The sequence below is a fragment of the Ruminococcus sp. Marseille-P6503 genome, from assembly GCF_900604945.1.
Taxonomy (GTDB): Bacteria; Bacillota; Clostridia; order Oscillospirales; family Ruminococcaceae; genus FB2012.
Genome location: NZ_UWPB01000002.1, coordinates 1,093,920 through 1,151,590, shown reverse-complemented (window position 1 = coordinate 1,151,590; position 57,671 = coordinate 1,093,920). Strand labels below are relative to the sequence as shown.

49 protein-coding genes (2 of these 49 cut by a window edge) are annotated in these 57,671 nt (G+C 46.3%); 11 read left to right on the top strand and 38 right to left on the bottom strand.

Annotated elements, in window-relative coordinates; genetic code table 11:
• The 12 genes from EIH25_RS11460 to EIH25_RS11405 form a co-directional block, all read right to left on the bottom strand.
• Positions 1–1,768 carry the 5' portion of a penicillin-binding transpeptidase domain-containing protein gene (locus tag EIH25_RS11460; protein WP_124101167.1) on the bottom strand. The gene continues 569 nt to the left of window position 1, outside the view, so the window shows 1,768 of its 2,337 coding nt (coding positions 1–1,768); its start codon is at positions 1,766–1,768; the stop codon falls past the left edge of the window.
• Positions 1,769–1,926: 158 nt separating this feature from the next.
• The gene (locus EIH25_RS11455) at positions 1,927–2,397 is read right to left on the bottom strand and encodes a septum formation inhibitor (RefSeq protein WP_124101166.1); all 471 of its coding nucleotides are present in this window, start codon (positions 2,395–2,397) and stop codon (positions 1,927–1,929) included.
• Between the two features lie 60 nt (positions 2,398–2,457).
• The gene (gene rsmH, locus EIH25_RS11450) at positions 2,458–3,384 is read right to left on the bottom strand and encodes a 16S rRNA (cytosine(1402)-N(4))-methyltransferase RsmH (protein ID WP_124101165.1); all 927 of its coding nucleotides are present in this window, start codon (positions 3,382–3,384) and stop codon (positions 2,458–2,460) included.
• Complete coding sequence (gene mraZ, locus EIH25_RS11445; protein WP_243113162.1) at positions 3,384–3,815, bottom strand: division/cell wall cluster transcriptional repressor MraZ; 432 nt, start codon at positions 3,813–3,815, stop codon at positions 3,384–3,386. The genes rsmH and mraZ overlap by 1 nt, the downstream gene beginning before the upstream one ends.
• Positions 3,816–4,494: 679 nt before the next feature.
• Positions 4,495–5,025 carry an inorganic diphosphatase gene (locus EIH25_RS11440; RefSeq protein ID WP_124101164.1) on the bottom strand — a complete coding sequence of 177 codons (531 nt, stop codon included), beginning with the start codon at positions 5,023–5,025 and terminating at the stop codon, positions 4,495–4,497.
• A gap of 39 nt (positions 5,026–5,064) precedes the next feature.
• Positions 5,065–5,658: a hypothetical protein gene (locus tag EIH25_RS11435; RefSeq protein ID WP_124101163.1), complete on the bottom strand. Its 594-nt coding sequence runs from the start codon at positions 5,656–5,658 to the stop codon at positions 5,065–5,067.
• Positions 5,659–6,016: 358 nt separating this feature from the next.
• Entirely contained in the window at positions 6,017–6,259 is a 243-nt protein-coding gene (locus EIH25_RS11430; protein ID WP_124101162.1) for an acyl carrier protein, read from the bottom strand.
• 13 nt (positions 6,260–6,272) lie between these two features.
• Complete coding sequence (locus EIH25_RS11425; RefSeq protein WP_124101161.1) at positions 6,273–8,051, bottom strand: HAD-IIIC family phosphatase; 1,779 nt, start codon at positions 8,049–8,051, stop codon at positions 6,273–6,275.
• 70 nt (positions 8,052–8,121) lie between these two features.
• The gene (locus EIH25_RS11420; protein ID WP_124101160.1) at positions 8,122–9,732 is read right to left on the bottom strand and encodes a CTP synthase; all 1,611 of its coding nucleotides are present in this window, start codon (positions 9,730–9,732) and stop codon (positions 8,122–8,124) included.
• A 321-nt stretch (positions 9,733–10,053) separates the two neighbouring features.
• The gene (locus tag EIH25_RS11415; protein WP_124101159.1) at positions 10,054–10,524 is read right to left on the bottom strand and encodes a peptidylprolyl isomerase; all 471 of its coding nucleotides are present in this window, start codon (positions 10,522–10,524) and stop codon (positions 10,054–10,056) included.
• Positions 10,525–10,598: 74 nt separating this feature from the next.
• Positions 10,599–11,111, bottom strand: a complete 513-nt coding sequence (locus EIH25_RS11410; RefSeq protein ID WP_124101158.1) for a hypothetical protein — start codon at positions 11,109–11,111, stop codon at positions 10,599–10,601.
• Positions 11,112–11,131: 20 nt separating this feature from the next.
• Positions 11,132–11,875, bottom strand: coding sequence for a hypothetical protein (locus tag EIH25_RS11405; RefSeq protein WP_124101157.1), 744 nt, complete (start codon positions 11,873–11,875; stop codon positions 11,132–11,134).
• Positions 11,876–12,165: 290 nt separating this feature from the next.
• Here EIH25_RS11405 and EIH25_RS11400 point away from each other — a divergent pair, with 290 nt between their 5' ends.
• Complete coding sequence (locus EIH25_RS11400; RefSeq protein WP_124101156.1) at positions 12,166–13,836, top strand: hypothetical protein; 1,671 nt, start codon at positions 12,166–12,168, stop codon at positions 13,834–13,836.
• Positions 13,837–13,923: 87 nt separating this feature from the next.
• Here the strand turns inward: EIH25_RS11400 and EIH25_RS11395 are convergent, their stop codons facing one another.
• From EIH25_RS11395 to dprA, 7 genes are all read right to left on the bottom strand, one after another.
• A complete protein-coding gene (locus tag EIH25_RS11395; RefSeq protein ID WP_124101155.1) occupies positions 13,924–14,415 on the bottom strand; it encodes a hypothetical protein in 492 nt (163 codons plus the stop codon).
• A gap of 1 nt (position 14,416) precedes the next feature.
• On the bottom strand, positions 14,417–14,926 hold the full coding sequence (gene coaD / locus EIH25_RS11390; RefSeq protein WP_124101154.1) for a pantetheine-phosphate adenylyltransferase: 510 nt from the start codon (positions 14,924–14,926) through the stop codon (positions 14,417–14,419).
• Positions 14,927–15,481 carry a 16S rRNA (guanine(966)-N(2))-methyltransferase RsmD gene (rsmD, locus tag EIH25_RS11385; protein WP_124101153.1) on the bottom strand — a complete coding sequence of 185 codons (555 nt, stop codon included), beginning with the start codon at positions 15,479–15,481 and terminating at the stop codon, positions 14,927–14,929. It lies immediately after the preceding gene.
• A gap of 164 nt (positions 15,482–15,645) precedes the next feature.
• The gene (locus EIH25_RS11380; RefSeq protein WP_124101152.1) at positions 15,646–16,635 is read right to left on the bottom strand and encodes an NPXTG-anchored protein; all 990 of its coding nucleotides are present in this window, start codon (positions 16,633–16,635) and stop codon (positions 15,646–15,648) included.
• A 151-nt stretch (positions 16,636–16,786) separates the two neighbouring features.
• On the bottom strand, positions 16,787–17,548 hold the full coding sequence (locus EIH25_RS11375; RefSeq protein WP_124101151.1) for an SDR family oxidoreductase: 762 nt from the start codon (positions 17,546–17,548) through the stop codon (positions 16,787–16,789).
• Positions 17,549–17,628: 80 nt separating this feature from the next.
• The gene (locus tag EIH25_RS11370) at positions 17,629–18,186 is read right to left on the bottom strand and encodes a TetR/AcrR family transcriptional regulator C-terminal domain-containing protein (RefSeq protein ID WP_124101150.1); all 558 of its coding nucleotides are present in this window, start codon (positions 18,184–18,186) and stop codon (positions 17,629–17,631) included.
• A gap of 110 nt (positions 18,187–18,296) precedes the next feature.
• Positions 18,297–19,175, bottom strand: coding sequence for a DNA-processing protein DprA (dprA, locus tag EIH25_RS11365; RefSeq protein ID WP_124101149.1), 879 nt, complete (start codon positions 19,173–19,175; stop codon positions 18,297–18,299).
• Positions 19,176–19,347: 172 nt separating this feature from the next.
• Here dprA and EIH25_RS11360 point away from each other — a divergent pair, with 172 nt between their 5' ends.
• Complete coding sequence (locus EIH25_RS11360; protein ID WP_124101148.1) at positions 19,348–22,068, top strand: glycoside hydrolase family 2 TIM barrel-domain containing protein; 2,721 nt, start codon at positions 19,348–19,350, stop codon at positions 22,066–22,068.
• Between the two features lie 203 nt (positions 22,069–22,271).
• Here EIH25_RS11360 and argS read toward each other — a convergent pair whose 3' ends face one another.
• The 9 genes from argS to EIH25_RS11315 all read right to left on the bottom strand — a co-directional run bounded on the left by argS (position 22,272) and on the right by EIH25_RS11315 (position 31,638).
• Complete coding sequence (gene argS / locus EIH25_RS11355; protein ID WP_124101147.1) at positions 22,272–23,960, bottom strand: arginine--tRNA ligase; 1,689 nt, start codon at positions 23,958–23,960, stop codon at positions 22,272–22,274.
• A gap of 38 nt (positions 23,961–23,998) precedes the next feature.
• Positions 23,999–24,436 carry a DUF1934 domain-containing protein gene (locus EIH25_RS11350; protein ID WP_124101146.1) on the bottom strand — a complete coding sequence of 146 codons (438 nt, stop codon included), beginning with the start codon at positions 24,434–24,436 and terminating at the stop codon, positions 23,999–24,001.
• Positions 24,437–24,459: 23 nt separating this feature from the next.
• Positions 24,460–25,278, bottom strand: coding sequence for a glutamate racemase (gene murI, locus EIH25_RS11345; protein ID WP_124101145.1), 819 nt, complete (start codon positions 25,276–25,278; stop codon positions 24,460–24,462).
• The gene (locus EIH25_RS11340; RefSeq protein WP_124101144.1) at positions 25,271–26,353 is read right to left on the bottom strand and encodes a D-alanine--D-alanine ligase family protein; all 1,083 of its coding nucleotides are present in this window, start codon (positions 26,351–26,353) and stop codon (positions 25,271–25,273) included. The genes murI and EIH25_RS11340 overlap by 8 nt, the downstream gene beginning before the upstream one ends.
• A 253-nt stretch (positions 26,354–26,606) precedes the next feature.
• Positions 26,607–27,389: a phosphoribosylformimino-5-aminoimidazole carboxamide ribotide isomerase gene (hisA, locus tag EIH25_RS11335; RefSeq protein WP_124101143.1), complete on the bottom strand. Its 783-nt coding sequence runs from the start codon at positions 27,387–27,389 to the stop codon at positions 26,607–26,609.
• Positions 27,390–27,461: 72 nt separating this feature from the next.
• Positions 27,462–28,496, bottom strand: coding sequence for a transglutaminase domain-containing protein (locus EIH25_RS11330; protein ID WP_124101142.1), 1,035 nt, complete (start codon positions 28,494–28,496; stop codon positions 27,462–27,464).
• Between the two features lie 114 nt (positions 28,497–28,610).
• The gene (locus EIH25_RS11325) at positions 28,611–29,675 is read right to left on the bottom strand and encodes an FkbM family methyltransferase (protein ID WP_124101141.1); all 1,065 of its coding nucleotides are present in this window, start codon (positions 29,673–29,675) and stop codon (positions 28,611–28,613) included.
• Between the two features lie 101 nt (positions 29,676–29,776).
• Positions 29,777–30,190, bottom strand: a complete 414-nt coding sequence (locus EIH25_RS11320) for a PH domain-containing protein (protein WP_124101140.1) — start codon at positions 30,188–30,190, stop codon at positions 29,777–29,779.
• A 155-nt stretch (positions 30,191–30,345) separates the two neighbouring features.
• Positions 30,346–31,638: an adenylosuccinate synthase gene (locus EIH25_RS11315; RefSeq protein ID WP_124101139.1), complete on the bottom strand. Its 1,293-nt coding sequence runs from the start codon at positions 31,636–31,638 to the stop codon at positions 30,346–30,348.
• Between the two features lie 323 nt (positions 31,639–31,961).
• Here EIH25_RS11315 and EIH25_RS11310 point away from each other — a divergent pair, with 323 nt between their 5' ends.
• Complete coding sequence (locus tag EIH25_RS11310) at positions 31,962–33,494, top strand: sodium/solute symporter (RefSeq protein ID WP_206425710.1); 1,533 nt, start codon at positions 31,962–31,964, stop codon at positions 33,492–33,494.
• 132 nt (positions 33,495–33,626) lie between these two features.
• Here the strand turns inward: EIH25_RS11310 and EIH25_RS11305 are convergent, their stop codons facing one another.
• Both EIH25_RS11305 and EIH25_RS11300 read right to left on the bottom strand, forming a co-directional pair.
• Positions 33,627–34,361: an SDR family oxidoreductase gene (locus EIH25_RS11305; RefSeq protein WP_124101138.1), complete on the bottom strand. Its 735-nt coding sequence runs from the start codon at positions 34,359–34,361 to the stop codon at positions 33,627–33,629.
• A gap of 104 nt (positions 34,362–34,465) precedes the next feature.
• Complete coding sequence (locus EIH25_RS11300; RefSeq protein ID WP_124101137.1) at positions 34,466–35,479, bottom strand: SDR family oxidoreductase; 1,014 nt, start codon at positions 35,477–35,479, stop codon at positions 34,466–34,468.
• Between the two features lie 125 nt (positions 35,480–35,604).
• Between EIH25_RS11300 and EIH25_RS11295 the strand changes: the two genes are divergently transcribed.
• The gene (locus EIH25_RS11295; RefSeq protein ID WP_124101136.1) at positions 35,605–36,477 is read left to right on the top strand and encodes an AraC family transcriptional regulator; all 873 of its coding nucleotides are present in this window, start codon (positions 35,605–35,607) and stop codon (positions 36,475–36,477) included.
• A gap of 53 nt (positions 36,478–36,530) precedes the next feature.
• On the opposite strand, the gene EIH25_RS11290 is transcribed toward EIH25_RS11295, so the two are convergent.
• A complete protein-coding gene (locus EIH25_RS11290) occupies positions 36,531–37,076 on the bottom strand; it encodes an NADH peroxidase (RefSeq protein WP_124101135.1) in 546 nt (181 codons plus the stop codon).
• A 382-nt stretch (positions 37,077–37,458) separates the two neighbouring features.
• On the opposite strand from EIH25_RS11290, the gene EIH25_RS11285 reads away from it, so the two are divergent.
• The 3 genes from EIH25_RS11285 to EIH25_RS11275 all read left to right on the top strand — a co-directional run bounded on the left by EIH25_RS11285 (position 37,459) and on the right by EIH25_RS11275 (position 39,738).
• On the top strand, positions 37,459–37,935 hold the full coding sequence (locus EIH25_RS11285; RefSeq protein WP_124101134.1) for a C-GCAxxG-C-C family protein: 477 nt from the start codon (positions 37,459–37,461) through the stop codon (positions 37,933–37,935).
• 243 nt (positions 37,936–38,178) lie between these two features.
• A complete protein-coding gene (locus tag EIH25_RS11280; protein ID WP_164489231.1) occupies positions 38,179–39,039 on the top strand; it encodes a YitT family protein in 861 nt (286 codons plus the stop codon).
• Between the two features lie 21 nt (positions 39,040–39,060).
• Complete coding sequence (locus EIH25_RS11275) at positions 39,061–39,738, top strand: HAD family phosphatase (RefSeq protein ID WP_124101132.1); 678 nt, start codon at positions 39,061–39,063, stop codon at positions 39,736–39,738.
• A gap of 150 nt (positions 39,739–39,888) precedes the next feature.
• On the opposite strand, the gene EIH25_RS11270 is transcribed toward EIH25_RS11275, so the two are convergent.
• Complete coding sequence (locus tag EIH25_RS11270) at positions 39,889–43,869, bottom strand: lectin like domain-containing protein (protein WP_164489230.1); 3,981 nt, start codon at positions 43,867–43,869, stop codon at positions 39,889–39,891.
• Between the two features lie 264 nt (positions 43,870–44,133).
• A complete protein-coding gene (locus EIH25_RS11265; RefSeq protein ID WP_124101130.1) occupies positions 44,134–45,303 on the bottom strand; it encodes a nucleotidyltransferase family protein in 1,170 nt (389 codons plus the stop codon).
• Positions 45,304–45,558: 255 nt separating this feature from the next.
• Between EIH25_RS11265 and EIH25_RS11260 the strand changes: the two genes are divergently transcribed.
• Complete coding sequence (locus EIH25_RS11260; protein ID WP_124101129.1) at positions 45,559–46,755, top strand: acetate kinase; 1,197 nt, start codon at positions 45,559–45,561, stop codon at positions 46,753–46,755.
• A 203-nt stretch (positions 46,756–46,958) separates the two neighbouring features.
• Positions 46,959–47,930, top strand: coding sequence for a hypothetical protein (locus EIH25_RS11255; protein ID WP_124101128.1), 972 nt, complete (start codon positions 46,959–46,961; stop codon positions 47,928–47,930).
• Positions 47,931–48,041: 111 nt separating this feature from the next.
• Here EIH25_RS11255 and EIH25_RS11250 read toward each other — a convergent pair whose 3' ends face one another.
• Positions 48,042–49,121 (bottom strand): ATP-dependent 6-phosphofructokinase, encoded by a 1,080-nt coding sequence (locus tag EIH25_RS11250; protein WP_124101127.1) that lies wholly within the window; start codon positions 49,119–49,121, stop codon positions 48,042–48,044.
• Between the two features lie 50 nt (positions 49,122–49,171).
• Positions 49,172–51,319 carry a methyl-accepting chemotaxis protein gene (locus EIH25_RS11245; RefSeq protein WP_124101126.1) on the bottom strand — a complete coding sequence of 716 codons (2,148 nt, stop codon included), beginning with the start codon at positions 51,317–51,319 and terminating at the stop codon, positions 49,172–49,174.
• 162 nt (positions 51,320–51,481) lie between these two features.
• Here EIH25_RS11245 and EIH25_RS11240 point away from each other — a divergent pair, with 162 nt between their 5' ends.
• Both EIH25_RS11240 and EIH25_RS11235 read left to right on the top strand, forming a co-directional pair.
• The gene (locus EIH25_RS11240; RefSeq protein WP_124101125.1) at positions 51,482–52,345 is read left to right on the top strand and encodes a polysaccharide deacetylase family protein; all 864 of its coding nucleotides are present in this window, start codon (positions 51,482–51,484) and stop codon (positions 52,343–52,345) included.
• A 168-nt stretch (positions 52,346–52,513) separates the two neighbouring features.
• Positions 52,514–53,596, top strand: a complete 1,083-nt coding sequence (locus EIH25_RS11235) for a hypothetical protein (RefSeq protein WP_124101124.1) — start codon at positions 52,514–52,516, stop codon at positions 53,594–53,596.
• A 234-nt stretch (positions 53,597–53,830) separates the two neighbouring features.
• Here EIH25_RS11235 and EIH25_RS11230 read toward each other — a convergent pair whose 3' ends face one another.
• From EIH25_RS11230 to cas1b, 3 genes are all read right to left on the bottom strand, one after another.
• On the bottom strand, positions 53,831–56,188 hold the full coding sequence (locus EIH25_RS11230) for a phosphoketolase family protein (RefSeq protein WP_124101123.1): 2,358 nt from the start codon (positions 56,186–56,188) through the stop codon (positions 53,831–53,833).
• Positions 56,189–56,400: 212 nt separating this feature from the next.
• The gene (gene cas2, locus EIH25_RS11225) at positions 56,401–56,679 is read right to left on the bottom strand and encodes a CRISPR-associated endonuclease Cas2 (RefSeq protein ID WP_124101122.1); all 279 of its coding nucleotides are present in this window, start codon (positions 56,677–56,679) and stop codon (positions 56,401–56,403) included.
• A gap of 6 nt (positions 56,680–56,685) precedes the next feature.
• Positions 56,686–57,671, bottom strand: partial view of a type I-B CRISPR-associated endonuclease Cas1b gene (cas1b, locus tag EIH25_RS11220; protein WP_124101121.1) — the 3' portion only. The gene runs 7 nt beyond the window's last position; only the last 986 of its 993 coding nucleotides appear in the window; the start codon falls outside the window, past its right edge — the gene reads right to left on this strand; the stop codon is at positions 56,686–56,688.

The window sequence follows — 57,671 nt, the reverse complement described above, 5'->3', positions numbered from 1 at the left end:
CAAAAGCGCAGTAGGAAGCGACATAGGTGTTTCCTGTAGAATCCACGTCGATCTTCTGCGAGGTACCTGATTTTCCTCCTATGCGGTAGCCCTGAATATAGCAGTTTGAACCCTGCTGTCCGTTTACAACGCCTTCAAGTATCTCGCGCATAGCGGCGGAGGTTTCCTCTGAGATAACCTGACGCTTTACTACGGTTTCAAAATCCTTGACAACGTTTCCGTTGGAATCAACGATTTTATCAACTATCTGTGGAGTTACAAGGTATCCGCCGTTTATGCAGGCGGAATACGCTGTTATCATCTGTATCGGCGTTACCTTATTTGTCTGTCCGAAAGAAGATGACGCCAGCTCAACGCTTCCCATTCTGGAAAGCGGCATATATATTGAGCTTGCCTCTCCGGGAAGGTCTATCCCGGTAAGCTCGGTAAATCCGTACGCCTTGAAATATTTGAAAAAGCCTTCCGCGCCCAGACGCTGTCCTATCTGAACAAACGCGGGGTTGCAGGAGTTAAGCATTGCGGCGGCCAGATTCTGGGAACCGTGGTCATACGTTGCCCAGCAGTTGAAATTTCTGTCGGCAACCGTTATGCTGGTATGGCATGAGAAAGTATCTTCAAGCGAAATAGCTTTTTCCTCCAGAGCAGAGGAACCTGTTATAACCTTGAATACCGAACCGGGGAAATAAAGCTCGGAAATAGCCTTGTTCTTCCATTGAGTAGACCAAGCGTTAAGCTGGAGGTCGCTGTATTCCTGAGAATCCGGGTCAAGCTTTTCAAGCTCCTCCGCCGCTTCGGCGCTGGTTATTTCCGCGGGATTGTTCGGATCGTAGCTGTAGGTGGTAGCCATAGCGTAGACCTCGCCGGTATTGGGATTCATTATAATACCGCAGGCACGCTCGTTAGGCTTGTTTTCGTCGTACGCCTTTTTCAAAGCTTTCTCAAGATGATACTGGATATTGACGTCGATATTCAGCTTGAGGGAATCTCCGTCCTGAGCGTCGTAGCTCTGCTTATAGCGGTACGGGATCTCAGTTCCGTTTCTTGCCGTCGCGGTAACAACTCTTCCGTCAACGCCCGAAAGATAATCGTCATAGTAAGCCTCAAGCCCGTAAATTCCGTCTCCGTCATAGCTGAGATGACCTATAACATTTGAAGCCAGCTCGTTCTGAGGATAAAACCTTTTGGTAGAAGGATCGCATCTTATACCGTCAAGTCCCTCCTCCGAAAGATAGTCCTCGATTTTATCGGCAGTGGTTTTTTCCACGTTCTTTTTTATAATAACGTATCTTGAGCCTTTATCTGTGCAGTAGTCTTTGATCTTGGCGGTATCCACTTCAAGAGTAGACGCAAGAAATTCTACCAGATCGTCAAAGGTATCGTCAGTGGATTTGGCCTTATCAAGCTTTCCTTGATATTCCGCCCGCTTGTCAGCGTCGTTTTCCTCAGCTATAAGCTTCTGAAGCTCCTCGATACGCTCGTCCTTTTTATCAAGGTAATCGTCCCAGAGCATCTGGGGATCGCAGTACACTGTATACACCGTAGCGCTCTGAGCAAGCACCTGATCGTTGGCGTCGTAGATCGTTCCTCTGGACGCGGGCACCACTGTGCTTTTAAGCTGCTGCGAGTTCGCAAGCTCCTGCCATTTCTTTGATTCCGTAACCGAAACCTTAAATATGCAAAAAATTATATAGCCGACTAGAGCAATTATCACAAGATTTATCCAAAGGTTCAGTCTGCGCTTCATTATTCTGCTGGGTTTATCAGTCATTCTGTGCCTGCCTTTCCTTAAATCCTCTTTCCGGCTTTCCAGCCTTACCGTTCTCTCTTTTCACAATAAACTGACAAATTTCATCATTAATTATAATAGAACAAGAAAGCTAAGCACATTTTACTGTCCCTAACTTTCCATGTTAATATTTTATTGGACTAGGCTCCGATATATTCCAGCAAGTCTGAAAACCAGCGCTTGATCCTTACAAATATATTCGTATCCTCCTGAGCCACTACCTCAGCTACGGTATCTCCCTCGATCTCAACATATTCTATCTGTGATTTGTCAAGCTTTTGCAGCCCAAGCTCGTTTTCGGCATATTCCTCGACCTTTGTAAGACCGGTTTTCTGCGCCAGCTCCGACTCAAGGCTGATATTCTCATTCGTCAGCTGAGCAAGCTCCGCCTCCAGCTCCGACTGCTGGGTATAAAGGCTTGAAAGCTCCACTCTGCCGTATATCATCGAGCAGAAAAGAGCCATAGCGGCAATCGCCGCTCCGAGAGCCTTTATTCCGCCCGCGGCCTTTTTCTTTGCCGGATTTGCACGGTGCTTTATTTTACGGGGAGCCTGTATCTCTTCCTCGTCATATGTACTGTAATCATACGCCAGATTATTTATCTTAGCCATTTTCAACTTCACCTCTTACCGTACGGTCAATACGGTATATATTTCAAATACATCCAGTATTCATATTTTTTCAATAATACGCAGCTTCGCGCTTCTGCTACGCCTGTTCGCGGCAAGCTCTTCTTCGCCGGGTTCTATAGGCCTTTTGTTTACAAGCTTTCCCCTGGGCGTTCTTCCGCATACGCAAACCGGGAACTCCGGAGGACATATACATCCCCTCGCGAACGAAGCAAATCTTTGTTTAACCAGCCGATCCTCCAAAGAATGAAAGGTTATTACCGCCATTCTGCCGCCGTGCTTCAGACAGTCAAACGCTGTGTCAAGCGCTTTGTCCAGATGACCCAGCTCGTCGTTTACCGCTATTCTTATCGCCTGAAAGGTCTTTTTACAGGGATTTTTATCCCGCCGCACCCTCTGCGGAACAGAGCTTTTTATTATCTCAGCCAGCTGACCGGTAGTTTCTATCGGCGCCCGACCGCGGGCCTTCACAATATTCGAGGCAATGCTTCTCGCATACTTTTCCTCGCCGTATTCAAATATTATCCTCCCAAGCTCCTCCGCGGAAAATCCGTTTACGATGTCTTTGGCGGAAATGCCCTCGCCGCTCATTCTCATATCAAGCGGAGCGTCGCCGTGATAGGAAAAGCCGCGTTCGGCATTATCCAGCTGATAGGAGGAAACCCCCAGATCAAGCAGTATCCCGTCGGCTCCGTCAGCTCCAAGCTCGTCCAGAACCCTGTCCATTTCGGAATAATTCGCAAGCACAACCTGAGCCGGAAGTCCTTCAAGCCGCTCCGAAGCTGTTTTAACAGCCTCCGGATCCCTGTCAAGCGCAATGAGCCTTCCCTTTGAAGGATCCAGCCTTTTGGCAATCTCCCGGGAATGTCCCGCGCCGCCGGCGGTGCCGTCAACATAAACTCCGTCAGGCTTTATCGCAAGCCCGTCAAGGCACTCGTCAAGCAGCACCGATATATGCTTAAACTCCACTAAAAATCAAGCCCTTCCAACGCGTTCATAAGCATTTCATCGTCAACGCTGCTGTTCAGCTCGTCCCATTTCTGTTTATCCCAGATTTCGCATCTGTCCGAAACTCCGGCGACAACGACGTCCTTTTCAAGCCCTGCCATTTCACGCAGAGCCGGAGGAATCAGTATCCTCCCCTGCTTATCCGCCTCGACCTCGCTGGCGTTTGCCATAAAGCTTCTCTGAAGATTTCTTCCCTGAGCCATAGGCAGCGCCTTTATTTTATTGGCTCTGACCTCAAAATCCTCAAGCGAATACACAAACAGACAGCCGTCAAGACCCTTTGTAACGATGAACCTCTCGCCGATTATTTCACGCAGCTTCGCGGGAAAAGTCATTCTTCCCTTAACGTCCATCGACTGGTTATACGTTCCCTTAAGCATACTTGTCAGCAAGATGTCCACCTCCTTACACGCAGTGCATTGAAAAGCTCAAATCGTTTCAGGGCTTTTTCACCACTTTTTTGCACTTTTCACCGCTTTGACTTTATTATACACTATGTATAAAGAAAATGCAACTGTAAATTTCGCCAAAACTCAATTAAAAAAACAAAAAATATCAGGCAAACGCCGTCGAACGGCGCAAATTTACAGCGTTTTTTTGTAATATTTACTCGAACAAGGGTTACTGATTTGTAATTTATGAACGCTTTATTTCCAGAATAATCATCTGTAAAATTACAGATTTTTCTGTTCCGGACAATTTTTCACCTTTGGAGTTATGCAGTCCGGTTTCCTTTATATTATTAATTATAGCACAACATATAGTATCGGTCAACAGTTTTTCTGAAAAAAAGCACAATTATTCTCGATTCCGCTTTACCAGTTCAAAAAAACGTACAGCTGATCGTTTTTTGACCGCTAAAACGGCAAATTGGTTACAAAAATATTATGTTAAATTAAATAATTATTACAACCCGAAAAGCGTTTTTCTCATTTATAAATTTTCTGTGAATTTTACTTGACTTTATCAGCACCCGCAGCCGTATATAGGCTTACATATAAAAAGCCGCACAGCAGACCGATTATATAAAACCGATCTGCTGTGCGGCAAAAGCTATAAATTCACTTTAAACTATTTGCAGTATTTTTCTATATAATTGTCAATGCAGTACTGAACGATCTCCACAGCCGTTTCAGCATTTTTAACGTCGTCTATCACCGTGTCCTTACCCTCAAGCTGTTTATAAACTGTGAAGAAATGGGACATTTCATCAAAAATATGCTTAGGAAGATTTGAAATATCTTTATAAAGATTATATGTCGGATCGTTTTCAGGTATGCAGATTATTTTTTCATCAGCCGCTCCGTTGTCAAGCATTGATATAACGCCGATAGGATAGCATTTTACCAGCGACATAGGCACCAGCGTTTCAGAGCATAGAACAAGAACGTCCAGCGGATCTCCGTCGTCGGCGAAGGTCCTTGGAATAAAGCCGTAATTCGCCGGATAGTGCGTCGAGGTATAAAGTATTCTGTCCATTTTGAGCAGACCGGTTTCCTTGTCAAGCTCATATTTTACCTTAGAGCCCTTAGGTATCTCAATTACAGCCGTAAAATGATCCTTGTTTATCGCCTTGGGCGAAATATCATGCCAAATATTCATTTATATACTCCTCGATTCTATATTAATTTTATTTTATTTTTACTCGATAACATCAGAGAGATACATTCCTTCGGACTTAAGATTGACAGGTATATCGTATACCGTTTCTCCGTTTATTTCGACCGAAAGGCTGGTTCCCGGAGTATCCTTGGTAAAATTGTCCCAAAGATTTTTTATCTCATTTTCCTTTACTACTCCGAGGGCTGCAAGCGCCGGCTCAAATTTCGCGGCTTCACCGTAAACCGAAATACTCTGATAGCTCATACAATATATCTCCTCGCCGCTTTTATGCGATCCAAAGCCGAACCGGCACAGTCCGTCGTTTATCAGTAAATCGCCGTAACGCTTCATGATCGCGTCTGCCACAGGAAGCGTACAGTTGTCAAGATAATACAGATTGTAATGAAACGGATCGGTCTTGCTTTTTCTGAGCTTCTTTTCCTCATCCTCGCCGCACGGCAGCTCAACAAAGAAAAAAACCGGCTCTTCAAGACTTTTAAGCAGACCCTTTACCGCTCCGCCTATAAGCTCCGCGCTTATAACAGCGGAAATTCCGTTGTCGCAGATACAGTATGCGGAATGTATGCCTTCAAGATTGTCCGCGTCCACTCCCTGCACAAGCTTAAAGTCCACAGCGATTTCCCCACCTTTTCTTATTTCTTATCTGAAATAATTATACAACATATTCCCGTCAAAAGCAATAGCGGAGCAAAAATATTTAATTCGGAGCAAAGCCCGATGTGAGCGTGGCTTTTCATCGGCTGCGACGAAGCAGCCTGCGCCAAACGCTGTCTTTTGACAGCGAAGAGCTTCTAGCTCCTCAGGGTTTCAGCAGGGGACATAGGCGCTGGATTATAAACCTCCCTCAGCAAAAAACGGCGCACATAGGTCAAGCGCGCCGCCAGAATAATTTACCGGCTATATATCCGTCCTCTCCGCCTTAAAAACAGATCAGAATAACGGTAACCGCCGCATTTCAGAACATACGGAACTATTTTCCCCGTTCCATTATCAGATTTACCATTTCACCGACATTTTTCATGCCGGAAACCTCGCCCATGGAAAAACGCATTTTAAATTCGTCCTCAACAGCGCTGATAAGAGTTATATGCTCTATAGAATCCCAGTCCTCGATATCGTCGGCAGTTGTGAACCCTGTCAAGCGGATACCGCTGTCGTCGAATACATCCTGAAAAACAGACTCCAGCCTTTCATAAATCTCCTTTGCGTTCATAAAAACACTCCTTTCAGTTTACCTTTATAACTTTATTTTTGTTTTCATACCCTGAAATATCAAGCTCCCATGATGTAACGCCCTGAGAATTGGCGCACAAGGGAGAAAAGCCTAAAACGTCAGGATAAAAATCCTTCACCATTTTGTTTTTTGCCGTCGGGATATAAACTCCCACAAGCCTTGAAATTCCCTGCTCCGCGGCAGCGGCGGCAAGCGCGTCAAGCATTGCTAGCTCCATATCCCTTTTCAGTACGCGGCAGCTCATCAGCCACAGCTCTATAGTCAGCGTATCGCCGTTTTTTTCACCGATTATAACTGATACTACCCCGTTATCGCCGAATTTGTCCGCCAGCTTTCCGTAAAGAGTTACATATTTTTCGTTTTTGGATATATCCTCGATCTCAGTCTGAGTATAACGCTTTGTCGTAAAATTAAACTGGTTGCTCTTGTTTGTCAGCTGAGTTATCCGCTGGATATAGACAGGCTTGAACGGCTGTATCTCGGCGGTCATTTCAAGACTGAGCAAATAATCCTCATAGGATTCAAACCTTGCCAGAGAATTTGCTCTGGCAATATTGGCCTTATACATTTCATTGCGTTTGAGATCGTCCTCCGAAAGGCTCGTTACCTCAAAAAAGCCGGAACGATCGAGTATTCTGATATAATCCGTTACCTCGCCGATTTCGGGAACCGCTGCGCCCGCAAGCTGGGAACGCACTATCTCTCTTTCGGCAGGGTTATCGTCGCAGAACACTATAGCTTCGGGAAGAATATTCAGTTCCTGCGCTATGTCGGAAATATTCCTGTCCTTCGGCAGCCAGTTTGCCTTTATAAGCGTGAAATCCTCAGGGGAAACAGCCCCTTCAGGGTGAGAAAGTCCGGCAAGCGCGTTTTCCTCCTCGTTTTTGGAGCATACTGTAAGCACGATCCCCAGGTCCTTATAGGATTTGATATACTGCTGAAACTCATAATAAGCCTGAGCTGTTCCTGTTTCCTGACCTATCTCCAGATTTTCAGCTCCGTCGTCGCCGACTATTCCGCCCCACATAGTATTGTCCAGATCAACGGCTATACACTTTTTATTCCTGCCGAAAACAGATTTTATTATGTTTGCGGTCTGAAACGCATATTCCGGCACAGCCTCCAGACTCATGGCGTATTTGTACAGATACCAGTATTTGAGGTCAAACCATTTATCCAGCCCGTACGCCGCGGAAAGCCAGTTTATGTCGTTGATATAGAAGCTTTCATGCTCTGCCGCGTAATCGTAAAGCTTCATATTGAGCCGAGTGATAAGGTTTACTGTACCGCGGTAATCGTATGCCTCCCTGCTTCCCATAAGCCTGAAGAAAGGCAGCTCAAAATTGTTCTGAATTATAGGACAGCGGAATTTTCTGTCCAGAGCGCTCCACATCTGCTCAAGCCTTGAATATCTCTCCTCAAGAACCGCGTCGGCTTCCTGGCGCGTCATTCTGACATTGAGCGCCGCGTCAAGATTGCGGTATGTAGTGTGAATAAAAATCAAATCAGGCTCAAAGCTGTCAAGCACAGGATTTCCGAATACCGCGTCCTGCCAATACTGAGCGTATTCCGACTGATAAAATTCGGCTTCTATGCCGGAATCAAGCAGAAAAAGCTCAAGCACAGAAACTATATCGCTGGTCGTCGAACCTCCCAGAACAGCTATTTTTTTCTTTACCCTTGCCGTACCGTCCGAAAGCAGCTTCTTTTTAAGCGATCTTTTCTTTTTGAGAATATAAGCCGCTTCAAAGGGATATTCAAGCTCTCTCATAACCGCGCACACTCCTTTGCTGAATAAGCCAAAACGGCTGTCCCGCAAATTGCCGGACAGCCCGCGTTATTTATTTTTCACTGTATTCTACCGCCGCTCTGATAAAATCTCTGAACAGAACCTGAGCATGGTTAGGACGGGATTTAAATTCCGGATGAAACTGAACTCCCACAAACCAAGGATGAACGTCGGCAGGAAGCTCCACGATCTCAACAAGCTTTTCGTCGGGAGACAGACCGGCAAGAACAAGACCTTTGTCAGCAAGAATTTTTCTGAATTCGTTGTTGAATTCCCAGCGGTGACGATGACGCTCATAAATAAGCGGCTCGTTGTAAATTCCGGCGCATCTTGAGCCCTCGGCAAGCTTACAGGGATACAGCCCAAGGCGCATTGTTCCTCCCTTTTCAGTAATATCCTTCTGCTCGTCCATAATATCAATTACAGGATAAGAAGTTTCTCCGAACTCGGTAGAATTTGCCCCTTCAAGTCCCGCGCAGTTTCTGGCAAACTCAATAACCGACATCTGCATTCCAAGACAGATACCGAACATAGGAATCTTGTTTTCTCTGGCATACCTTATCGCCTCGATCATACCTTCTATTCCTCTGTCGCCGAAGCCTCCCGGAACAATTATTCCGTCAACGCCCTTTAAAATATCAGGAGCGGTTTCTCTGTTTATATCCTCAGACTGAAGCCACTTTATATCAACCTCCGCCCCGTTTTCAAAGCCGCCGTGACGCAGCGCCTCGGCAACGGACAGATACGCGTCCTCCAGCTCTACATATTTTCCTACAAGACCGATAGTAACCGTTTTATCGCAGTTCTTAACCCGCTCTATCATAGCCTTCCAGCCGGCAAGGTCCGGAGTGCGGTTTTCGAGGTGAAGATGATGGCATACGACGTCGGCAAGCCCCTCCGCCTCAAGCCAGAGAGGAACCTCGTAAAGCGACGGCGCGGTAAGATTCTGGATAACGTCCTCGGGACGCACGTTGCAGAAAAGACTGATCTTTTTTTTCATATCTTCGGGAATCTCCATTTCCGAACGCAGCACAAGAACGTTAGGCTGAATCCCCATTGAAAGCAGCTCCTTTACGGAGTGCTGGGTAGGCTTTGACTTCAGCTCCTTGGAGCCTGAAATATACGGAATAAGACAAACATGGATAAACATGGCGTTATCCCTGCCTAGCTCGATATACGCCTGTCTTATAGCTTCAAGAAAAGGCGTCGACTCTATATCGCCGACCGTTCCGCCTATTTCGGTGATAACAACGTCGGTATTCGTTTCCTTGCCGACTCTGTAAAGCTTGTCCTTTATCTCATTGGTGATGTGGGGAACGACCTGAACCGTTCCTCCCAGATAATCTCCTCTTCTCTCCTTATTAAGAACGTTCCAGTAAATTTTGCCCGTGGTCACATTTGAATTAACGGAAAGATTTTCATCAATAAAACGCTCATAGTGACCGAGGTCAAGGTCCGTTTCAGCTCCGTCGTCAGTAACGAAAACCTCGCCGTGCTGATACGGCGACATTGTTCCGGGATCAACATTAATATACGGATCGAATTTCTGAATCGTAACGCTGTAGCCTCTCGCTTTCAAAAGGCGGCCCAGTGAAGCCGCGGTAATACCCTTTCCAAGACCCGAAACGACTCCGCCTGTAACAAACACATACTTAGTAGGCATAAACCTTTACCTCCGAACAGAATAAATATATCATACGCTTCCGCAAAAAACACTTTTCCGGAACAAAATAAACCTTACATATGATTATACCAAATTTTACGACAGAAAGCAAGAGGGTTATGCAAAAACCACAGCCTTTTCACAAGTAAATAAACTATGAATAATAATTTATCCGCCGGAAAGCTTAACTTAGCTAAAGAATCCATACGCAGCAAATACAAATTCCTCTCCGCAGAAGATAAGCCGGAGGTTCCTTACCTGCACAATTTATATGACGGCCAAAAACAGGGCTTTCCGAAATCCGAAAAGCCCTTGCGCGTCTTATTCAACAGTAACCTTTTTCATGACCTGAGGAACAACAGGCTTATCTCTGAAATCGGTTTTGATATTTGCTATTTCGTCAACGGCATCCATTCCCTCGACAACCTTTCCGAATGCGGCGTACTGTCCGTCAAGGTGCGGCGCATCCTCATGCATTATGAAAAACTGGGAGCCGGCGGAATTTGGATCCTGAGAGCGGGCCATTGAAACAACGCCTCTTGTATGCTTAAGACTATTGGGAACGCCGTTTGCAAGAAACTCTCCCTTGATACGCTCCTTTGGGCCTCCCATTCCCGTTCCCTGAGGGCAGCCGCCCTGAATCATGAAGCCTTTGATGACCCTGTGAAAAATCAATCCGTCATAAAAGCCTTCTTTAACAAGCTTTTCAAAATTTGCCGCTGTTATAGGAGCAACATCAGGATAAAGCTCGATTTTTATTTTCTTTCCGTTTTCCATTTCAATTACTACCATAATACATTTTCCATACTTTTAAAAGCATGGACGACCTCCGTTTCATAATGTTATAATACCAGCAGGATCGTTTCCTATTTTGACTTAGGAAGCTTTCCCTGCTTGTTGAATTCCATAAGCTGCTTAAAATACTCAGATTCAGGCGACAGCTTCTTTTTGGAAAAGATATTGCTTTTCACCATGTCCTCACAGTAGATATAATCTCTTTCCCCGTCGTTATTGACGCAGTATATCCTGTCTACAACAGCAAAACCGCCGTTTTCATCATACCTGTTTTTATCGAAACAGCAGAACATATCTCTTGCCATAAGATCGCACAGATTCAGTATCTTTGTATAATTGTCAAGCGCCGACCACTTTTCAAGCTCCTCGTGAAAAAACTCCTGCACAGGAACGTCGTTTACCTCCATTTTTCTGATTATCCGCGCAAGGCAGATAGAAGCGTCCTGATCCGTAAGCTTATCCAGCCGAGCGTTCTTATACTCAAGAATATAATCGTTAAGCGTTGCATAAAACAGCTTATCATACTGAAAAGGCTTGCCCTTTCCGGAATACTTAATAATAGGGTTATCTGTATTTATTAACAATTTCATCGCTCCTAATAAAACTATTTATTGATTTTTCTGTCTTTATATTTTTCAAGAAATTCCTGCGTTTTAGCCGCCGCCTGCTCAGCGGTAATCTCCTCGATTCCGTCGTCAGCTTCCGCACAAACTCTTGTGTCCAGCTCATTTCGTATGTAATCCTCTACTCCGCTCATCAGCTCATCAGGAACGGCTTCGATATTCTTAAAGTTCTTATCCTTGGTTACATCCTTAGGATCTTTAAGCTGAGAAAGCCCCCTTGATACCTCTTCTCCGTCCACCTGCTCAATCCCGTAGTTCTTGTCCCTTACTGCCTGAGCGCGTTTTGCCGTTTCATCAAGCATCTGATTTACTTTTCTGTCTATATCGTCAGCGTCAGCCGAAGCAATATCCTGAACATGAGTTTCAATATAACGCTTATGCTCGATCTCATACCGCTTCTCATACGCTTCCTGCGCGCTCAGCACCTCGTCAATGAACACCGGATCAACATCGTAATCAATATAAGTTTTAACAGGCTTGTTTTTCTGAGCCTCCAGCTCCGTTTCAAGCTGCTCCATTTTTTTTCTTATAGTTTCAGGGTCTATAGCCGCCGGTCCGACCGTTTCAGCAGACGGCTCGTCATATTTACTCTCTTTAATAACAACGGTTTCCGAGCCGTCCGGCTTTTTTCTGACAGGCGTATTCCAGATATCGTCCGGGTTTATCTGCGCTTTAGGAGCACCTTTAGTTTCTTCAGTTCGTTTTTTATGTCCGAATAATGCCATAAAAACTTCCCCCTTGAATTTTTTACGATACCAATAAAGTGCCTAAAGCACATACTATATCTTTATAATTATACCGCATTTAAATATAAATTGCAATAATTTTTGTACTTTTTTTCTGAAAATTTAAACGCTCATTTTTGTATGAAATTCAGTAAATTCACAGTTTTATTGTGTATTATTAACAATATATTGACATATGCGCAAGCAAAATTTGATACAATAGAATATAAGTAAAAGAATATACAATTTTATAATTTTTTTATTTTACTCACAATTAAGGGGGAATTATTTTGCCCAGCAAACTTGGAATCACAGCAACCGAGCTGTTCGCCTGCAATCCGTTCAGAATTCTCGGAGTTCCGGTAAACGCTTCACAGTCGGAAATCAACGACGCATATGCCGAAATATTAAAATTAAACGAAACCGGAGCTATAAACGGGTTCGTCTCTCCGTTTGATTTTTCATCGCTTCCGCCCTTTTCCAGAGATATCGGATCTGTAAAAAATGCATATGCAAAGCTTGCCAGCAACGGCTACAGATGCTTTGCATACGCCGACAGTCAGTTTACCGCCGCTCTGAATATCGACGACGTCGCTCTTAACCTCCGCGATATAAGCTGCTACGACTGCTTCCTCAGATGCTATATGTGGCTGGTCATAAACGACGGTGAAATGGAGGAGACCCAGCTCTGGATACAGCTTGCGGAATATATTGACAGAATGATAGCGTCCACATCGGATAACTGGACCAAGTATTTTGACGACAGATTTCCCGCCGAGATGATAGACCGGCAGCTTACGGTCTACAAATCGTTTTACACTACTTTCTGCGAAATTATACTGCTTCCTATTAAGGAGCTTGTCAGAGGCTCGATGAAATGCCGCACGGCGACGGATATACTGAAAGCAAAGGGTATAAATTTCAACGAGGAATTTCCGTATATAGAAATACCTCAGGCAAATATACCCAAAGACGGAGAAAAGCCTCCCAAGCTCAAAATCGCGCTCAAGGACGGAGACGAGTATTTTGATATTTCCAGCGGAAAGATGGTTTCATTTGAATCAGAAAATAACGCGGATATTGAGAATAATGAATTTTCAGTCGCGTCCGCTCCGATCAAAGCAGAAAGCATTATAGCCGCAGCCGATGAGTCCGACGCGGCAGACGAAGATAATCATTCTGAGCAGAACTCTTTCGGCTCCCAGAACGAAGCTGACATATCTTCATTCAGGACTTTTTCAGGGCCGGACTATGAAGACGACGAGGAATATAACGAGCCTAAGCTTCTGAGAAAACCGATAACCTTTAAAACCTTTCATGAAGAGGACGACGATTCCTACATTCAGAATCCGCCCGAAGCTGAAAACGACGCCGTAAACAAACAATCTGCGCCGGAAGTAAAAACTGCTCCCAAGCTTAAGATAAAGAAAAACCGAACAAGCCTGATCGACAATTCGGATTACATTGAAGGCGATTCGACCGATATAGTCCTTACAGACGAGCCTGATGAGGAAAACAATCTTTATACCGAAGCGCTTATTCAAATGCTCAGGGCTAACCGCAGCAAAAACCAGATGATGAAGGACGTTGATACCAGACGCGTTTTTGATAACGGCGACAGCCTGAAAAACACCGCCGAGGCAGAGCTGACGATGGACGATATAAACATGAAAAAGTACGATTCGTCGCTGCTCGCTTCTCCTTATGAAACGGATAATTCCGGCGAAGCGAATAAAATTTCACGGGAAGAAAAATTCCGCAATATAAAAATCGACGATATGCTTAACCCGTCGATAGGGGGAAAAACCTCCAGGGATTCATTCGAGCCGGACGCTATCGAAGAATTCAAAAAACAGAAGCAGCAGAAGAAAGCGTCAGTAAAATCTCTTGTTTCTTTATCAGTTATACTGGCCGTCTGCTGTATAGTTTATGTACTGCTCAGGCTCAACGATATAATTTAGCCGGAATTTAAGGCTGCATAATACAAATGCAAAACTAAAACAAAAGCTGATTCATCAAACGAATCAGCTTTTGTTTATATATGCACATCAATTTTTAGGTGAGCCTATTTTCAATACGGCAGCTTTAGTGGACGTAACATCCGAGAGGCTCTTGTTAAGCACAGCCTCGGCGTCAGAAAGAACCTTATCAAGATTCGCGGCAAGCGCGTTTCTAATATCCTTGTCCTTCGCAACGGCCTGAGCAACGATTTCGTCAGCCTGCTCTTTTGCGCGCTTAAGCTGCTCCTTGGCTATATCCGTAGCCTGCTTGATTACTTCCTGCTCGGAAACCAGAACCTTGGCGCGCTCCTCAGCCTTTCTTATTATCTCCTCGGATTTTTTATTGGCCTCGGATATAATATTGTTTTTGTCGCGGGTCATATCCTTTGCTCTCTTGATCTCTCCGGGCATATTAAGTCTTATACTGTCGATATACTCTCTCATCTGCTCGCAGTCGATCATCTTCTTGTTTGAAAAGGGTACAGACGAGGACTTATCAAGCAAACCGTCCATCAGATCCAGAATTTCTTCAATGTTCATTTTATGACTTCCTTTCATTATTCCTTATATTCCCGGCAAGACGCTCGGTAATAAAATCAAGTATTTCAGGCGGAACAAATCCGCTTATATCTCCTCCAAGGCTGGCAATTTCCTTTACCACGCTTGACGAAAGATACATATTTTCGCTGCTGGTGGTGAGAAACACCGTTTCCGCGTCGGCGTACAGCTTTTTGTTTGCCAAAGCCATCTGAAATTCATATTCAAAGTCGGATACCGCCCGCAGACCCTTGACGATCGCGCACGCTCCCGTTTGCTTCAGATACTCGGCAAGCAGTCCCTCGTTGCAGTCCACCACAACGTTATCAAGATGTCCGGTCACGGATCTTATCATCTGCATCCGCTCTGTGATCATAAAGCTTGACGCAGTTTTGCTTGCATTGAAGGACACAAGCACGATTACCTTATCAAAAAGCTTTGAAGCGCGGTTTATTATGTCCAGATGTCCTACCGTTACGGGATCAAAGCTTCCGGGACAAACAGCAATTCTCATTTATACCTCATCTTCCTCATCGGGTATTTTATAAACCGTCACAGCGATCTTCCCGTACTTATAGCGTTTTCTTACAGTTAATCTTCCGTAGCTGTCGTTAAGCGTCAGCTCTTTCTCATGCTCGCACACTGCCAGACCGCCCGGATTCATTTTTTGGTCCAGCTCCGGCAGCGCCTTTTCCAGCAGCCCCGTTCTGTAAGGAGGATCAAGCAGCGCTATATCGAAGCCTGGCTTAGCGACCTTAAGATACTCAAGACTGTCCATATTAAGCACCCTTGCAGACTGAACAAAGCCGCATTTATTCAGGTTATCCTTCACTATATCCACAGCGCTTCTGTTTTTATCAATAAAAACGCAGTGCGACGCCCCCCTGCTCAGCGCTTCTATTCCAAGCTGACCGCTTCCGGCAAACAGATCCAAAACGCTGGCTCCGGGGCAGTCAAACTGTATGATCGAAAAAATAGCCTCTTTGACCATATCGGAAGTAGGACGTACATCCAGTCCGTCCAGAGTTTTCAGCTTCTTTCCTCTGGCAGCTCCGGTAATAACTCTCATAAAACAAACCTCAATAACTAAATTATGTATTAATTATACTATAAATCGCCGGCTTTGTCTATAGCTAAATTTGATTTTTTTAGACGAACGCTGTAAATTCATCAGTTTTCACATAAAAAAAGAACTCCGAAGCCGGAGTTCTTTGAAAATTCTATAGAAATTAATTATTTCTTCTTAGCAACTACGATAGCAGCGCCTGCAAGAGCGATACCTGCAAGAGCGATACCTGCAGCGGCGCCGGTAGGCTGGTTGGTATTGTCGGAAGTGCCGTTAGCTGTAGAAGTGGTTGTAGACGGCTTCGATGTAGAAGCTGATGTTGAAGTCGTAGCGGAATCCGCAGAAGAAGCTGCCTCAGACTCGGTTGTATCCGCAGCGCTGCTTTCCTCAGCAGGAGCCTCAGCTAAGCCTTCGATCGTGAAAGTAACAGAAATGTTGCCGTCCTGCGCAGGCAGGGCAGTTTCATCAATCGTGCTGTCGCCGTATGCATTGATAATAGCGATCGTAAGATAATCTGAATCAGACTTGAAACATACCGCGTCCTGAGGTGTATATTCAGTACCGCACATATCAACTACAACGTCCTTAACGGTTACTGCCTTATCGTTAACCAGAGGCTGATCGTTGTCGTCGTATGTACAAGGAATATCAGTCGTTACAAGAACCGTATTGAACTTTGTAGTTGTAGCAGGATCTGCGCCAACCCATTCGATCTGATCCTGAGTAATCTCAGTCTCTTCAGACTCTGCCGGAGCGTAAGCAGTCAGCATAGACCAAGGAGAACCTGCTCTTGTAAGCGTCTTCTCTTCGTCAAGATAGAAGCCGTTATCATCCTTATCAGCATATTCAGGATTCTCTTCTTTGATCGTACCGCTTGTAGCGATAGAAACAGTATAAGTACCGTCGTATTCAAATGATACGTCCGTGCAGTTAGCTTCGGTATCAAGACCGTATCCGCCGCCCTGAACGCCGACAGCCTTAGCCGGGAACTGCGCTACACCGCTCTCCTCGCCGTTCTCATAATACGGGTTACGAAAGTTCCAAGTATCAGCAGTCTGGAAAGCAATTCCTGCATTATATGCAGAAGCGGAAACAGCAAAAGCAGTCATAGCTATAGCAGAAGCAGCCATACCTGCAAAAATCTTTCTGAGTTTCATAGATATAAAACTTCCTTTCTAAATTAAGTATATCTATATTGTACTTTATTTTTTTCTATATTTCAACTGACTTATTGAACAAATTTGATAACGTTTTCTTATATAAATTTGACAAAAAATCATCAGAATTTTTGTCGCCGCCTCCCTGCTTTTATTTAATCTTTTTATGCTGAATGTTTCCGGTTATGAAGAGCAGAGCTCTCTTTGGCAGCAGTCTGGCTGCTACGGTTCCTACCCCCAGCAGCTTTTCAGGCACAATAATCATTTTTCCTGCAAAAAGACCGTCTACAGCATTTACAGCGCAAATTCGGGGGCTTATGCTTTTTACCCCGAAGCTGCAGCCGGCAACGTCGTTGAATTCAGTGTCCACAGGTCCCGGACAAAGCGCCGACAGCTGAACCCTGCTGCGCGCGCGCCTTAGCTCCTCGTTTACGGCGCAGGTCATATTCACCACATAGGATTTCGTAGCGTAATAGGAAGCCATCATAGGGCCTCCTGCCATAAGTCCGGCGGAGGACGCAACATTCAGTATATATCCGCGATTGCGTTTTTGAAAATCCCTGAGAAAGAGCTTAGTCAGAATATGCACCGCCTTACAGTTCACATCTATCATTTTCAGTTCTTTTTCAAGGTCGGTGCTGCTGAACTGACCGATATCCCCGAACCCTGCGTTGTTTACCAGTACGGACACATTCCGCCCTGACGCTTTGCGGTAAAGCTCGCGGCACTGCTCTGTATCCGAAAGGTCGGCGGGTATAACGGTAACTTCGCCTTTCAGCTGTTCTTTAAGCTCCCTGAGCCTGTCCTCTCGTCTTGCGGATATAATCAGATCATATCCTCTCCTGTTAAGCTCAATAGCAATTTCACGTCCTATTCCTGAGCTTGCGCCCGTTACAAGTGCCGTTTTTTTCATAATTCAAGCCTTTCCAAAACAAAATACCATATCAATGCGGCGTTAAAACAAGCTTTGACCGCACGAAGCGAAAATGACTTTTAAAGGTTCTCCCTGAAGCCCTCACCGATAAGCACATTTTCAAAAGCAAGCTCCTTTATCCTGCTTACCAGAACGGCAGGCGGCTCCTTCATGCCCTTTACCGCCCAGTCGATAATAACTCCGCAGAAACCGTGAGAATAATAATCCGCGAAGAAATCAGCCTTGCTTCTCGTCGCCATCTTTTTTACCGCGTGATGTATAAACTTAACGAACAGTCTGTGCATTATCTTATACAGATGATTTTCAAACGTTCTGTCCGAGCTTTTCAGCGCGCTGCAATAAAACCCCTTGTCGTTCTTCATGCTCACCAGAAACGCTTCAAGACTTTTCTCCCAGTTGTGAAAGCCGACGCCGCTGTTAAAATGCACAAACAGCTCATTATAGTATATCCAGTCCAGCAGCTCATATTTATCCTGAAAATGATAATAAAAAGACTGACGGTTCAATCCGCACTCGCCGGTTATATCCGAAATTGAAATTTTTTCTAAGGGTCTTTCCCTGCACAGCTTTTTCAGCGCGTCTGCAAGAGCCCCCTTTGTTACAGTTGAACTTGACATTATCTTACCTTTCTTGGAAATTGCGTCTGCTGCCGCAGCCGTCCGTAATTGATAATATTATTATAACATTATCAATTCCAAAAATCAATAAACAAATTATTTAATATGTTTTAATATCGGCTGTTTTCTCCGAGCCGGCTGATTATATCCTCCGGAGAAAGCAGCAGCTCCGCGCCGTCCCTCAGCAGCGCCGTCTGTCCCTGATATTGGGGAGCGTAAATATCTCTCGGAGGAAGCACAAAAATATCCTTGCCCTGTTCCGCCGCATGATATGCGGTATTCAGCGCCCCGCTTACGGCGGACGCCTGCATACACACCACCGCCTCGGAAAGGGCGGAGCAAATACGGTTCCTGATCTTGAAGTTTTCAGGACATGGTCTTTGAGCAGGGAAATATTCCGATATTACCGCGCCGTTCTCGCATATACCGCGTTTAAGCGCTCCGGAATTCCGGGGATAATCATATTCCGTTCCGCAGCCAAGAACGGCTACGGTTTTTCCGCCCGCGCTGATCGCCGCCTCATGCGCCGCGGTATCTATTCCCCTCGCAAAGCCGCTTATAACGACAACGCCGTTTCGGGCAAGCTCGTATGAAACGCGTTTTGTACAGTTTAGCGAATATTCGTCCGGATCTCTTGCTCCTATTACCGCCGCAGACCGTTCAAAGCCGATTTCCTCTAGCCTGCCCTTTGCAAACAAAACCGACGGCGGATTCACTATATTCCTCAGCTTTGCGGGATAACCCTTGTCCTCAGGACAGAATACTTCCGTTCCTGTTCCGCGGCAGTATTCCAACAACTCCTCCGCCTGTCTTAGTGAAGCGGAGCCGAGCGAGCCTGCCTCCGCGTCCGACATATACCTCTGAGCTTCTTTCATATTATTATATAAGCTCTGAACCGAATCGTATCTTGAGAGCAGATCCCACTTCCGCGGATTACAGGGTGAAAAACCGATAGTAAGCCACATATAGTATATTTTTTCATCCGACAAAGCGTCCGCCCCTTTCCTTTTCTTTTATTGTATCATATTCTTTTATGTATTTCAACAATATTTAAGTGCAAAATATTCAAAAATCGCAAAAACTGTTGCGGACCGCATGAAAGTGTGCTATAATATCATCATTATATAAGGGACAGTTTAACTTGTCGGAAAGGACAGAATTATGATAAAGAAATATGATTTAAGCGGAAGCTGGCAGCTGACTCTCGATAAGGACTGCAAAGGCGGCGCCCTTGATTTTACGGACAGCATAACGCTTCCCGACACCACCTCAAACGCCCGCAAGGGAGAGTATAACCCAAAGCGTGAAACCGGATTTCTCACTGATACCTACAAGTTTGAGGGCTGGGCGTGGTTCAGAAGAACTGTCGAGCTTTCGGATACGGAAAATAAAGTGGTAAAGCTTTTCCTTGAGCGCACGAGAATCACTACGCTCTATATCGACGGAACAGAGATCGGAACTCAGGAAAGCCTGTGCTCGCCTCATGTATACGATATTACCGACTATATTTCGGACGGCTCTCATGAGATAGTTATCCGCGTATCAAATGTCGGCTATAAAACCAAGGGAGGACATCTTACCTCTCCTGACACGCAGACCAACTGGAACGGAATCACCGGCAGAATGGAGCTTCAGCTCTTTGAAAAAAATCATGCTGAAAACGTAATGATATACCCTGACGTTACCGCAAAGACCTTCAGAGTCACTGCCGATATGACCGGCGACAGCAGCGGTACGGCGTTTATTTCTGCGCAGAGCTTTAACGGATCGCTTATTCACTGTCCTGAAACCGTTGAAATATCATATTCCGGCGGCAGGCTCGACTGCGTTTACAAGCTGGGCGAAAACGCGCTTTTCTGGAGCGAGCATGAACCGAATCTTTACAGTCTGAAAATTGCCGTCGGGGACGATATATTCACGCAAACCGTAGGACTCAGGGATTTCAGAGCCTGCGGGGACAAGTTTGAGATAAACGGAAAGAAAACCCTTCTCCGCGGAAAGCACGACGGTATGATATTTCCTAAGACCGGCTATGCTCCCACAGAGCTTGAAGAGTGGCTCAGGATAATGAAGATATCAAAGGATTACGGCATGAATCACTACCGCTATCATACCTGCTGCCCTCCCGAGGCGGCGTTTGAAGCGGCAGATATACTGGGAATATACATGGAGCCGCAGCTTCCGTTCTGGGGAACTATTGCAGCTCCCGGAGAGGAAGGCTATAACGAGGAGGAGCAGCAGTTCCTGATAGACGAAGGCTTCAATATGCTTAAAGCCTTCGGCAACCATCCCTCCTACTGCATGATGTCGATGGGCAACGAGCTTTGGGGCTCAAAGGAGCGTATCAACGATATTATAGGCGGATTCAAAAAATTTGACGCAAGACATCTGTATACTCAGGGTTCAAATAATTTTCAGTGGTTCCCTAATGTTGTGGAAAACGACGACTTCTTTGTCGGAGTCCGTCTTGCCAAGGACAGACTGATAAGAGGCTCTTACGCAATGTGCGACGCTCCGCTCGGGCATATTCAGACCGATAAGCCCTCCACAACGCACGATTACGACAGCGCCGTCTGCCCCGCCAGAGCGTCTGAAAGTACGGAGGCGTCGGCAGACGGAACCGTCCAGATACAATACGGAACCACAATGAAAACCGTTAAGGCCAGCGAAGCGGACGCCGATTTTATCCCGGAGGTTCCGATACTCACCCATGAGATAGGACAGTATGAAACCTATCCGAATTTTGACGAAATTGAAAAATATACCGGTTCGCTCAAGGCCAGAAACTTTGAGGTGTTCAGAGAACGGCTTGATGAAAAGGGTCTGCTCGCGCTTGCTGAGGACTACTTTGAATGTTCCGGAAAGCTGGCTGTCCAGTGCTACAAGGAGGAGCTTGAAGCCGTTTTCCGTTCAAGAAGGCTCGCCGGCTTTCAGATACTTGACATTCAGGATTTCAGCGGACAGGGCACCGCTCTGGTAGGAGTGCTTGACGCGTTTATGGACAGCAAGGGTCTTATTTCAGATGAGGAGTGGAGAGAATTTTGCAGCGACGCCGTGCTTATGGCGAGATTTGATTCCTACGCTTTCCAATGCGCTCAGCCCTTTAATGCCAAAATAGAGCTTGCCTATTTCCGTCCCCAGCCCATTGACGGAAAAGTTCTGTGCTGGGAAATAAGCGGCGGCAGCTTCGGCAGCTGCTCAGGCGAAAGCATAATAAGAGGAGAGGGAAACTATTTCGATATAACCGATATTGAAATAGCCGTTCCTGAGATCGACAGTCCGGAAAAGCTTACGTTCAGGCTGTGGATCAAGGATACTGATATCAAAAACCGCTACGAGCTTATGGTTTACCCAAGGCTTGAAGAGATCAACCTTGAGGGCGCCTATATTTTTGAGCGCATCAACAGCGAGGCGGAAGAGCTGCTGAAAAGCGGAAAAACTGTGCTTGTTCTTCCCGACCTTTCAAAGCTTGAAAATTCAATCGAAGGCTTCTACTGTCAGGATTTCTGGTGCTATCATATGTTCAGGCAGATCTCTGAAATGATGAAAAAGCCGGAGCCTGTAGGAACAATGGGTCTGCTTATCAACAGCAGGCACAAAGCGCTGGAGCATTTCCCATCCGAAAAATGGTCAACTCCCCAGTGGTTTGATATAGTAATGAATTCGCGATCCGAAATACTCGACGAAAACTATGACGGCAAAAACATAATAGTTCAGACAATAGATAATTTTGAACGGAATCACCGTCTGGGCCTTCTTTACGAATATGAGCGCCTCGGCGGCAAGGTCGTCGTCTGCAACTGCGATTTTGAGAAGCTGTCCCATTCGCCTGAGGGCAGACAATTCATTTATTCTGTAATTAATTATGTAAAGCAATATTGATCCTTCAGAATACATAAATGGCAGGACCCGATAACCTGTCCTGTCATACAGAACGCAGAATCCCTCCTATGGTTTACAGGTTACCATAGGAGGGATCTTCTTTTCAATGTGTTATAAGCAGTTATTTTAAATGCAGAAAACTGCTCTCGGCTTATACTGATCCGTTTTTTCCGGACAGCAGCATGGCTTTTTAGATAAAGCCTCTACATACTCTTCGGGCAGGTTATTTTCAGCATATCGAGAATGTTGCTTATTACCTGCTTTACCGCCAGCGAAAGCGATACTCTCGCCTGAAGAATATCGTCAGGCTCACCCATAACGCGGCAGTTAGTGTAGAACTTATGATACATAGTGGCAAGCTCAACGGCGTATCTCGTCATTTTTGCCGGATCGTAATTTCTTGCGGATTCGTCCACGGCGTTAGGGAGCGTAGCCATATATTTTATAATTTCAAGCTCCTCGGGAGCCTTGAGCTGCGATAGGAAGCTGCCGTCGGGAGTTTTTATTTCAATTCCTTCCTCCTCAAGCTTTCTGAGCACCGAACAGATTCTGGCGTGAGCGTACTGAACATAGTAAACAGGATTCTGCGAGGTCTGGGAAACCGCCAAGTCAAGGTCAAAATCAAACTGGGAGTTAGGCTCGCGGAGATTGAAGAAAAATCTTGCCGCGTCGATCGGAATTTCCTCCAGCAGAGTAGACAGAGTTACCGCCTTTCCGGAACGCTTTGACAGCTTGTACTTTTCGCCGTTGCGCACAAGGTTTACCATCTGCATTATAACCATATCAAGCCTGTCGGCGTTGATTCCCAGCGCGGTCATCGCCGCTTTCATTCTGGGAATATAGCCGTGGTGGTCGGCTCCGAGAATATCTATAGCTATGTCGTATCCTCTTGTAACAAGCTTATTATAATGATAGGCTATATCAGGCACCAGGTATGTCGGCACGCCGTTGGCACGCACAAGCACCCGGTCCTTATCATCGCCCAGCTCGGAGGATCTGAACCAGAGGGCGCCCTCCTGCTCATAGGTATAGCCGCTTGCCTTTAATTTTTCTATTATATCCTTAACAGCGCCGTTATTATGCAGTTCGCTTTCCTTAAACCATTTGTCGTAAGTAATTCTGTATTTTCCAAGATCCTTTTCAAGATTGGCTATGTTGATTGGAAGCGCATAGTCGCAGAGCGCCTGCCGTCTTTCCCCGCTTTCGCGGGAAACGTACTTATCTCCGTAAAGCTTTGCAAAATTTTTGGCGTGCGCCGTAATATCCTCTCCCAGATAAGCGTCCTCCGGCATCTGTATATCGGGCTTATAAAGCTGCAGGTACCGTACCTCAAGAGAGGTCTTGAACTTTTCTATCTGGTTTCCGGCGTCGTTTACATAAAATTCTCTCGACACCTCGTAGCCCGCCTTTTCAAGCACCGACGCCAGACAGTCGCCGATAGCTCCTCCCCTGGCGTTGCCGATGTGCATAGGTCCCGTAGGATTTGCCGATACAAATTCTACCAGAACTTTTTTTCCATGGCCGGTCTGAGTCCTTCCGTAATCGCCGCCCTCTGCTATAACGGAAGCCACTACCTCGGAGAACCATTGAGGCGCAAGGAAAAAATTGATAAACCCTGCTCCCGCGACCTCGCACCTTTCAAAAAACGAGCCGCCCAAATAAAGCCTTTTAACGATCTGATCCGCTATATTTCTCGGAGCCGTTCTGAACGCCCTGGCGCAGACCATTGCGGCGTTTGTTGAAATATCTCCGTTTTTAGGATCGGCAGGTATCTCAACGTTGAACGATGGTATCGGCTCTGCCGGAAACACCCCCTCGGAAACGCATTCCCCGAGAGCCTTCATAACAAGCTCCCGCACCTGCTCGTGAGCTTCTTTTATAAGATTTGACATTTCTTAAACATTCCTTTCAATTTGAATAGAAGGTATGGCTATATTTCCTTGCTTTCTGACGCTTTCACATCTATAGAGATCGCAAAATCGCCTATATAGCTTGAGTTGACATCGACCACATATCTGAACTCCAGATGTCCTCCCCGCTCGGTTACGGTGTTCCTGATTTCTTTGGCGTTTACGCCGACCATAAAAGCCCCGTACGGAGTGCCGTAATGACAATGGTGCTTCTTTCCCGGCTCTATAACAAGATTTGACGATACCGTACCCGAACGGGTCATCACGATTTTTTTGCTTCCGGTGACCTCCAGCCTTGTAACCGCTCCCTCAAATCCGGTAGCTTCGGTTTCATCGTAGGAAAGAACATATCCGTCCGCCGTTTTTTTATATTTTCCCTGAGTTATAAGCTCTGTCTGCTCGGTATCATTCCCGTCAGACTGAGTGCTTATAAGCGAAATTGTAACGTCCTTTTTCAAAATCTAACCTCTTTCGCCCGCCGTCATAGGGCGAGACTGCATTTTGATATTGTGATATTTTTATTGTTTCCCAGAAAGGCGCCTACATTCTCGGCGAAAAGCTCAACGCTGTCCGTACAGTAAAGCTCCAGCGTTCCGTTCTGCTCCCTGTCGCTCAGAGCGTCGTTGAACGAAAGTATCTTCTGGGCGTGCTTTGCGACCTCTGCTCCTGAGGATATAAGCTTGACCCCTTCGCCCATAACCTCGGCAATAACGTCCTTCAGCATGGGATAATGAGTGCAGCCCAGTATCAAAGTATCTACCTTTTCCCTTATCATTACCTCAAGATATTCCTGAGCGATCAGCTTTGACACCCGGTTATCCGGAGATGTGTATCCGTTCTCCACCAGCGGCACAAACATGGGACACGCTTTGCCGACGACCTTGATATCCGGCTTCATTTCATGTATTGCTTTTCCGTAACAGCCGCTCCTTATCGTTGCGGGAGTACCTATGACGCCGATCCTGTTGTTCTGGGTAGACGCGCACGCCGCGTGAACGGCAGGATAAATTACGCCGCTGAACTCGGTTATGGAAGTCCCCTCAAATATTGGAGTGGTCATAAGCACTGACGAAACCGTTCCGCAAGCCACAAGCACCATTTTGACATTATGCTGCTCAAGGAACTTAATGTCCTGCCTGCCGTACTGGGCGATAAGCTCCTTGCTTTTCGTTCCGTAGGGAACTCTCGCGGTGTCCCCCAGATATACGATATTTTCATTAGGCATAAGACGCGCCAGCTCTTTGACGCAGGTAAGTCCGCCTACTCCGGAATCGAAAACTCCAATAGCCGCGTTATTCATAATCAAAGTCCGCCCTTTCAAAAGCAAGCTTTATCAGTCTGTCCTCCTGCTGCCGGGGAGAAAGCCCCTCGTGCTCCATAAGCTGAGGATACATACTGATAGGAGTATGACCGGGCAGAGTGTTTATTTCATTGAGTATCACATCTCCGTTTTCACAGAGGAAGAAATCCACTCTCGCAAGACCCTCGCAGCCCATCAGCTTATAAGCCCTGACAGCCGTTTCCCTGAGCTTTGCAGAGGCTTCCGCGCTTATATCCGCGGGTATTACCGTCATAGACTGAGGATTCTCATACTTGGCCTCGTAATCATAGAAATCATTGGCGGCTTTTATCTCGCCTATAGCGGAAGCGAAAGGGCTGTCGTTTCCCATAACGGCGCATTCACATTCAACGCCGGTTATCCCTTCCTCGACAACGACCTTTTTATCATGAGCAAACGCAAGCTTTATTCCCGCAATAAGCCCGCTTCTGTCCGAAACCTTTGAAATTCCGACAGAGGAGCCGCAGTTTGCAGGCTTCACAAACATAGGATATGTAAGCTTTTCTTCCATTTCATCGCATTTTGAGGAAAGCTCGCCGTCAAGCTGGCTTTCAAGTATCGTGACCCACTTTGCCGTGCGTATTCCGTTTGCCTCCAGAACAGTGTGGGTAATATCCTTATCCATACACATTGCAGACGACAAGCAATCGCAGCCCACATACGGTATCTCAGACAGCTGAAACAGTCCCTGTATAGTTCCGTCCTCGCCGTTTTTGCCGTGAAGCACAGGAAAAACGCAATCGACCTTTACATTCTGCACGGTCCCGTCCTGTCTTATCGCGAGAAAGCCCTTATGCAGAGGATCCGGACTCAATACGCAGGGTACGTTATCGGGATGCTGCTCCCATTTCCCCGTAGGTATCTCGTCGGTACTTCCTATATATTTAAGCCAGTGACCTTTTTTGGTTATGCCTATGCAGGTCACCTCGTATTTATCTCTGGGAATACTTCCGATCACATGAGCCGCGGATACTAAAGATACCTCGTGCTCGTTTGACTTTCCGCCGAAAATAACGGCTACTCTTAATTTTGCCATATATTTCATCGCCTTCCGCAATTAATCACTCAGTTTTCTAAACAGCGGCACACATTGATCCTACACGGATCGCCGCAATAACGAATATTGTATTATTATATCATACAGACGGATAAAATGCAATATTTTTTACAGCTTTTTCGCATATATGACGTGACGGCTTTATGTGCGTACAATCTCTATACAAGCTTCATAAACCAGACGCTGCCGGATAAAGCCGTATATGCGACTCGCCTTTAACGGCTGACTTAAACTATATCGCGCTGCTTCCAAAGGCGGCAACGTCCTCAAATTTCATTTTTCCGCCGAAAATATCCAACGCGCTGCCTACAGTAAAGTCTATTCGTCCGCCGCCGATTCTATTCAGAAGCTCCAGATCGTCAAAGCCAGAAATACCTCCGGCATAGGTGACAGGTATCCGGCAGGCCTTTCCCAGCAAAGCCGCAACATCCTCCTCGATACCGCTCACGCTGCCCTCCGCGTCAACCGCATGGACAAGCAGCTCGCTGCAATAGCCCGAAAACAGATCTATACTTCTTTCGTCCAGAACAGTATCGGTAAACTTCTGCCAGCGGTCGGTAACGATATAATAATCTTCCCCTCTCCTGCGGCACGACAGATCCAGCACCAGCCTGCTTTTCCCGACTGATTCTACAAGTCTGTTCAGATTTCCGAAATTTACGTCGCCGTTTTTGAAAACATAGCTTGTTACAATAACATGGCTTGCTCCCTTATTGAGAAAACCTGCCGCGTTTTCAGCGGTTATTCCTCCGCCTATCTGCAAGCCGCCTTCAAATTCCCTCAACGCGCCGAAAGCCTGCTCACAGTCGGCTTTGTAATATTCCGAATCCTGCGGATTAAGCAGGATAATATGTCCGCCGTAAAGTCCGAAGCGTTTATACAGCCTGCCGTAATAGCTTCCGTTTTGGCGGGAAACAAAATTTTCCTCGGCATAATTGTTTTTATCGGTCAGAGTGCCTCCGACTATCTGCTTTACCTGCCCGTTATGTATATCTATGCATGGTCTGAATTTCATATTTACATTCACGTCCGCAGTCAACGCACAGCAGAAACGGACATTTCCTCCTTCCACAATTGCAGCCTGAACCTACCCGAAAAGAATTTCCAAGCCGATTCCGCCGTTGAATTCTTTTATGCAGCAATAAATCTCATTATCGCTGAAATCCATTCTGAGCGGCTCAAGATAATCGGTATAAAGCTTTGAACTGCCTGTGCTGTCAATATATTCACCGTCATATCCTTCGATGACAATTCCGGCGTCATCGGCAAAAACAACGTAAAGCTCCTCCCGTTTACCGTTAAGACATTCGGCAGCGGCTTTTTTCAGCTCGTCATAGCCGCGTATCACGACTGCCGAGCCTTCAGCGTATAAATAAGCGTCGGCGACGGTCTTTTCCAGTCCCGACGTATCCCATACATGACCGGTTTCCCTCATAAATTCTTCCGTAACGTTAAAATATTTATGAGTTACAAGCCTGCCGCTGTGATCGGGAACCGGATCGTCCCAGGTCACGTCCACATAATACCAACCGTTTTCTATTTCAACCATATTCCAGGCGTGCTCGTCGCCTTGCTCGTCTGACGCATAAACGGTAAGGCAGGGAATCTCAAGCATATCCATAAACATCTGAAAAGCCGAGGTATAGCCCTTGCAGATAGCCTGTCCGTTGATGAGCGCCCCGTACGGGTTATCGGAATTCTCACTGTAACCGCCAAGGATACCGAGAGCCTTGTTGTCATAGGTGCAGTTATAAACTATCCAGTCGTGAATGGCAAGCTCCTTTTCAAAGTCGCTCATATCCTCGGTTATTACGTCCGATATTACCTCGGACGCTTTATCGTAGATCTCCCGGTCTATACCGCTCAGGCTGTCCGGAGCTCCGTCAAGATACGCCTTTGAGATCAACGAGGTGTCATATATGCCCGGGGCTTCATCATCTGCGCTGTCGTCCGGCTTGCTGCCGCTGTCCTCCTGCCGGCTGTCGTCAGCCGTCTGCGAGCCGTATATTCTGGTTTTACCGTCGGAGCTTCCCGATACCGCTTTATCGTATATTACAAGAACCGCAAAAGCCGCGGCAAGCAGCAGCGCCGCCGCAAGCATAATTTTTGAAATTTTATTCAAAAGAATTTCTCCTTGATATTTATTTTTAACGCGCCGTTTTTTACCCGATACAGCATAATTATACCGTACCGACGCTTTGATGTCAAGAACGCGGGGTTTATCGGACAGCGTATTTTATTTTACGGCAAAAAGATTGGTTTCCCATGCCGGATAATACGGATACTGCCTTATATAAAGCTTGTAATCTGGATCTATCCGATGGATAAGCAGAGGAATATCCAGCATATCGTAAGCCCTGTGATACAAAGCTGTACAAATTTTAGGACTGTAATTCTTTATAGTTTCGGAGCTTCCCTCTATGGCCTCCGTCTCCGCGCCTTCAACATCATATTTGATATATGTACATTCTCCTCCCGCCAGCACGCTGTCAAGCGAACGGGCGTATACCGAAACGCCCTTGTCCGATATCTGAGCCTGACGCCCCTCCCCCTTGTCAAAATAAAGTGGCAGGTCTTTTTTCCATGCCGGACAATTGTAAAAGCTTACATTATCAAGGTACATAAGGTTCTTAACGCATTTTCTGAAATTTTTTCCGTTAGGCTCAAAGATGTAAATTTTTCGGAATCCTCCCGCAAAGCTCAGAAATTCCTTTACCGTATCGCCCGTATACGCTCCCAGATCGGCATATATCTCGTTTTCGGAAAGCCTGAGAATATCCGTATATGCTTCATCAGGCAAAGTGAAAATCCTGTCGAGATAATCGATACTTCCTGTTATTTTAAAGGACAGCACGTTTTCAAAGACCGCGCGGGATATATCGTCCGCAAGCAGGCGGGAGAATTTCTCGGCGTCGGCGAATCTCTCCAGAAATCCTTCCTTGGTAAACACCTCTTCCCCTATAACCGGAGTATCGGGAAAAACAAGCGTATGCTTTTTTGAAATGTTCCGTATGCTCCCCATGACCTCCGGCAAAGACGTTCCGAAAGCGGCCGCAACGCAGAAATCACTATATCCGCTTTCAACATCCGAAAGCCTTTTCACCTTAAAACCTGCAAATTCGTTTCCTCTCGCAAAGTCATCGCTTGCAAAAATTCCGCCGCACTTGATCGCATGGGTTTTGAATTCCTTCAAAAGCTTGACGCAGCCGTCGCCCATGCCGTAAATAAACACGGGAAGTCCTGATTTTTTCAGAACCTCGTACCATGGCTCAAGCGATTCAAAATAATCTCTGTCAAGCATAAAAGCCTCCCTTCGGATATAATCAAAAAGGCGGCGCAAAAAACGCCGCCGGAACTGCTGTCAATATAATCAGTCGTGTATTTACGCTTATGCGGACAAATTCAGAAATCCGTTGATGAAAATTCATCGCTGTGGATATCGTAAGGACCGCCTTCCGGCCCCATCATATCACGGCCTCTGATATTATATTTATCACGGTTGAGATTTATCTGCTTATCAAGCATTTCAAGCACCTTTCTGGGCTGCTTTACAGAAACTACTTCCTTTATCGGCGTATCCACGTCCTTAACGTGCATTACTATCGTTCCGCATTTGAAAATTCTCTGTCCGAGCGGAAGCACCAGCTTTTTATCGGTAACCTTGTAAAGCTCCAGCTCGTCCTCGACAATTTTCAGAAATCCCCTTCGGGTTATAAATTTATTTTCAGTAAGAAAATATCTGGTAAACGAGATCGGCAGACCGAAAATCGTTCTTTTCTTATCTGTCCAGAGATAATCAAATAAATCCTTTTTCATAAAAAGTCCCCCTTTTCCAGACTTTAATTATAGCATTTTTACGTCCGGCAGTCAATAGATAACCGCAGCCGCGCTACCTTTCGCACTTAAAAATACCTGTTTTAAAAAAATCAAGGACCGCCTTAGTTTTTCTTACAGCGGCGGTCCTGCTTTGATTATTTGCTTAATCTGCTTTCACGGTAAATGATGTCCTCTCTCTTCGGACCGTTTGAAATCATAGTAATAGGGAATCCGATATGCTCCTCTACAAATTCTATGTACTTTCTGCAGTTTTCCGGCAGCTCGTCATAATTCCTTATTCCTCTTATATCACAGTTCCAGCCGTCAAGAACCTCAAGCACAGGCTTTGCCTTTTCAAGCAGCTGAGTTGTCGGGAAATCAGTCGTTACCTTTCCGTCTATCTCATAGCCTACGCATACGGGGATCTTATCAAGATAGCCGAGAACGTCAACAACGGTAAACGCTACGTCGGTAGTCCCCTGTATCCTGCATCCGTATTTTGAAGCCACGCAGTCAAACCAGCCCATTCTTCTCGGTCTGCCCGTAGTAGCGCCGTACTCTCCGCCGTCGCCTCCTCTTCTTCTGAGCTCGTCGGCCTCCTCTCCGAATATCTCGGAAACAAACGCCCCCGCGCCCACTGCCGAGGAATACGCCTTTACAACGGTTACTATCTTCTTTATCTCATAGGGAGGGATTCCGGCTCCAATAGCTCCGTAAGCCGCAAGCGTGGACGAGGAGGTCACCATAGGATAGATTCCGTGGTCGGGATCCTTGAGCGAACCGAGCTGTCCCTCCAGCAAAACGTTTTTGCCTTCCTTAAGAGCGTTCCAAAGATAAAGCGAAACGTCGCACACATAAGGCTCCACCATTTTTCTGTACTCCATCAGAGTCTCAAAAATCTTCTCCGGATCAAGAGCCGGCTTGTGGTACAGGTGCTCTAAAAGAACGTTCTTGGTTTCGCATACCCTGACAAGCTTTTCGCGGAGATTTTCCTCGTCAAAAAGCTCCTGCACCTGAAATCCGATCTTAGCGTATTTATCAGAATAAAAAGGAGCAATTCCCGATTTGGTAGATCCGAAGCTTGCCTTTCCCAGACGCTCTTCCTCATACTCATCAAAAAGAACATGATACGGCATTACCATCTGGGCTCTGTCTGAGATCAGTATCTTGGGCATAGGAACTCCCTTGTCAACAACAGACTTGATCTCATTGAAAAGCACAGGTATATTCAGCGCGACTCCGTTGCCTATAATATTAGTCGTATGCCCATAGAAAACGCCCGACGGAAGCGTGTGAAGCGCAAACTTTCCATAGTTGTTGACTATGGTATGTCCTGCGTTGGCGCCGCCCTGAAAACGGATAACTATGTCCGATTCCTGAGCCATCATATCGGTAAGCTTTCCCTTACCCTCGTCGCCCCAGTTTGCGCCTACTATTGCTCTTACCATGAAAATTTTCCTCCTTGCCTGAATCAAAGCAAAATTAGCGGCATATGAAATGAGCTCCCTCGTCGGGAAACAATGCCGCTAAATAATTATATCACAAAACTTTCCTCTTGTAAATAGGTTTTAAGACAAAAAGTTAAGCTGCGCTGTAGTGCTAAATCTTTGTCAGATTGAAGCATTTATCTGATTTTTCTGAAATAATCTGCAAAAACTCTTGACAAACAATATATTTCACTATATAATTACACTTGTATGATTTATTAGATAAAAGCATAAAAGCATTAAATCTTTAAATTGCTGCTGTATATGAGGAAGGATTGAATAGTATGTTGGAAATGTGGATAATTCTTATCGTGTATCTGCTGATCATGGTAGGAGTCGGCTGGTACTACAAGAAAAAGAACGACAGCGTATCGGAATTTGTTTTGGGAGGACGTACCCTAGGGCCCTGGTTTACCGCCTTCGCTTACGGTACCTCGTATTTTTCCGCTGTTATTTTCGTAGGCTATGCCGGAAAATTCGGCTGGAACTACGGAATCGCTTCGACCTGGATAGGAATAGGAAACGCCGTGATAGGCTCTCTCCTTGCCTGGCTCGTACTTGGAAAACGCTCCAGAATAATGTCAAAGGCACTTGAAGCCAAGACTATGCCGGAATTTTTTGAAAAGCGGTATAACAGCAAGACCCTCAAAATCGTTTCGGCAATGATAATTTTCGTATTCCTTATTCCATACACCGCGTCTGTATACAACGGCTTGTCAAGACTGTTTGAAAAAGGCTTCGGAATCCCTTACAAATACTGTATTATAGGAATGGCGCTTTTTACCGCCGTTTATGTAATCATGGGCGGCTATAAAGCTACAGCGCTGACCGATTTCATTCAGGGAATTTTTATGCTTGTGGGAATTACCGCGGTGGTTCTGTCCGTTCTGAATTTAAACGGAGGACTTACCTCTTCTATAGATATGCTGCACAATATTCCGTCGGCGGACGGAAGCACAGGCGAATACAGCAGTCTTTTGGGTCCCGACCCGATAAATTTGGCTGGCGTGGTCATACTTACCTCCCTGGGAACCTGGGGTTTGCCGCAAATGGTGGGAAAATTCTACGCCGTAAAGGATGATAAATCAATAAAGATCGGAACGATTGTATCGACGGTTTTCGCCGTGATCGTAGCCGGCGGCTGCTATTTTCTCGGAGGCTTCGGAAGGCTCTTTGTCAGCAATATCGACGGCTCTCCCGAGGGCGGCTTTGACGCGATAATACCTCAGATTATGGAACGGCTCCCTGAGCTTCTGTTCGGCATTGTTATCGTGCTGGTACTTTCCGCTTCAATGTCTACACTGTCTTCCCTTGTTCTCACTTCAAGCTCCGTTCTGACGATTGACCTTATCAAGCCTATGTCCAAAAAGCTGAGCGAAAAGAAAGAGCTGCTCATCATGAGGATATTTATTGCGGTTTTCCTTCTGATATCCGTAATTCTGGCTATCATAACGCTTGAAAATCCGCAGACGGTCATATCTACCCTTATGTCCATTTCGTGGGGCGCGCTTTCAGGAGCATTTCTTGCCCCGTATATGTACGGTCTTTTCTGGAAGGGAGTTACAAAGGCTTCCGTTATCGCCTGCTTTATAAGCGGTGTGGGAATAACGATTGCCCATATGTTCTACTACACCTTCGGCAACAGATCCGGCGAGCTTTTCGGACTGGATCTCGCGTCGCCAATCAACGCCGGAGCATTCACAATGCTGTTCGGTCTTGCGGTCGTACCTATTGTAAGCCTGCTTACCGGACGCGGAAAAAAGGAGAAAGAGCACGCAGCTCAGGTATTTACCTGCTTCAGTTCTTCAGATACATAATTTTCGGCATAATAAAATCAAAACCGGCGCACAGTCAGCTTATGACTATGCGCCGGTAACTTTTTTGTACAGCGAAGCCTTTTCAACACAAAGCTATGTAAATCAATATATGCTCCGACCGCATAATACCGTCTAATACATAGTTTCTGCCTTTGATACGGCTTCTATAAGCGTAAGGCCGTTAAAGCTCTGCGCGGGAAAAAGCCTTCCGCTCCGCCTGTCGTCAACAAACGCTCCGACAACGATTCCGGGTATGCAGCTTTCAACCGAATTAGGGGCGTTAGGTCCTCCGAGATCGGTTCTGCACCAGCCAGGATCGGTTATATTCATCATTACGTCGGTTCCCTCGATAACCGTAGACAGATCCGTTGTAAACTTGTCCAGAGCCGCCTTGCTTGCCGAATATCCTGCCTGCTCCGGCTCGTTTTTTATTCCGCTGGTAGTATTTATTATTCTTCCGAAGCCCCTTTCTATCATCTTGGGCAGAAAATGATAGCAAATCATCGCAGGCGCAATCGTATTTATCATAAAGCTCTGCGTAAAATCCTCCACGGGAGTTTTAAAATAGTCGGTTCTGTATGCGATCTGAACCGCGGCGTCATTAAAAACAATGTCTACCTGCAGGCCGCTGTCGTCTATCCTTTTCAGCATATTACCGACCGAATCCATATCCGAAAGCTCAGCCTCGATCTGCATTGCCCTGACTCCTGTTTCTCTTACCTCTTTGAAAACCTCTTCAGTATGTTCAAGCTTTCTGCTGTGAAGTATGATATTTGCGCCGCGGTTTGCCATAAACAAAGCGATCTGCCTGCCTACTCCCCTGCTGGCGCCCGTTACGAATACCCATTTTCCTTTTACGTCAACCATATTTCCTCCATGCGGATTTTAAAACTCATAAAAGCCGCCCGCATGGTAATACCTCCGTTTCATATTCGGCTTTCACTCCTGAATTGTTTTTTCTGATGAATTTATCAGCCTAAAATACTTTGCAGAGCATTGTCCATTGCTTCAATTACCTTATCGCACCAATGATCGAATTCAAAGTCCGCCTGCTGACATTCCTTGTGACTGAGAACATATTCCGCCGCCCTTTTCACTCCCTGATCGAAGCGTATCTCGGCGTTGAAGCCCGGGACAAGACGCTTCAGCTTTGAATTGTCAAAAACCACCGAGTTTGCCTTATCTCCCAGCAGACCGCCCTCAAAATCATAGGAACTGCACTTTGCAAGAAAATCTGACGGAACATAATAAGGTCTGTATTCAACTCCCAGCGCGTCGGCAGCAGCCTTATATATCTGATTCCATGTAAGCGTTTCGTCGGAGGTTATCTGAACCGACTCTCCGACAGCGTGAATATTTCCGATAAGTCCGACGAAAGCCCTTGCAAAGTCGTCGCAGTGAGTCATAGTCCAGAGCGACGAACCGTCGCCGTGAACGATTATCCGCTTACCTTCAAGCATTCTCTTTATTACCTGCCAGCTTCCTCCGTTTCCGTGAACGCCTACAGGTATGCTCCGATTGCAGTAGGTATGGCTGGGGCGCACTATAGTTACCGGAAAAGCGTTTTCACGGTACAGCTTCATCAGACATTCCTCGCAGGCAATTTTATTTCTGGAATATTCCCAGTAAGGATTTGAAAGAGGAGTCCCTTCGTTTATTATATAGCTGCCCAAAGGCTTCTGGTAAGCCGAAGCGGAGCTGATAAAAATATACTGCTTTGTTTTCCCCAAAAACAGTCGGTAATCCCGCATTACCTGCTCCGGTACAAAGCCGATAAAATCCGCGACGCAGTCAAAGGTCATTCCCTCAAGCAGCCGCGCCGCCTTTTTCTCATCCCCTATATCGCAGCAAATGTGCTCCGCCCCCTTTATTTCATTGTTTCTTGAACCGCGGTTAAGCAGAAAGACCTCTTCGCCTCTTGCAAGCAACAGCTTTGTGATCGCCTCGGATATCGTTCCGGTCCCTCCGATAAAGAGAATTCTCATAAGCTCGCCCCTCCTGATAAAATTTTAAAAATTTACATTATAATTATAGCAAAAACAATCGGCGTATGCTATAATCATTACAATCAAAAATAGTATATTTCTATACAAGCGAAAGGATGTTTCAAATGCAGGAGCTCTTTGAATACAGCGACAAGCTCAACTCTCCCTATGAAGCCTTTTTATTCGACACAGAAAAAGATAACTTTCCTGTGCGTGCTCACTGGCACTATTTTGTGGAAATAATATATATACTCCAAGGCTCAGTAATCGTAAGCAGCATAAACGACAGCCGTACTGCCTCGACAGGGTCGCTTGCGGTTTTCCACCCTCAGACGGTTCATTCAATTTATCCTGACAACGGCAGTTACTGCAAATACGCGGTATTGAAATTCGATATAAACCGGCTTAATATGTCCAACAGCTATTCTCCGAAGCTGTCGTACATTCTCGCCGCCGCCCGGGACGACTCTTCCTCGGATTTTCTGTTTGACGGCAGCGAGCTTTGCGGTATTCCCGCAGAAGAAATATTTATGAGCTGTATTCATGAAATTGAAGAAAAAAATTACGGCTATGATCTTATAATACAATCCAATCTTTCCGAACTGCTGGTCAAGCTTATACGGATATGGAGGCATAAGGGCTTCGATACCGATCATATCTCAGTTTCTCAGGTTGAGGCCGAATCGATACACACTATAACCGAATACATTGATTCGCATTTTGCCGAACCCTTGAAGGTACAGACGCTTGCGGATAAATGCGGAATGAGCTATTCATATTTTGCGCGTCTGTTCAAACAGCTGTACGGACAAAGCTGCAAGGAATATATCGAATTTATAAGGATATGCAAGGCTGAGGATATGCTGCTGTTTACCAATTTCGACCTGAACTATATCAGTCAGGAAACCGGCTTCTCCGATTGCAGTCATCTTATAAAGACCTTCAAGAAGCTTAAAGGGATAACTCCCAAGCAGTTCAGACTGAAAATGAGGAGATAAAAAAGCCTGTACGGATCATATTATCCGTACAGGCAAATGTTTTACCTTTTATATTACTTAAAATATCTGTCGTAAAGACCCTTGAAGCCGCAGCCGTGACGGGCCTCGTCCTTAGCCATTTCGTGAACCGTATCGTGAATAGCGTCATAGCCCAGCTCTTTAGCTCTCTTGGCTATCTCAAGCTTTCCTACTACAGCGCCGTTTTCAGCCATATATCTCAGCTCAAGGTTCTTCTTTGTGGAAGGAGTTACGACCTCTCCGAGCAGCTCAGCAAACTTAGCTGCGTGCTCAGCCTCCTCATAAGCCGCCTTCTCATAGAAAAGACCAACCTCAGGATAGCCCTCGCGGTATGCAACTCTCGCCATAGCAAGATACATTCCAACCTCCGAGCATTCGCCGTTGAAGTTATCTCTCAGTCCCTGAACAACCTCTTCGTCAAGACCCTGAGCAACGCCTACCTTATGCTCGTCAGCCCATACAAGCTCTTCGTCTGCCATTTTATTGAACTTTGAACCCGGAACTCCGCACTGAGGGCACTTCTCAGGCGGCTGCTCTCCTTCATAAATATAACCGCATACTGAACATACAAACTTTGACATAATTTTATCCTCCTCAATTAAATTTATTTCTTGCTTATTTTAACCGGCTGACTTTACCGGTATACTGCTTCAGCTTTATTGCTGTGTTTAAAGTATACCACACAAGTGCACTTTTGTCAACAGTTTTTTACAAACATTTTTTAACGAAGCAAGCTCAATATTTTTGTTAGTTTTGCACAATAATATATATTATGCCATATGTATAGAAATATAATTTACATATTATCACTTTTAAAAGTCCTCTGTCCGATGCAGAATCAAAAGCCTGCGCAGCGGGTATAGACAATTTCTGATTTTTATGATAAAATGTAATAGTGCAAAAATAAAATTCAATCTGAAAAGCAGGTGAAAAATTCCGCGCTTACTGCGGCGCGGAAATGATATGATCAATCTGAATAAATCCCCGAAAGCTTTAAAAGCTATGGAACTTTTCAAAAGCGGCTACAACTGCGCGCAGGCGGTGGTAGGAGCATGGCACGAAGAAATGGGACTGGACTTCGGCACCGCGGTGCATATCGCTTCCGGCTTCGGCGGCGGCATGGGAAGGCTCAGGGAGGTGTGCGGAAGCTGCTCGGGAGCATTTATGGTGCTCAGCATGAAATACGGCTATACCGACCCTAAAAATTACCAGGACAAGAAAATGCTTTACGAGCTGATTCAGAAATTTGCAGCCAGATTCAAGGAAGAAAACGGATTTGATTCGATCGTATGCCGCGAGCTTCTTGGGCTGGCCGCCGGAGCAAGCAGTCCGGCGCCTTCAAAACGGACGGAAAGCTATTACAAAAAACGTCCTTGCCCTGAGCTTATAGGGCTGTCCTCCCATCTTCTTAACGAGTTCATTCAGAAATCACAGTCTTAAAGCACAAGCAATACCGTAAACGGCCTTAATCCAGAACCTCCGGCAGGTCATTCGGCGGTTTTGTCAGTCTTTTGGGTGAAAACATCTCTTATAAAAGCAATTATGCAGGACATAATATTTTCAGAGCAGTACCGAAATCAAAACCGACGCGCGGTGAAATATCGGTATTGACTCAGCGCTTTTCGGAACATACTCATATTTATTAACGGTATGCTTCTGATTGCTGAAAGGAATGAATTTATTATGACCTTTGACGCTTTTTTCAACGGTTCCGCCGTACGGCGTTTTTTGATAATATGCTTCGGAGCGGTTCTTTACGGCGTTGCGCTGGGGCTTTTTCTTGCGCCCAATAATATTGCCCCGGGAGGAGTAGGCGGAATTTCAATCATGCTGAACAGCGCCTTTCCTATCGGTGTCGGAAGCTATACTATGCTGCTTAATCTTCCCCTTCTGGTAATAGCCATTCTCAAATGGGGCTGGAAATTTATTTTCAGGACGGTTCTGGCTATCATAATCGCCGGAATTACCGCCGACGCCTCAGCCTTTCTGGAGCCGGTCACAGCCGACCCCGTACTTGCCGCAATTTTCGGCGGAGCTCTATTGGGAGCGGGCTGCGCTGTAGTATTTCGCTGCGGCTCGACTACCGGTGGAACCGATATCGTAACGATGCTTATAACCGCGAAACGTCCTCATTTAAGGATCGGAACCATAATTCTGGTCATCGACGGCTTTATTTCCATACTCGCGGGAATAGTATTCAAAAACGCAGAAAACGCTCTTTACTCGCTGGCGGCGCTTGCCGTCTGCTCAAAGGTCATTGATTTTATTCTGTACGGAACCGATTCCGCAAGACTGCTTATAGTAATAAGCGAAAAAGGCAGCGAGATAGCCGACGGCCTGCTTCATCAGGTAGATGTGGGCTGCACCATTCTGAACGGTGTATCCGGCTACAGACAGGAGGACAGAAAAATAATTTTGTGCGCAATGAAAAGACAAACCGTTCCGGCGGCGCAGAAGTATGTTCTGAAAACCGACAGCCGCGCGTTTATGCTCATAACCAGCACAAACGAAATATACGGTCAGGGCTTCAAGACCGGCAAATAAAATCTGAAAGGAAATAAAGCTATGGATTTTACACAGTTTAAAGGCATAATATTTGATCTTGACGGAACTCTTGTGGATTCCTCTCATGTCTGGAGCGATATCGACGAGAAATTCATGGCGAAGCGCGGCATAGATATTCCCGCCGACTATTTTAAAAAGGTCTCCTCCATGAATTTTAATCAGGCCGCTCAATACACTATCAAACGCTTCGGACTTAACGAAACGATCGAAAGCGTAACCCGGGAATGGTATACGATGGCAGAGAACGAATATGCTCACAATGTGTTTGTAAAGCCGGGAGCAGACGCTTTTCTGCGCTACATAAAATCAAAAGGAATAAAGATCGCCCTTGCGACCGCCTCGTCGGAGCCGCTTTACTCTTCGGCGCTGAAAAACAACGGTATATACGACCTGTTTGACTGCTTCGCCTCGACAGATCAGGTGAAGCGCGGAAAAGGATTTCCTGATGTTTACGAGCTTGCCTGCGGCGGAATATCCCTGAAGCCTGAGGACTGCGCCGTATTTGAGGATATAATCGAGGGAATACATGGCGCCAAAGCCGGAAGCTTTACTGCCGTAGCCTGCCTTGACAGGCATTATGCCGCCGACTGGGAGGATATGAAGCGGGAGGCGGATTTTTATTTCAGCGACTACAGAAAGCTTATGCCAAAACCGGTTCCGGTCATAACGCAGGCTTAGCGATAGGCTATTTAACTTAATAAGCGAAACGGGCAGACTCATCCTGCCCCTGTCATGCGTTTATTTTACGCGCAAGCTTCAGGGGCGCTTAAGTCTGCCCGATATATTTATGCCGGTTATTGTGAGTCTGAACGCTGAGAGAGGGTTATGCTATTTTTTTGTGGTAACCGACTTTACGCTGCTGAACGAGCTATATCGATATCCCCCGGAAGCGTCTTTTTTAAACGCTCTTACCTTATACTTATACGTCGTGTTCTTTTTCAGACCGGTCTGCTTATAGGTCAGAACCGACGATCCGCTGACGGTTGCGATCCTGACGTAAGCTTTTGACGAAGAATCGTACCTGTATACCTGATAACCGTCGCAGGCGGTTTTATTCCAGTTGATACGTATTGCGGAAGAGGTTCTTGAGCTTGAGGTTATGCTTACCGCCGAAGGATTGGTCGCGGTATTTTTAACGGCGGAAGCGCTTCCCCAATAAACAACTCCGTCTATTTTTTTGTAGGCCTTTACCTTATACTTATACTGAGTGCCGGATTTAAGTCCTGAATCCCTGTATGTAATGGTTGAACTGTTTCCGATCGTCTTTATGTTCACCCATTTTTTCGTGGAGGAATTATATCTGTATATTCTGTAGCCTGTGCAGTTGTCTACCTTGTTCCAGTTTATTCTTACCGCGTCTGACGTTGCGGAATAAGACGCCTTTACAACGGGAGTCTTAGGTACGATATTAAAGCTTTTTGTAACAGCGCCCGTATAGTTGCCCTTAAAGATGATTTTTACCGTTGCTTTGCCTATTGCCGTGCAGTTCTGATAGCTTACCGTATAATCGCTGTTCTTAACCAGCGTTTTTGAGCCGTGTTTTACAGTAACGGCAGGGTTTATATCCTTACCTGTATAAATTCTGTCGGCGTCGGAAAAGCTGACTGTAAGCGCAGAGGAGGAAAGCCTTGCAATCGTAAAGCTTCTGGTGACTGAGGCGTAATAATCTCCCGTTCCGGTTATGGTAAGCTCAGCCGTTCCGGCATTGATATTATTTTTATACGATACCGTATAGTCCCTTCCCTGGATAAGCTCAGCAGAATTGCAGGTTACCCTCAAGGACTGGGTAAGAGAACCGCCCGTATATGTTTTGCCGGAAATACCTGAAACAGAAGCTTTTGCTATGCTTATGTAATTCTTATACAGCGCCCTGACGGTAAGATCGGCAGTAATGCTGGAAAAATCAGCCGACCAGCCTGTAAACAGCTTATCGTCAACGTCGGGAGCCTCCGGAGCAAATGCCGGTTTTCCGTATTCGACAGTCTGAGAACTGATAATTCCGCCGTTTATATCAACAAACCGCACCGTAAAAGTATCAGGAATCCATTTTGCATACAAGATAACGTCCTCGCTCATGCTGTCATATTCAAGAGCGGTAACCTTATTTGTAAAACCGGCGTCAAGATACCAGCCGCCGAACTCGGCATGAGCCTTTGACGCGGGAGAGAGCACATAGCTTTCTCCGGCATTAACTTCCGACGGATTGTCCGCGCTGTTTGCTCCTCCGTCAAGCACATAGCTTACCGTATACCGATCGCCGGACGTGCTTTCGATAATTCCCGTTACCTCGCAGTCAGAGGAAAACCGCTGATCCTGAGATATTTCCTGTCCGTCAAGCGTCCATTTCAGCGTGCAGCCGCTCGGCAGATCAACTGACGGAAATACCGCGCTGCCGTAAATATCGGTATATACGGTATTTTCATAAGGACTGCCTGAAACCTGAGCCTTGAAGGTCACGGCATAGCTGATACCCTCTGGTGTATTTCTTACCGCCGCTGAAGCCCTGACTCCCCAGCTTTCGCTGTCCGTCTGGGTATTATTGAAGGTGTTGAGCTTTTCAGCCGTTTCATAGAAGCTTTGGGACTGTGTACCTAAGCTGTCCGCGGTGTTTCCGCTGTAAACGCAGTTATAGATCCTCTCGGCTGCGCTTTCCGACCGCACATATTTTACAATGCCCGAAACCGCCGACGGCGTATTGCTGTCTGTACAGCCGTAGCTGCTTATGATATTTCCCCCGTTCATGTATGCGGCGACTCCGCCTCCGTACTGATCCGCGCTTACCGTTCCGTTGAAGCCGCAGTTCTTGATCGTACCGTAGTCGAGCATTGCGCATATTCCCGCTGCATACTTTCCTGAAAATTCAGAATCCGTAACCACAAGATTTTTTACAGCTGACTTTTTGCTTATACGTCCGAATACTCCGCTGTAGTCGGCATTGCAGGATATACCGCTCATAATATATCCCTGTCCGTCAAAAATACCGTCAAACGGACAGCTCTGCGTTCCCGCGGGAACAAATTCACAACCGCTGAAATCAATATCCGCAGACAGCTTAACTATTTTTCCCTCATAGCCGTTTCCCGAATTTACACTGTCTGCAAAGGTATTCCATTGCTCCGCCGACGATATATGCAAAACCGAATCGCCTGTGTTTACAGCGGCAAGCATATGCGCGGAGGCGTTAAGCACATCTGACTTTGAAGCCCCTGCGTCAGCCAGCGCCGCCATTACCTCTCTGACCTCGAACGAAAGCGATGGGTCGCCTGAGTATTCATCGGCAAGAGCTCGGAGCGCCGTCTTATCCGGCTGATCCATGTCAACGGTATAGGCGTTTATACAGTTATTATTCACATTTGATGTGCCGCTCGACGAAGGTATCTCCTGATTTTTATACCAGCTGACTCCATTTGTGGAAAAGTAGCTTTCGCCGCTTTTGCTGGTCATATAAGACGCTCTTCCCTCACAGGCAGCGTTGGCAGACCCGCCCTGCTGATAAAGCCTGAGCACGACCGAAAAAGTATCGCCTGCCGAAAGCTCCACTTCACTGTCAAGCTCAACCGTATGGTAGCCGTTAAAATCTACGCTGCCGGAAACACTGGCCTGCGGACTGCCGCTAATCGGTGAATCTGCTCCGAATTCAGCGCCCTTGTAAATATCGACACGATACTCCACGCTTTCATTTCCGTTGGTCTGATATGTATAAAAAGACACTGCCTTCAGAAGCTCGCTGCCTTCGGCGGTAAAAACGTTCGCCTGATATATTTCCTCAGATGAATTGAGATAGCTCTCCATTCCGCTTGTGGAATAGGTGTAGTTATTGTCAGTTTCTTCGGCGGGATAAAATTCATATGAAGCAAAGCTGTCAAGCGACGTATCCTCATAGGAAATCCAGTAATATCCGTTGTCCCCGTAATCGCCCCAGCTTCCTCTTATCAGCCATGCTCCGTCTGAAGACGGCTTGACGGAACCGAAATTCTCCCTGCTGTAATTATCGTCCCAGCCGGCAATGAACACCGAATGGTTTGTGGTATTGCTTCCGTTGTAATAGTACGATATACCGTCGCTTGAATAATAATCGCTGTTTGAATAGTACGCGACCTGAACTCCGCCGTAATTCATAACAGCATTTTTTATAGCCTCCGTATCGTCAGGCTGATATAAATTGATATTTTTCAGCTTATACCGCGAAGCATAGCGCAGCTCCTCCGGCAGCTGGTATTCCGACGTGCTGTATACCGGAAACGGAGCGTAATCCTCATATTCTACACCGCTCCAGCAGGAAAGCGCCGCCGAGCTTATAAGCCAGTTTCCACCCGAATCGAAGGGATCGCTTATATTAGTCCCGTCGGTTCCCTCTCCGCTATTGGGATTAAGAGCGAACCAAGCAAGATGAGCCTCAGAAAAATCAACGTCGCCGTTTTCATATCCGTTCATTACCGCCCAGCTTTCAGCTGCGGCAATTGTGGAAAAAGCCCAGCAGGCTCCGTCGTCTCCCTGATTTCTGGTGTATGTATCAAAGCCGTTTTCTCTTATGTCGTAGCTTTCCGGCAGCGAGGACATATCGGCTTTGAGCGAAGGAAGCTTTACCGCGTTGACCCCGTATTCCTCATTGTCAGCCGCGTTTCCGTCAGCCTCGCCGATGTATACAGGCTTATATCCGTATTCCGACGAGCTGCCGTAAACAACGTCCGTTATTGCGAATAGATCCTGCCGATCGTTTTCCTGCGCGAAAGCGGAAAGCGACACCGAAGAAGCCAAAACAACCGCAGAAATCAAAGCCGAAGCCGTTCTTCTGAAATAAATTTTCATAAAAACTCCTTTCATAAAGCATATTAAAAAATCTGCAAAGGGATCTCAATACTTATTTTGATTTTATAATACCATAAAATCTGATATTTGTAAATGAAATTTATCCTTTTTGTGCAATCTTAACAAAATAAACTTCCGGCTTCAGGATAAAAAACAAGCTTATGCTCCGATAAATTTCACAGGCATAAGCTTTAATTTATATATATCCCGTTCTGACCGCTATACCGCAAACATACCTACTCGGAGCTTTCATTTATCCGCGGATCATTCCGATAGCGAGATTTTTCTCTGATAATCGCTTATATAAGGCTCCTTGCGGTTTGAGCAGAAATACTGGAGCCTGACTGCGTTCTGTTCAAGCTGAGATACCCTTGCCGCATAAACGGAGGTCTGCTCAAGGCGTTTTAAGGACGTATCCACAGGAAGCAGCGCGGACTTGCAGCGGGCGAGTATCTCTTTACCTCTGCCGTTGAACGCAAGTATCCTTATATACGGCACATCAATCAAATCTGAGCTTTTGACGCCCAGAACAAGGTACAAAGCAATACGCCTTAATCTTGCCATGGTTATATTCCTGCTCTTGCAGGCGCTGAAAAATTCATCGGAGGAAAGCGGCATTTGCTTCATTACGGTTATGATTCTGTCTGCAATTTCTCCGCTTACGTCCGGCAGCTCAAGCAGACTTTCCTTATCGGCGCAGGAAAGCCTGAACAGCAGCTCGCTCTGCATATTCTCCATGAAACAGGTGTTTTTCGGAACGCAGCCGTCCGGAATAAAGCGGCAGGCGTTTTCGCCGTTTCTCAGCATATTCCTTACCGCTGATGCCGAAGCAAAATCCCCGACCGTACCTCCGTCATCGTGTCCGACAGCCTTTCTCTGCACAGGCGACGGCTCGATATCCGGCGCAAGCTTTCTCAGAGCTTTTATATATTCCACGGCAAGAATACTGTTAGGTTTTGCCAAAGCCTCGCCAACATCCGTTCCGTATTTTTCAAGCGCCGCCTCGTAAACTGCCAGCGGATAGCTTTTTCCCTCCGACAGTTTTTTTCTGACCTCTCCGGAATCCTTCAACTCCTCCGACGCGTCCGCCGCTCTTTTCAGCAGCTCCGCCTCCTGAACCTCGCTTCCGAAGGAAAGCCTGTTTACAACGCCGCTGCCAAGGGAAGCGAGAATTCTTACCGCAGACAACGCAAAAAGCTCACCGCTTGAGCATGAAAAGGGACAAGGCAGCTCTATGACCAGATCGACCCCGTTTTTTACCGCGGCACGCGCCCTGAAATATTTGTCCGCTGCCGCGCATTCCCCGCGCTGCACCGCCGCTCCGCTCATAACAGCGACGACATGGGTCGCTCCGTTTTTCCTTGTTTGGTCTGCAAGATATTTATGACCGTTGTGAAAAGGATTGAATTCCGCAATTATCCCCGCCGTCAGCATTTTGAGTTCCTTTCATATTCCGGTTGAATCAGCAAAGAGCGAAGCCGGCAGAAAGCCTTGACGCCGTTGCCGCTTTAGCCGGTACTTAAACGTTTAAAATGAATAAAAAGACGTATGTAAAATTGTGCAAAATGTATATTTATAAAAAATGCCCTTGAAAAAACACGATGTTGCTGTTATAATAATAGTATCTGATAACAGGGCAAAAGTCAAGTCCCGTTATTTATTTTTGTTTGAGAGGAGATTTTTTATCCAATGAAAATATTAGTTGTAAACGCAGGTTCTTCTTCGCTTAAATATCAGCTGCTCGATATGACAGACGAATCGGTTATAGCAAAGGGAAACTGCGACAGAATCGGTATCGACGGTCACATTTCCGCAAAAACAGGGGACGGAAGGACTCTTGAGGAAAACTGTGCTTTCCCTACTCATACGGAAGCTTTTGAAAAGCTTGTCAAGGTGCTTACCACAGGCGAAACAAAGGTTATAGATTCAATGGCTGAGATTTCCGCCGTAGGACACAGAGTAGTACAGGGCGCAGAGGTGTTCAAGGAAACCTGTATCGCTACCGACGAGGTAATCGACAAAATAGACGCTCTCGCAGAGCTTGCGCCGGTTCATAACCATCCTCACGCGCTTGCTCTCCGCGCCTGCAAAAAGGTTCTGCCCGAGGGCGTTCCGCAGGTAGTCGTATTTGATACCGCATTCCACTCGACAATGCCCAGAAAGGCTTTTCTCTACGGACTTCCCTACGAGTGCTATGAGGAGCTTCACGTAAGAAAATACGGCTTTCACGGAACCTCGCACAGATATGTTTCCTCAGAGCTTTCCAGAGTTATGGGCAAGGATATCAAGGACCTTAAAATCGTTTCCTGTCACCTTGGCAACGGCTCGTCTATCACCGCTATAAACGGCGGAATTTCAGTTGACACCTCCATGGGCTTTACTCCCCTTGACGGTCTTGTAATGGGAACCCGCTGCGGCGCCGTTGACCCTTCGGCTATTGAGTTTGTTGAAAAGAAGAAGGGCTTTACTCCCGATCAGATGACAGAATATATGAATAAGCAGTCGGGCTTCCTCGGACTTTCCGGAATAGGCTCCGACAACCGCGATATTACCGCCGCTGCCGAGCAGGGCAACGAGAGAGCCAAGATCGTAGGCGAGGTATTCTGCTATCAGATCAAGAAATTTATCGGCTCCTACGCCGCCGTCATGAACGGTCTTGACGCCGTTATCTTTACCGGAGGAATCGGCGAAAACGCTCCGGACGTCCGCGAGCGCTCATGCTCCAATCTCGACGTTCTCGGAGTAAGGATCGACCACGAAGCGAACGCGGTGCGCGGAAAGCTTGCAAAAATCTCCACTGACGATTCAAAGGCTCAGGTTTGGGTAATTCCTACGAACGAAGAGCTGCTTATCGCGAGAGATACTCTTGAGCTTATAAGCAAATAAAACTACAAGGCGGCACACGGCAAGTGTATCGCCGCTTTAACTCTTTAATTTATCCGCGGCGGTCAGGTACGTTTGCCTGACCGCCCTTTTTATTATGGCCCTTATTTTTATGTTAATACGCAGTTAATATTAGCAGTGTATAATAATTCAAACAGAAATATAAGCATAAGGAGGTATGTTCCCGTAGGGAGCATAGTTTTATCATGAGCAAAATAAGCAAAAGCGGAGGAACTGTTTCAGGGGACGATTACGAATACGAAAAAAGAATCGCCGAAGAGGAGCAGAACAAACGCCGCGCGGAAGAAGAGGAATACAACGCCGCACTTGAAAAGCAGAAAAAAATCGACCGTCAGCAGCGGGAGGAAAGGGACAGACGGATCGCTCAGGAACGCATTGAGCTGATGAAGCTTAAAAACGGAGTAATATCGGAGTCGGAAACTATCAAGGAGGAGCACCAGCAGGCGCGTCAGCTTCACGGCGTTGAAAAGCTCTCCAACTTCTGGTATCACAATAAAATATGGATACTGTTCGCCGCATTTATTATTGTCGTCGTAGGATACATAACCTACGATACACTGACGCGTGAAAAGCCCGATATCACGGTAATGATGATTGCCGACAACGGATTGCAGCTGAGAACCGACGAGCTTGAAGCGTTCTTTGAAAAATACACCGACGATCTTAACGGCGACGGAGAGGTTCATGTATCAGTTCTTTCGCTTCCGCTCAATTCCTCAACCGCCGATACAATGCAGCAGGGCTATCAGTCAAAATTTCTTGCCCAGCTCCAGTCCTCTGAATGTATAATGGTCATAACCGATTCCAATACCGAGCCCGACTTTCAGGAGATCATGAAATCTGACCTTTCAGACGACTTTCCCGGAAATCCATACATTGACGAATACGGGCTTTCACTGAATTTTAAATTTCTTTCCGAGGAACTGAAATTTGAATATATGCCCAACGACGTTCATCTGTGTCTGCGGATACCGATAAAAACCGTAAGCGACTCTCTTGAGGAAATGCAGGAAAGCTATGATACAAACTTCAGGATTTTTTCACGTATCGTCGAGGACCTTACCGAGCGCGCTCAGGAAACCAACGATCCGGGGCTTTCAACCGAGCCGGTCAAGAGGGACGATTCAAACGCGGAATCCGTTTCAGCCTCCGAATAACAAAAAGGAAAGGCTGCGCCTGAAAAACAATAAAGCGTTCACCCTGAACGGCAGGTGAACGCTTTAATATTTGCTCTTTTAAATTCCGCCGGAAGAATAAGCAACGGAAGCTTAATCCCCGAACGAGATACCTATATCCTTTGCGGTTCTGACGAGCTGATCGTTTTCAGGCACAAACTTGGTTTTTCCCGCAACCTCCGACAGCGGATTTTCAGAAACAACATTATCTATCATGGCTACGGCATAGCCGTACTTTTCGTCGGCAATAAGCTTCGCGGCATGGACTCCGAACTTAGTGGCAAGAACTCTGTCGTAGGCCGAAGGGCTTCCTCCCCTCAGCATATGTCCGGGGACGCAGACCCTTGTTTCACAGCCGGTATTTTCCTCGATCTGCTTTGCGATCCGGCTGGTTGCCGTGGTAATTCCCGCCTCCGCGCGAAGTCTTGCTCTTTCCTTCTTTTTCAGCTTAGCCTCATTAACGTCAAAAGCTCCCTCGGCGACCGCGAGGATCGAAAATCCCTTGCCTGAGCGGCTTCTCTTTTCACAGGCAGCGCACAGCTTGCCAATATCATAAGGTATCTCAGGAATAACTATCATATCCGCTCCTCCGGCGATTCCCGAATAGAGCGTAAGCCACCCTGCCTTATTTCCCATAATTTCTACTACAAGAATACGTCCGTGAGAATTGGCCGTGGTATGAAGCCTGTCAATTACATCGGTCGCCGTATCGACCGCGGTATGAAATCCGAAGGTCACGCTGGTGCCCCATATATCGTTGTCTATCGTTTTGGGAAGCCCGATAACGTTCAGCCCCTCCTCCGAAAGAAGATTTGCTGTTTTGTGAGTTCCGTTTCCTCCCAAAGTAAGCAGGCAGTCCAGCTTCTGCTTCTTATAGGTTTCCTTCATCGCCTTGACCTTATCTACATTATCCTCTCCGACTACCTTCATCATCTTGAACGGAGTACGCTTTGTACCGAAAATAGTTCCGCCGGTAGTAAGTATTCCGGAAAAGTCGGAGCTTACCATTTCTCTGCACTGATTATTGATAAGACCCGAGTACCCGTCCTCAATCCCCACGATTTCAACCTCGTCGCCGAAGCGCTCATAGCAGGCCTTTGCTACTCCTCTGATGGTAGCGTTAAGTCCCGGACAATCTCCTCCGCTTGTTAAAATACCTACTCTTCTTTTCATAATATCAGTTTCCTTTCGTTAAAGCGGCGCAGCCGCTTTTGGTATCGCCTTTAGTATTTATCGTCGTCATCGTCAAAAACAATTTTCAGATCATCTCCGTTTTCGTCAGCCGGCTCCTCAGGATACACAAACCGGCTCTGAGACTTTTCGGCTTCCTCAGCTCCGGCTTCATCGCCGCTTTCGGAATCGTCAAGCCCGCTGTCGTCGTACTCGTACCGTCTGCCGGAGGTATGCTCGTTTACGGTATCAGAAAGCCTGAATCTCGCTATCATCTTTTTAAGTATCAGCGACTGCTCGGAAAGCTCCTCGCTGGCGGACGCCGAACCGACAGCGGTAGAGGTATTCGCGGCAACTACCGCAGATATCTGGTCCACTCCGGTATTTATCTGAACTATAGCCTCAGCCTGTGCGGCGGAAGCGTCCGTAATGTTTTTAACAAGCCCTTTAGTAGTATTGGAGCCTTTGACGATTTCATTCAGCGACTGCGCGGTCTGCTTGGCAAGCTTTGAGCCTCTGTTTACAGCCGTTGTTGAATTTTCTATCAGCGCCGCAGTCTGTTTAGCCGCCTCAGCGGAACGCGAAGCCAGACGTCTTACCTCGTCGGCTACGACCCCGAAGCCCTTGGAGCCTTCTCTCGCGGCCTCCACCGCCGCATTCAGAGCAAGTATATTGGTCTGGAACGAAATCTCGTCAATAACCTTGATTATATTCGCGATCTCCGAGGAAGCCGAGTATATCTGTTCCATAGCGTCAAGCATTTTCGACATATCCTCATTGCAGCTGTTGATAGCCGTTGTGTTCTCGGCAACGATATTGTACGCGTTCTTAGCGTCCTCGGAATTTTGCCGTACCTGCTTCGCAACATCGTTGAGAGTAGCGGAAAGCTGTTCGATCGCGCTGGCCTGCTGGGTAGAGCCCTGGGAAAGAGCCTGCGCCGAATTTGAAACCCTTACCGCGCCCGTATTTACCTGCTCCGCCGAAGTGTTTATCGACGCGAAGGTCTCCGAAAGCGATTCAAATATTTCATTGAAGGTATTCTTTATCTTAATAAAATCCCCCTTGAAGGTACCCTCCATACGATGACACAGATTACCCTCCGATATCTGGGTAAGAGCCACGGTTATAAGGTTTATATACTGCCTCAGACACACTATGGTTTCCTCAAGCGAGCTTGAAAGAATACCGATCTCTCCTTTTGAATACCATACCTCTACCGGATCTGTCAGATTTCCCTGAGCAAGCTGGCGTATACGGTTAGTCGTAGCGATTATCGGCTTGGAAATGCTCCTCGCAAACAATACCGAAATTATAACTGTAACGCCGAGTATCCCTGCTCCGATCAGAAAAATATTTCTCAGCGCGGACGAGCTTGTACTCATAAAGCTTTCGACCGGGCTTATAACAAGCAGCGTTCCGTTAAAGTAGCCGGTTTCAGCATAGCCGACTACATAATCCACGCCGTCATAGCTGTAGTTTCCATAGCCCTCCGTCTTTTCCGCCGCATTCGATATACACAGAGCCATATCTGAATATGTATCGTCGTACGCGGCAAGATCTACCGGATTGAATCTGCTAACCGCCTTGCTCATATCCTTATGAAGTATCGTTTCTCCGGACGAATCTACAACGCAGGCATACCCTTCCTCACCGAACGATACGTCCGCTATAACATTGTTGACAAGCTCAGCGTTGACAGCAACTGCGGCGACATAGCTTACATTCCAGTCGGATATTATCGGATGCAGAACGGCAAAATACATACTGTTTTTTTCCGATTTGATATCCGTTATCACTGTGTCCTTTTTGTTGACCGCGTGAATAACGTCGTCGGAGGTAATAATATCCGCACAGGCCCCTCCGGTAGTATCTATCATTTTACCGTCAGCGCCATACAGCGCATAGGAGAAATTCTCCGTATCGGTAGACACCTTTTCCTGAAGCAGCTCAAGGATTTTCTTACTGTCCTGCTCCCCGCTGACGCTCTGGGAAGCCGCTATATAGGCAAAATTATCAACATAGCGTTTTACCGCGTTGTCAAAGGTTTCGGAAGCCTGGACCGCTATAGGACATATAGTCTTTTTCAGCGTATCCTCCGTTGATTTATTGATGTAAGAAACCGCCACTATGCTAAGTATAACGGTTATAACAAAAGAAAGCGACAATAATGATACCATCAGCTTAGAGCGAACTGTTTTCAATTTGATTCCCCCGTATTTGATTACCTTATATATATTGATTATATCAGATTTGCACAAATAATTCAATAGCCCTGTACATATTTTTTTGTACTTTTACAAAAATCTTCGGCATATTATAGTACAGGCATAAAAGCCTTAATTTTTTTAAACGGGGAGATAGCATTGTTTGTAAGCATTAAATTAAGAAAAGCCGGCTGCGCTGTAATGATCCTTACGCTGATCGTCAGCGCTCTGGCAGCGGTTTTCATTCCGTCGGAGGCAACGGCGCAGGAACGCGAGGGTATCAAGGTTCCTATAATAATGTATCACAGTATACTAAAGAACGAAGAGATGTGGGGAGATTACGTGCTTTCTCCGATTGAACTGGAAAAGGACATAGTTTATCTAAAAAACAACGGCTACGAAGCGGTTTTTGTAAGCCAGCTGATAGACTATGTTGAAAACGGAAAGGAGCTTCCAGAAAAGCCGGTAATACTTTCTTTTGACGACGGAAGCTACAACAACCTTACCTATGTGCTTCCGCTGCTGAAAAAATACGGCTTCAAGGCGACCTTTTCCGTAGTAGGGAAATATTCCGAGGTAGCCTGCGAGGACGCCGACCCGTCGCCCGGCTATTCCTACCTGGACTGGAAGGACATAAAAAAGCTAATGGAAAGCGGATACATTGAAATCGCCAACCACAGCTATGATATGCATTCGCTTGACGGGCGCAGAGGCTCGTTAATGAACAGCGGCGAGAGCTACGAGGATTACCGCCAGGCTTTTTACAACGACGCTTTTAAAACTCAGCATCTGCTTGAGGATAACTGCGGATTTACGCCGGACGTCTATACCTATCCCTACGGTCTTATATGCGACGCCTCCAGACATCTGGTGAAAAGCTGCGGCTTCAAGGCAAGTCTGGGAGTAGAGGAAAAAATGAATTACATATGCCGGGGCGACAGCGACTGTCTTTACGAAATGTACAGATATAACCGCACCGCTTTTGAAAGCACCGAAGATTTTATGAAACGGCTTCTCGGATAACGGCTTATAATCATAAAAGTCGCCTTGCATAGCTTTCGGTATTTTTATCTGTTCCTGATTCCGCCGGCAGGAATAAAGTTTTTGAGCAGCCGACGGTTGACGAATTATGCAATTTGTACTATAATAAAACTGACAATTGCATTTAGTTCCGAAGGACAGGTGATTATATTGAATTTAAAGCGTATATGCCACACGCTGATATTAATGGCGGCCGCTGCGGCGATTTGCTCTCTGTTCAGCATAACCGCGTCGGCGGCGAGCCGCGCCGAATTTTATATTCCCGACGGCGCAGTCGCTCAGGGGAGCGACTTTGAGGTTACCGTTAAATTTACCTCCGATCAGAATATAGGCGCTGTACAGTCCGACTTCGTATACGACGATTCATCAGTTCAGTTTGTTCCCGACGGAGATATGATTACCGGAGGAAGCGGAATATTGTTTATAGAAGCTTATCCGGACAGCGACAGCAGCGAGCTTTCGGTCACGCTGAAATTTACGGCGCTTAAAAAAGGCGTTTCCGAAATGTCTGTTTCAAACTGTTCCGTTCTTTCCGGCGACGGAACAACACTGGGAAGCCCGACGGCATACGCAAACATTACGGTCGGAGAAGACTCGGGAACGGTCACTACCATCCCCTCCGGCTCATCGCAGACTGACAGCGATGTTTCCGCGATAACCACTGCTGATGAAAGCAGCGCTCCCGCTCAGGGTATTCTTACTGAGCTTACCGTTTCAGAGGGCGAGCTTATACCTGAATTCTCATACGATATTTACAATTATGTCGTAAAGGTAGACAACTCTGTGGATTACTGTGAAATAGAGGGAACGACAGCCAGCATTCTCGATTACATATGGTACACCGGCAGCAACTATCTTCAGGTCGGCGACAACATAAGAACCATAACCGTTACCGATACAAACGGAAACAAACGCGCATACACCATAACGATACAGCGCGCGGCAGCGCCGGAGGAATCTTCCTCCCAAGAGGAAATCAACACGCAGACCCAGTCGGTCACAACGTCCGTCAGACAGACGACCTCAGCCCGATCGGACAGCGGCGGCGAAAGCGCAATGGATAAGTACAAAAAAATTCTTATGCCGGCTCTTGGCATCGTAATGTTCGTTCTGGTTCTTTCGCTTGTCATACTGATCGTCTGGCTGCGATCAAAGGCCAAGGAACGCCGCGAACGGAAGGAAGAGGAAAAGGCGCGCATAAAGCGCGGAAACATACAGTCAAAAAAGAAATAAAGCTTATTCCCCGACGACAGCGCCCGCCGGGGAGTTTTATTTTGCGCCTGAAAACATAGTTCAATACAGTCAGGTCTGTATTGGAATATCCCTTTTAACGCATTTCTTATACCGCATAATTATCCGGCTCACCGCCGCCCGGATAATTATTGCGGCAAAAAACCGCTTCCGGCACAGCAAAGCTTCGGAAGCGGTTTTTATATACCTATTAGTTTACATATTCAGCCTGACAGCTTACTGCCATTTCCAGTTTCTGATCTCCGGCAGATCAATACCATACTCGGCTATGTACTGCTTGTGCTCGACAAGCTTGTCCATCATCTGCTGATACAGATATGCTCCGGTATTGCCGAGCTGAGGAAGTCTTTTGACTATCTCAAGCACAAGGTGGAAACGGTCTATCTCGTTCTGAACTCTCATATCGAACGGAGTAGTTATAGTTCCCTCTTCATTATAGCCGCAGACATACAGATTTCTGTTGTGTCTGTGGTAAAGCAGCTCATGTATAAGCGTAGGATAGCCGTGGAACGCAAAAACGATAGGCTTGTCCTTTGTAAACAGAGCGTCGAAATCCGCGTCGGAAAGTCCGTGAGGGTGCTTCGACTGAGGCTGGAGCTTGAACAGATCCACTACGTTTATGAATCTGATCTTTACCTCCGGCAGGTTGCTGCGCAGGATAGTAACAGCGGCAAGCGCCTCCAGAGTAGGCGTATCTCCGCAGCAGGCAAGAACAACGTCCGGCTCCTGACCCTGATCGTTTGAAGCCCACTCCCAGATACCTATACCCTGAGTGCAGTGCTTTACCGCCTGCTCCATTGTCAGCCACTGCTGCCTTGGATGCTTTGAAGTAACCATTACGTTTACATAGTTCTTGGAACGTATGCAATGGTCAAAGCAGCTCAGCAGACAGTTTGTATCCGGCGGGAGATACATTCTTACAACGTCGGCCTTCTTGTTCGCAACATGGTCAAGGAAGCCGGGATCCTGATGAGTAAAGCCGTTGTGATCCTGCTGCCATACGTTGGAGGACAAGATATAGTTAAGCGACGCTATCTTATGTCTCCAGGGCAGCTCGGAAGTAACCTTAAGCCACTTGGCGTGCTGTGAAAACATCGAATCAACGATCCTGATAAACGCTTCATAGCTTGCAAAGAAGCCGTGACGTCCAGTGAGCAGATAGCCCTCGAGCCAACCCTCGCACATATGCTCCGAAAGCATTGAATCCATAACACGTCCGTCCGAGGCAAGGAACTCGTCGTTGTCCTTCATATCCGCGTTCCAGTCGCGGTTCGTAGCCTCAAACACCGCGCCAAGGCGGTTTGACATCGTTTCGTCAGGTCCGAAAATACGGAAGTTTTTCGTTTCCTCGTTAAGCTTGAAAACATCTCTTACAAACTTGCCAAGCTCTATCATATCCTGCGCCTCGACAGAACCCGGAACAGGCACTTCTACCGCGTACTTTCTGAAATCGGGAAGTCTGAGATCACGCAGCAGGATTCCGCCGTTGGCATGAGGATTAGCTCCCATTCTCCTGTCGCCCTTAGGACAAAGCTCCTCCAGCTCCGGAATAAGTCTGCCGTTTTCGTCAAACAGCTCCTCCGGTCTGTAGCTCAGCAGCCATTCTCTCAGCTGGTCGAGATGCTCGGGCTGTTCCATTGTCATAGGCACCTGATGCGCGCGGAACGTACCCTCTATCTGCTTGCCGTCAACGGTCTGCGGTCCTGTCCAGCCCTTAGGCGAACGGAAAACGATCATCGGCCACATAGGACGCTCTGTTACGCCGTCCTCGCGCGCGGCCTTCTGGATAGCCTTAATTTCTTCGATAACGGTATCAAGTGTTTCAGCCATCAGCTTATGCATCGTCATGGGATCGTCGCCCTCAACGAAATAAGGCTTCCAGCCGCAGCCCTCAAAAAACTTCTGAATCTCGTCATGCGAAATTCTGGAGAAAACAGTAGGATTTGAGATTTTGTAGCCGTTAAGGTGAAGGATAGGCAGAACCGCTCCGTCAGTCTTAGGATTAAGGAACTTATTTGAATGCCAGGCAGTGGCGAGAGGTCCTGTTTCAGCCTCGCCGTCGCCCACTACGCAGGTCGTGATAAGATCCGGATTATCAAAAACGGCTCCGAAGGAATGCGCCAGAGAATAGCCAAGCTCTCCACCCTCGTTGATTGAGCCGGGAGTTTCGGGAGCGACGTGCGAAGAAATTCCTCCGGGAAAGGAGAACTGCTTAAACAGCTTTTTCATGCCCTCAACGTCGCGGGAAATATTAGGATAAACCTCGGAATAGGAGCCTTCAAGATATGTATTGGCAACCATGAAGTTTCCTCCGTGTCCGGGTCCCGAAATATAGATCATATCAAGATCATATTTCCTGATCACACGGTTAAGGTGAGTATAGATAAAGTTCTGACCGGGAACCGTTCCCCAGTGACCTACGATCTTCTTCTTTACATGATCCATAGTAAGCGGCTCGCGAAGAAGCGGATTATCAAGCAGATAAAGCTGACCTGCCGACAGATAGTTTGCGGCGCGCCAATAGGCGTCCATTTTCTCCAGAAGCTCGGGAGAAATATTAACTGTGTCTGACATTCTTCATACCTCCATTAATTTCTGAGCGGCCGTAAATTCCGCCCTGCCGAAAACGTAAACGTTTTCACCCAATAAAATTATATCACATTTTCTGTCGTTTTTCAAGAGAAACATATGAATATAGGTGAAGATTTTATACTGTATATATGAACATACATATGCAATATAAAAATTTAAATGCACTTAATCGGCGGCTGTCCGCAGCTGCAGGCTTAAATAAACACAGAAGTGCTGTCGTCCTCTTTTGCCCAGAACTCCTTTTTCAACCATTTTTCATTTCTGCTCCTGAAAACTATCAGAGAATCCGATTCCTTCCTAAGGTATTGATTAAGCTTATTTTTCATCGCGGCAAGTCCAGGCTCAGATATTTCCCCTTCAAACACAGAATTCTGTATATGGAAAAGATACTGCTTACAGATCTTATATACTTTCGGAAGTATCTTTTTCCCTTTCTCATCCATTGCTATATCATAGACTAAAATTACATACATCTGCTTTCACCACCATATTTTAAATCCGTCATATTCCTTTTCACCAATAAGATGCTTTATGAGCTTGTACAGCTCCAGCCTTATAAGATACTGATAGGAAACGCTTCTTCCAAGTTCCCTGTGCTTTATAGTAGCCGCCAGACGCTTTTCCAGCTCAGTTACAATCGTCTGCGAAGCTTTTTTCGTAAGATGAAGGTAATCAAGCCCCGGAGTAAAGCTTTTCTGAGATATCTGATTTTTGTTCAGCATGGAAAATATAAGCCTGTCGGCGATCAAAGGCTTGAAAATTTCTGAAATATCAAGGCAAAGCGAAAATCTTCTGACGCCCGGTTCGTGAAGATAGCTTATGGTGGGATTAAGCTGAGTCTTATAAACTTCGCTGAGCGTTTTAGTGTAAACCAGTGTGTTCACAAAAGATATAAGCGAATTTATTTCATTGTCAGGAGGATTCTTTACTCTCTTTTCAAAATCGATCTGCTGATTGACGACAATATTCCATGCATTGTAATAAATCTTCCGTATATTGCCTTCAACTCCCATCAGCTCGCTTATTTTACAGGTCTTATATATTAGTTTCCGCAGACTTTCAATTTCCGCCATATGACCTGAAAGATCCTTTTCGCGGACATTGTAATACCTTAAATTACGATAAATATTAAAGCTTGCCGCGTCTATAAGCTTCTGAGCTATGGTAAGTCTTTTCTCAGAATCAGTATAATGCTCCACCTGGCTTATCAGCAGCCTTCCCGCAAGCAGCTGTTCCTTGGGATAGAAGCTGCCGGTATAAAAATCATAATAATTAAAAAAGTGTACGATAATTCCATGCTGTGACAGAAAATTCAAAAGCGCAGTATTGAAGGTCATTTCGCTCATTACATAAATGTCGCTGATATTTTCAACCGGTATATCTCTTTTTGTACCGTCACAGGTGATAAACTGAACGGTATTATCCTTTCGGCTTAAAGTACCGCCGTTATATACATAAAAGCTTT

Bases quoted from the DNA above. Each gene is read 5' to 3' on its own strand.
- EIH25_RS11280 (WP_164489231.1), top strand. From the start codon at position 38,179: ATGACCTTTGACGCTTTTTTCAACGGTTCCGCCGTACGGCGTTTTTTG.
- EIH25_RS11310 (WP_206425710.1), top strand. From the start codon at position 31,962: ATGTTGGAAATGTGGATAATTCTTATCGTGTATCTGCTGATCATGGTA.
- EIH25_RS11430 (WP_124101162.1), bottom strand. From the start codon at position 6,259: ATGAACGCAAAGGAGATTTATGAAAGGCTGGAGTCTGTTTTTCAGGAT.
- EIH25_RS11255 (WP_124101128.1), top strand. From the start codon at position 46,959: ATGAGCAAAATAAGCAAAAGCGGAGGAACTGTTTCAGGGGACGATTAC.
- EIH25_RS11285 (WP_124101134.1), top strand. From the start codon at position 37,459: ATGATCAATCTGAATAAATCCCCGAAAGCTTTAAAAGCTATGGAACTT.
- EIH25_RS11340 (WP_124101144.1), bottom strand. From the start codon at position 26,353: ATGGCAAAATTAAGAGTAGCCGTTATTTTCGGCGGAAAGTCAAACGAG.
- EIH25_RS11370 (WP_124101150.1), bottom strand. From the start codon at position 18,186: ATGTCAAGTTCAACTGTAACAAAGGGGGCTCTTGCAGACGCGCTGAAA.
- EIH25_RS11440 (WP_124101164.1), bottom strand. From the start codon at position 5,025: ATGAATATTTGGCATGATATTTCGCCCAAGGCGATAAACAAGGATCAT.
- EIH25_RS11455 (WP_124101166.1), bottom strand. From the start codon at position 2,397: ATGGCTAAGATAAATAATCTGGCGTATGATTACAGTACATATGACGAG.
- EIH25_RS11230 (WP_124101123.1), bottom strand. From the start codon at position 56,188: ATGTCAGACACAGTTAATATTTCTCCCGAGCTTCTGGAGAAAATGGAC.
- cas2 (WP_124101122.1), bottom strand. From the start codon at position 56,679: ATGTATGTAATTTTAGTCTATGATATAGCAATGGATGAGAAAGGGAAA.
- EIH25_RS11275 (WP_124101132.1), top strand. From the start codon at position 39,061: ATGGATTTTACACAGTTTAAAGGCATAATATTTGATCTTGACGGAACT.
- coaD (WP_124101154.1), bottom strand. From the start codon at position 14,926: ATGAGAATTGCTGTTTGTCCCGGAAGCTTTGATCCCGTAACGGTAGGA.
- EIH25_RS11270 (WP_164489230.1), bottom strand. From the start codon at position 43,869: ATGAAAATTTATTTCAGAAGAACGGCTTCGGCTTTGATTTCTGCGGTT.
- argS (WP_124101147.1), bottom strand. From the start codon at position 23,960: ATGTCAAATCTTATAAAAGAAGCTCACGAGCAGGTGCGGGAGCTTGTT.
- rsmD (WP_124101153.1), bottom strand. From the start codon at position 15,481: ATGAGAGTTATTACCGGAGCTGCCAGAGGAAAGAAGCTGAAAACTCTG.
- hisA (WP_124101143.1), bottom strand. From the start codon at position 27,389: ATGAAATTCAGACCATGCATAGATATACATAACGGGCAGGTAAAGCAG.
- EIH25_RS11415 (WP_124101159.1), bottom strand. From the start codon at position 10,524: ATGGTAGTAATTGAAATGGAAAACGGAAAGAAAATAAAAATCGAGCTT.
- EIH25_RS11315 (WP_124101139.1), bottom strand. From the start codon at position 31,638: ATGGTAAGAGCAATAGTAGGCGCAAACTGGGGCGACGAGGGTAAGGGA.
- EIH25_RS11380 (WP_124101152.1), bottom strand. From the start codon at position 16,635: ATGAAACTCAGAAAGATTTTTGCAGGTATGGCTGCTTCTGCTATAGCT.
- EIH25_RS11305 (WP_124101138.1), bottom strand. From the start codon at position 34,361: ATGGTTGACGTAAAAGGAAAATGGGTATTCGTAACGGGCGCCAGCAGG.
- EIH25_RS11420 (WP_124101160.1), bottom strand. From the start codon at position 9,732: ATGCCTACTAAGTATGTGTTTGTTACAGGCGGAGTCGTTTCGGGTCTT.
- murI (WP_124101145.1), bottom strand. From the start codon at position 25,278: ATGAATAACGCGGCTATTGGAGTTTTCGATTCCGGAGTAGGCGGACTT.
- EIH25_RS11405 (WP_124101157.1), bottom strand. From the start codon at position 11,875: ATGGCATTATTCGGACATAAAAAACGAACTGAAGAAACTAAAGGTGCT.
- EIH25_RS11290 (WP_124101135.1), bottom strand. From the start codon at position 37,076: ATGTCAAAGTTTGTATGTTCAGTATGCGGTTATATTTATGAAGGAGAG.
- EIH25_RS11360 (WP_124101148.1), top strand. From the start codon at position 19,348: ATGATAAAGAAATATGATTTAAGCGGAAGCTGGCAGCTGACTCTCGAT.
- EIH25_RS11300 (WP_124101137.1), bottom strand. From the start codon at position 35,479: ATGAGAATTCTCTTTATCGGAGGGACCGGAACGATATCCGAGGCGATC.
- EIH25_RS11320 (WP_124101140.1), bottom strand. From the start codon at position 30,190: ATGAAAAAGGATTTATTTGATTATCTCTGGACAGATAAGAAAAGAACG.
- EIH25_RS11425 (WP_124101161.1), bottom strand. From the start codon at position 8,051: ATGAGAGAGCTTGAATATCCCTTTGAAGCGGCTTATATTCTCAAAAAG.
- EIH25_RS11375 (WP_124101151.1), bottom strand. From the start codon at position 17,548: ATGAAAAAAACGGCACTTGTAACGGGCGCAAGCTCAGGAATAGGACGT.
- EIH25_RS11395 (WP_124101155.1), bottom strand. From the start codon at position 14,415: ATGAACATTGAAGAAATTCTGGATCTGATGGACGGTTTGCTTGATAAG.
- EIH25_RS11250 (WP_124101127.1), bottom strand. From the start codon at position 49,121: ATGAAAAGAAGAGTAGGTATTTTAACAAGCGGAGGAGATTGTCCGGGA.
- EIH25_RS11265 (WP_124101130.1), bottom strand. From the start codon at position 45,303: ATGCTGACGGCGGGGATAATTGCGGAATTCAATCCTTTTCACAACGGT.
- EIH25_RS11325 (WP_124101141.1), bottom strand. From the start codon at position 29,675: ATGCTTGACAGAGATTATTTTGAATCGCTTGAGCCATGGTACGAGGTT.
- EIH25_RS11260 (WP_124101129.1), top strand. From the start codon at position 45,559: ATGAAAATATTAGTTGTAAACGCAGGTTCTTCTTCGCTTAAATATCAG.
- EIH25_RS11295 (WP_124101136.1), top strand. From the start codon at position 35,605: ATGCAGGAGCTCTTTGAATACAGCGACAAGCTCAACTCTCCCTATGAA.